52 protein-coding genes, 3 tRNA genes and 1 pseudogene (2 of these 56 cut by a window edge) are annotated in these 56,751 nt (G+C 47.1%); 31 read left to right on the top strand and 25 right to left on the bottom strand.

Features of this window, described 5'->3' with window-relative positions; genetic code table 11:
* The 4 genes from zapE to cmk form a co-directional block, all read right to left on the bottom strand.
* Positions 1-147, bottom strand: the beginning of a protein-coding gene (gene zapE / locus KCG55_RS10405; RefSeq protein ID WP_254322988.1) for a cell division protein ZapE. Its footprint begins 990 nt before the window's first position; 147 of the gene's 1,137 nt are visible here — the first part of the coding sequence; its start codon is at positions 145-147; its stop codon lies beyond the left edge, outside the window.
* A 260-nt stretch (positions 148-407) separates the two neighbouring features.
* A complete protein-coding gene (locus tag KCG55_RS10400; protein WP_003678992.1) occupies positions 408-722 on the bottom strand; it encodes an integration host factor subunit beta in 315 nt (104 codons plus the stop codon).
* A gap of 10 nt (positions 723-732) precedes the next feature.
* Entirely contained in the window at positions 733-2,418 is a 1,686-nt protein-coding gene (gene rpsA, locus KCG55_RS10395; protein ID WP_003678994.1) for a 30S ribosomal protein S1, read from the bottom strand.
* A gap of 154 nt (positions 2,419-2,572) precedes the next feature.
* Positions 2,573-3,232, bottom strand: a complete 660-nt coding sequence (gene cmk, locus KCG55_RS10390; protein WP_049344765.1) for a (d)CMP kinase — start codon at positions 3,230-3,232, stop codon at positions 2,573-2,575.
* Between the two features lie 216 nt (positions 3,233-3,448).
* Between cmk and ruvB the strand changes: the two genes are divergently transcribed.
* The 7 genes from ruvB (at position 3,449) to KCG55_RS10355 (ending at position 8,608) form a co-directional block, all read left to right on the top strand.
* Positions 3,449-4,480: a Holliday junction branch migration DNA helicase RuvB gene (gene ruvB / locus KCG55_RS10385; protein ID WP_254322987.1), complete on the top strand. Its 1,032-nt coding sequence runs from the start codon at positions 3,449-3,451 to the stop codon at positions 4,478-4,480.
* A gap of 122 nt (positions 4,481-4,602) precedes the next feature.
* Positions 4,603-6,510, top strand: a complete 1,908-nt coding sequence (locus KCG55_RS10380) for an ATP-binding cassette domain-containing protein (RefSeq protein ID WP_254322986.1) — start codon at positions 4,603-4,605, stop codon at positions 6,508-6,510.
* Positions 6,511-6,600: 90 nt separating this feature from the next.
* The gene (locus tag KCG55_RS10375) at positions 6,601-7,032 is read left to right on the top strand and encodes a type II toxin-antitoxin system RatA family toxin (RefSeq protein WP_070589743.1); all 432 of its coding nucleotides are present in this window, start codon (positions 6,601-6,603) and stop codon (positions 7,030-7,032) included.
* Entirely contained in the window at positions 7,025-7,297 is a 273-nt protein-coding gene (locus KCG55_RS10370; RefSeq protein ID WP_254322985.1) for an RnfH family protein, read from the top strand. The genes KCG55_RS10375 and KCG55_RS10370 overlap by 8 nt, the downstream gene beginning before the upstream one ends.
* Positions 7,298-7,351: 54 nt before the next feature.
* Positions 7,352-7,930, top strand: a complete 579-nt coding sequence (gene pth, locus KCG55_RS10365) for an aminoacyl-tRNA hydrolase (protein WP_003683307.1) — start codon at positions 7,352-7,354, stop codon at positions 7,928-7,930.
* A 103-nt stretch (positions 7,931-8,033) separates the two neighbouring features.
* Entirely contained in the window at positions 8,034-8,243 is a 210-nt protein-coding gene (locus tag KCG55_RS10360; RefSeq protein WP_254322984.1) for a dioxygenase, read from the top strand.
* Positions 8,240-8,608 carry a VanZ family protein gene (locus tag KCG55_RS10355; RefSeq protein WP_254322983.1) on the top strand — a complete coding sequence of 123 codons (369 nt, stop codon included), beginning with the start codon at positions 8,240-8,242 and terminating at the stop codon, positions 8,606-8,608. The genes KCG55_RS10360 and KCG55_RS10355 overlap by 4 nt, the downstream gene beginning before the upstream one ends.
* Positions 8,609-8,720: 112 nt before the next feature.
* Here KCG55_RS10355 and KCG55_RS10350 read toward each other — a convergent pair whose 3' ends face one another.
* The 8 genes from KCG55_RS10350 to dapA form a co-directional block, all read right to left on the bottom strand.
* Complete coding sequence (locus tag KCG55_RS10350) at positions 8,721-9,311, bottom strand: opacity family porin (protein WP_254322982.1); 591 nt, start codon at positions 9,309-9,311, stop codon at positions 8,721-8,723.
* 135 nt (positions 9,312-9,446) lie between these two features.
* Entirely contained in the window at positions 9,447-10,622 is a 1,176-nt protein-coding gene (gene hemW / locus KCG55_RS10345; protein ID WP_254322981.1) for a radical SAM family heme chaperone HemW, read from the bottom strand.
* 96 nt (positions 10,623-10,718) lie between these two features.
* Entirely contained in the window at positions 10,719-11,081 is a 363-nt protein-coding gene (locus tag KCG55_RS10340) for a thioredoxin (protein ID WP_254322980.1), read from the bottom strand.
* 58 nt (positions 11,082-11,139) lie between these two features.
* Positions 11,140-11,649, bottom strand: a complete 510-nt coding sequence (locus KCG55_RS10335) for a hypothetical protein (protein ID WP_254322979.1) — start codon at positions 11,647-11,649, stop codon at positions 11,140-11,142.
* A gap of 75 nt (positions 11,650-11,724) precedes the next feature.
* On the bottom strand, positions 11,725-12,318 hold the full coding sequence (rdgB, locus tag KCG55_RS10330; RefSeq protein WP_254322978.1) for an RdgB/HAM1 family non-canonical purine NTP pyrophosphatase: 594 nt from the start codon (positions 12,316-12,318) through the stop codon (positions 11,725-11,727).
* A gap of 9 nt (positions 12,319-12,327) precedes the next feature.
* Complete coding sequence (locus KCG55_RS10325; RefSeq protein WP_003679018.1) at positions 12,328-12,558, bottom strand: NGO_0222 family membrane protein; 231 nt, start codon at positions 12,556-12,558, stop codon at positions 12,328-12,330.
* A gap of 121 nt (positions 12,559-12,679) precedes the next feature.
* Positions 12,680-13,765, bottom strand: coding sequence for an outer membrane protein assembly factor BamC (gene bamC, locus KCG55_RS10320; protein ID WP_377073263.1), 1,086 nt, complete (start codon positions 13,763-13,765; stop codon positions 12,680-12,682).
* Between the two features lie 126 nt (positions 13,766-13,891).
* A complete protein-coding gene (dapA, locus tag KCG55_RS10315) occupies positions 13,892-14,767 on the bottom strand; it encodes a 4-hydroxy-tetrahydrodipicolinate synthase (RefSeq protein WP_070589725.1) in 876 nt (291 codons plus the stop codon).
* A gap of 336 nt (positions 14,768-15,103) precedes the next feature.
* Here dapA and KCG55_RS10310 point away from each other — a divergent pair, with 336 nt between their 5' ends.
* The 5 genes from KCG55_RS10310 (at position 15,104) to KCG55_RS10290 (ending at position 21,033) form a co-directional block, all read left to right on the top strand.
* On the top strand, positions 15,104-16,495 hold the full coding sequence (locus KCG55_RS10310) for a nucleobase:cation symporter-2 family protein (RefSeq protein WP_036490659.1): 1,392 nt from the start codon (positions 15,104-15,106) through the stop codon (positions 16,493-16,495).
* Positions 16,496-16,616: 121 nt separating this feature from the next.
* On the top strand, positions 16,617-17,759 hold the full coding sequence (locus tag KCG55_RS10305) for a THUMP domain-containing class I SAM-dependent RNA methyltransferase (protein ID WP_254322977.1): 1,143 nt from the start codon (positions 16,617-16,619) through the stop codon (positions 17,757-17,759).
* 286 nt (positions 17,760-18,045) lie between these two features.
* Complete coding sequence (gene nrdG / locus KCG55_RS10300) at positions 18,046-18,555, top strand: anaerobic ribonucleoside-triphosphate reductase activating protein (RefSeq protein WP_254322976.1); 510 nt, start codon at positions 18,046-18,048, stop codon at positions 18,553-18,555.
* A gap of 117 nt (positions 18,556-18,672) precedes the next feature.
* The gene (gene nrdD, locus KCG55_RS10295; RefSeq protein WP_254322975.1) at positions 18,673-20,454 is read left to right on the top strand and encodes an anaerobic ribonucleoside-triphosphate reductase; all 1,782 of its coding nucleotides are present in this window, start codon (positions 18,673-18,675) and stop codon (positions 20,452-20,454) included.
* A gap of 189 nt (positions 20,455-20,643) precedes the next feature.
* Entirely contained in the window at positions 20,644-21,033 is a 390-nt protein-coding gene (locus KCG55_RS10290) for a DUF5339 family protein (protein ID WP_070504841.1), read from the top strand.
* A 384-nt stretch (positions 21,034-21,417) separates the two neighbouring features.
* Here the strand turns inward: KCG55_RS10290 and KCG55_RS10285 are convergent, their stop codons facing one another.
* The 5 genes from KCG55_RS10285 to rfbD form a co-directional block, all read right to left on the bottom strand.
* Positions 21,418-21,948 carry an REP-associated tyrosine transposase gene (locus tag KCG55_RS10285; protein WP_254322974.1) on the bottom strand — a complete coding sequence of 177 codons (531 nt, stop codon included), beginning with the start codon at positions 21,946-21,948 and terminating at the stop codon, positions 21,418-21,420.
* Positions 21,949-22,137: 189 nt separating this feature from the next.
* Positions 22,138-22,989, bottom strand: coding sequence for a DNA adenine methylase (locus KCG55_RS10280; RefSeq protein WP_107769400.1), 852 nt, complete (start codon positions 22,987-22,989; stop codon positions 22,138-22,140).
* Between the two features lie 23 nt (positions 22,990-23,012).
* Positions 23,013-24,338: a hypothetical protein gene (locus KCG55_RS10275; RefSeq protein WP_107769399.1), complete on the bottom strand. Its 1,326-nt coding sequence runs from the start codon at positions 24,336-24,338 to the stop codon at positions 23,013-23,015.
* 37 nt (positions 24,339-24,375) lie between these two features.
* Complete coding sequence (gene uvrA / locus KCG55_RS10270; protein ID WP_254322973.1) at positions 24,376-27,231, bottom strand: excinuclease ABC subunit UvrA; 2,856 nt, start codon at positions 27,229-27,231, stop codon at positions 24,376-24,378.
* Between the two features lie 150 nt (positions 27,232-27,381).
* Positions 27,382-28,245, bottom strand: coding sequence for a dTDP-4-dehydrorhamnose reductase (gene rfbD, locus KCG55_RS10265; protein ID WP_254322972.1), 864 nt, complete (start codon positions 28,243-28,245; stop codon positions 27,382-27,384).
* A 444-nt stretch (positions 28,246-28,689) separates the two neighbouring features.
* Here rfbD and KCG55_RS10260 point away from each other — a divergent pair, with 444 nt between their 5' ends.
* The 4 genes from KCG55_RS10260 (at position 28,690) to dld (ending at position 35,384) form a co-directional block, all read left to right on the top strand.
* The gene (locus tag KCG55_RS10260; RefSeq protein ID WP_432761063.1) at positions 28,690-30,144 is read left to right on the top strand and encodes a calcium-binding protein; all 1,455 of its coding nucleotides are present in this window, start codon (positions 28,690-28,692) and stop codon (positions 30,142-30,144) included.
* A 163-nt stretch (positions 30,145-30,307) separates the two neighbouring features.
* Positions 30,308-31,171 carry a phosphoribosylaminoimidazolesuccinocarboxamide synthase gene (locus KCG55_RS10255; RefSeq protein WP_254322971.1) on the top strand — a complete coding sequence of 288 codons (864 nt, stop codon included), beginning with the start codon at positions 30,308-30,310 and terminating at the stop codon, positions 31,169-31,171.
* A gap of 234 nt (positions 31,172-31,405) precedes the next feature.
* Positions 31,406-33,529 carry a polyribonucleotide nucleotidyltransferase gene (pnp, locus tag KCG55_RS10250; RefSeq protein ID WP_107697060.1) on the top strand — a complete coding sequence of 708 codons (2,124 nt, stop codon included), beginning with the start codon at positions 31,406-31,408 and terminating at the stop codon, positions 33,527-33,529.
* Between the two features lie 163 nt (positions 33,530-33,692).
* Positions 33,693-35,384: a D-lactate dehydrogenase gene (gene dld, locus KCG55_RS10245; protein ID WP_254322970.1), complete on the top strand. Its 1,692-nt coding sequence runs from the start codon at positions 33,693-33,695 to the stop codon at positions 35,382-35,384.
* A gap of 61 nt (positions 35,385-35,445) precedes the next feature.
* Here the strand turns inward: dld and KCG55_RS10240 are convergent, their stop codons facing one another.
* From KCG55_RS10240 to KCG55_RS10230, 3 genes are all read right to left on the bottom strand, one after another.
* Positions 35,446-36,810, bottom strand: coding sequence for a sodium-dependent transporter (locus KCG55_RS10240; RefSeq protein ID WP_150537416.1), 1,365 nt, complete (start codon positions 36,808-36,810; stop codon positions 35,446-35,448).
* Between the two features lie 782 nt (positions 36,811-37,592).
* A complete protein-coding gene (locus KCG55_RS10235) occupies positions 37,593-38,276 on the bottom strand; it encodes a 16S rRNA pseudouridine(516) synthase (RefSeq protein ID WP_254323663.1) in 684 nt (227 codons plus the stop codon).
* 142 nt (positions 38,277-38,418) lie between these two features.
* On the bottom strand, positions 38,419-38,895 hold the full coding sequence (locus KCG55_RS10230; protein ID WP_049348077.1) for a hypothetical protein: 477 nt from the start codon (positions 38,893-38,895) through the stop codon (positions 38,419-38,421).
* Positions 38,896-39,236: 341 nt separating this feature from the next.
* Between KCG55_RS10230 and dnaQ the strand changes: the two genes are divergently transcribed.
* From dnaQ to KCG55_RS10205, 5 genes are all read left to right on the top strand, one after another.
* Complete coding sequence (gene dnaQ / locus KCG55_RS10225; RefSeq protein WP_254322969.1) at positions 39,237-39,974, top strand: DNA polymerase III subunit epsilon; 738 nt, start codon at positions 39,237-39,239, stop codon at positions 39,972-39,974.
* Positions 39,971-40,657 (top strand): 2-C-methyl-D-erythritol 4-phosphate cytidylyltransferase, encoded by a 687-nt coding sequence (gene ispD, locus KCG55_RS10220; protein WP_254322968.1) that lies wholly within the window; start codon positions 39,971-39,973, stop codon positions 40,655-40,657. Before dnaQ ends, ispD begins: the two co-directional genes overlap by 4 nt.
* A 32-nt stretch (positions 40,658-40,689) precedes the next feature.
* Positions 40,690-41,169 (top strand): 2-C-methyl-D-erythritol 2,4-cyclodiphosphate synthase, encoded by a 480-nt coding sequence (gene ispF / locus KCG55_RS10215; RefSeq protein WP_254322967.1) that lies wholly within the window; start codon positions 40,690-40,692, stop codon positions 41,167-41,169.
* A 43-nt stretch (positions 41,170-41,212) separates the two neighbouring features.
* A complete protein-coding gene (rpiA, locus tag KCG55_RS10210) occupies positions 41,213-41,884 on the top strand; it encodes a ribose-5-phosphate isomerase RpiA (protein ID WP_254322966.1) in 672 nt (223 codons plus the stop codon).
* Between the two features lie 73 nt (positions 41,885-41,957).
* Positions 41,958-42,701, top strand: coding sequence for a thermonuclease family protein (locus KCG55_RS10205; protein ID WP_254322965.1), 744 nt, complete (start codon positions 41,958-41,960; stop codon positions 42,699-42,701).
* 183 nt (positions 42,702-42,884) lie between these two features.
* Here KCG55_RS10205 and KCG55_RS10200 read toward each other — a convergent pair.
* From KCG55_RS10200 to KCG55_RS10190, 3 genes are all read right to left on the bottom strand, one after another.
* A tRNA-Ser gene (locus tag KCG55_RS10200) sits at positions 42,885-42,975 on the bottom strand.
* A 62-nt stretch (positions 42,976-43,037) separates the two neighbouring features.
* Positions 43,038-43,124, bottom strand: a tRNA-Leu gene (locus KCG55_RS10195).
* Positions 43,125-43,162: 38 nt separating this feature from the next.
* Positions 43,163-43,249 (bottom strand) — tRNA-Leu (locus KCG55_RS10190).
* 94 nt (positions 43,250-43,343) lie between these two features.
* Here KCG55_RS10190 and rnr point away from each other — a divergent pair.
* From rnr to recR, 4 genes are all read left to right on the top strand, one after another.
* Positions 43,344-45,824 (top strand): ribonuclease R, encoded by a 2,481-nt coding sequence (rnr, locus tag KCG55_RS10185; protein WP_254322964.1) that lies wholly within the window; start codon positions 43,344-43,346, stop codon positions 45,822-45,824.
* Positions 45,825-45,905: 81 nt separating this feature from the next.
* Positions 45,906-46,253, top strand: coding sequence for an ArsC family reductase (locus KCG55_RS10180; RefSeq protein WP_250579753.1), 348 nt, complete (start codon positions 45,906-45,908; stop codon positions 46,251-46,253).
* 145 nt (positions 46,254-46,398) lie between these two features.
* Positions 46,399-48,252 carry a SurA N-terminal domain-containing protein gene (locus KCG55_RS10175; RefSeq protein ID WP_254322963.1) on the top strand — a complete coding sequence of 618 codons (1,854 nt, stop codon included), beginning with the start codon at positions 46,399-46,401 and terminating at the stop codon, positions 48,250-48,252.
* A gap of 82 nt (positions 48,253-48,334) precedes the next feature.
* Positions 48,335-48,940: a recombination mediator RecR gene (gene recR / locus KCG55_RS10170; protein WP_003679078.1), complete on the top strand. Its 606-nt coding sequence runs from the start codon at positions 48,335-48,337 to the stop codon at positions 48,938-48,940.
* Positions 48,941-49,002: 62 nt separating this feature from the next.
* On the opposite strand, the gene KCG55_RS10165 is transcribed toward recR, so the two are convergent.
* Positions 49,003-49,290: a hypothetical protein gene (locus KCG55_RS10165; protein WP_003683377.1), complete on the bottom strand. Its 288-nt coding sequence runs from the start codon at positions 49,288-49,290 to the stop codon at positions 49,003-49,005.
* Positions 49,291-49,504: 214 nt separating this feature from the next.
* Here KCG55_RS10165 and KCG55_RS10160 point away from each other — a divergent pair, with 214 nt between their 5' ends.
* From KCG55_RS10160 to KCG55_RS10145, 4 genes are all read left to right on the top strand, one after another.
* Entirely contained in the window at positions 49,505-50,755 is a 1,251-nt protein-coding gene (locus KCG55_RS10160; protein WP_150537405.1) for a lipoprotein-releasing ABC transporter permease subunit, read from the top strand.
* Positions 50,748-51,431 (top strand): lipoprotein-releasing ABC transporter ATP-binding protein LolD, encoded by a 684-nt coding sequence (lolD, locus tag KCG55_RS10155; RefSeq protein ID WP_254322962.1) that lies wholly within the window; start codon positions 50,748-50,750, stop codon positions 51,429-51,431. The genes KCG55_RS10160 and lolD overlap by 8 nt, the downstream gene beginning before the upstream one ends.
* Positions 51,432-51,564: 133 nt before the next feature.
* The gene (gene recD / locus KCG55_RS10150) at positions 51,565-53,328 is read left to right on the top strand and encodes an exodeoxyribonuclease V subunit alpha (RefSeq protein WP_254322961.1); all 1,764 of its coding nucleotides are present in this window, start codon (positions 51,565-51,567) and stop codon (positions 53,326-53,328) included.
* A gap of 177 nt (positions 53,329-53,505) precedes the next feature.
* Entirely contained in the window at positions 53,506-54,624 is a 1,119-nt protein-coding gene (locus KCG55_RS10145) for a hypothetical protein (protein WP_432761073.1), read from the top strand.
* A gap of 93 nt (positions 54,625-54,717) precedes the next feature.
* On the opposite strand, the gene KCG55_RS10140 is transcribed toward KCG55_RS10145, so the two are convergent.
* Entirely contained in the window at positions 54,718-55,119 is a 402-nt protein-coding gene (locus KCG55_RS10140; protein ID WP_036490717.1) for an RNA-binding S4 domain-containing protein, read from the bottom strand.
* Between the two features lie 204 nt (positions 55,120-55,323).
* Here KCG55_RS10140 and KCG55_RS10135 point away from each other — a divergent pair, with 204 nt between their 5' ends.
* Together KCG55_RS10135 and tilS are read left to right on the top strand one after the other, a co-directional pair.
* Positions 55,324-56,283, top strand: coding sequence for an acetyl-CoA carboxylase carboxyltransferase subunit alpha (locus KCG55_RS10135; protein ID WP_070591224.1), 960 nt, complete (start codon positions 55,324-55,326; stop codon positions 56,281-56,283).
* A gap of 91 nt (positions 56,284-56,374) precedes the next feature.
* Positions 56,375-56,751 (top strand): annotated as a pseudogene (gene tilS / locus KCG55_RS10130) (tRNA lysidine(34) synthetase TilS); its annotated part runs 168 nt beyond the window's last position; the annotation flags it as partial.

Here is a 56,751-nt window from a genome sequence, read left to right as displayed (position 1 = left end):
GGTCCACAAACGATCCAAATATTCAATGGCTCGCGCTTGTGCTTCGTCGCGGATAAAGTTGGGTTGTTCGGCTGCAGCTTGATACCAAGTCAATGGGCTGTGGTTTTCAAATGGAGGTGGTGTGAATAGTTGGTCTCTATTGCTCATGTGTAACCTTTATTATGCTTTACTGGCGATAGTTGAAACATCATCCGCAATAGTTTGGATAGTAGTTGGAATGATGTTTTCATTACAGAATAGTCGGTCTATTATAAATGATTTCAGACGGCCTGCGTTTTTTGCAAAAGCATTGTAGTAAATATAGTTGAAATAGTGTGCGATTAAGGTATGCGTGAAAAGAGCCGGCTTTAGTATTTCTTGCGAAAACAAAAAAACGCCGCATTTCTGCGGCGTTTTGCTACTAAGTATTAATGAGCACTTTCTTGCAATGCCAAGTCTACACGCTCACGCAACTCTTTACCCGGTTTGAAGTGAGGAACATGCTTTTCAGGCACTTCTACACGTTCGCCGGTTTTCGGGTTGCGCCCAATACGGGCAGGGCGGTGGTTCAAGTCGAAGCTGCCGAAGCCGCGGATTTCGATACGTTGTCCACGAGCCAGTGAGCGGGTCATGGTATCAACCAAGACTTTTACACTGTATTCGACATCTTTAGCCAGCAGTTGGTTGCCATTTTTTTCGGCAAACACTTCTGCAAGGCGAACCATCAATTCAGACTTCGTCATGTCTGCAACCTTATTCTTGGTCGCCGGACAGTTTGGCTTTCAGCAAGTCGCCCAGGCTGGTAGTACCTGCATTGGCAGTTGCAGCGGCGTTAACTGAATTCAGCGCTTCGCGGTTTTCTTTAGCGTCTTTCGCTTTAACAGACAGACGGATGCTGCGGTTTTTGCGGTCAACGGTAACGATAACGGCTTCAACTTCGTCGCCTTCTTTCAGTTTGGTAGTCAGGTCTTCAACGCGGTCAGCGGCGAATTCAGAAGCAGGCAGGTAGCCTTCAACTTCTTCAGACAGAGCTACTACGGCACCTTTGGCGTCAACAGATTTCACAGAACCTTTAACCAAAGAACCTTTATCGTTTACGCTGATGAAGTTGCCGAACGGATCACCTTCCAGTTGTTTGATGCCCAAAGAGATACGTTCTTTTTCAACGTCGATGGCCAATACAACGGCTTCAACTTCTTCGCCTTTTTTGTATTTGCGTACAGCTTCTTCGCCGGCTTCAGTCCAAGACAGGTCGGACAAGTGAACCAGACCGTCGATGCCGCCAGGCAAACCTACAAATACGCCGAAGTCAGTGATAGATTTAACTGCGCCGGAGATTTTGTCGCCTTTGTTGTGGTTGGCGGCAAACTCTTCCCAAGGGTTAGCTTGGCATTGTTTCATACCCAAAGAGATACGGCGGCGGTCTTCGTCGATTTCCAGGATCATGACTTCAACTTCGTCACCCAGTTGAACAACTTTGCTTGGGTGTACGTTTTTGTTGGTCCAATCCATTTCGGAAACGTGTACCAAACCTTCGATGCCTTGTTCGATTTCAACGAACGCACCGTAGTCAGTCAGGTTGGATACTTTACCGAACAGGCGGGTACCTTGTGGGTAACGACGGGTCAGGCCGCTCCAAGGATCTTCGCCCAGTTGTTTCATACCCAAAGAAACGCGTTGTTTGTCTTGGTCGAATTTCAGGACTTTGGCTTCTACTTCTTGACCAACTTCCAAAACTTCGCTTGGGTGTTTCACACGGCGCCATGCCAAGTCGGTGATGTGCAACAGACCATCGATGCCGCCCAAGTCAACGAATGCACCGTAATCGGTGATGTTTTTAACGATACCTTTGATAACTGAACCTTCTTGCAGGTTTTCCAGCAAGGCTTTGCGTTCTTCGCCCAAAGTAGCTTCCAGAACAGCGCGGCGGGATACAACAACGTTGTTGCGTTTTTTGTCCAGTTTGATCACTTTGAATTCAATTTCTTTGCCTTCGAAGTGAGAGGTGTCTTTTACAGGACGTACGTCAACCAAAGAACCCGGCAGGAATGCGCGGATGCTGTTGATCATAACAGTCAGACCGCCTTTGACTTTGCCATTGATAACGCCGGACAGGATGTCGCCGTTTTCCATAGCTTCTTCCAAAGCGATCCAGTCGGCAGCGCGTTTGGCTTTTTCGCGGGACAGTTTGGTTTCGCCGAAGCCGTTTTCAACAGATTCGATGGTAACGGTAACGAAATCGCCAACTTTAACTTCAATCTCGCCCTGAGCGTTTTTGAATTCAGCAACATCAATCAGAGATTCTGATTTCAGACCTGCGTTAACGGTAACGAAGTTTTGATCGATGCCGACTACTTCGGCAGTAATCACTTCACCTGGGTTCATCTCTTGCAGGGTAAAGCTTTCTTCCAGCAGCTGGGCAAAATTTTCCATAGTCATATATACTCTTTTCGGTACACCGCCAAGGGGTGCGGGTTAGGTTTGAAATGACCTGCCGTCCTTGGCGCGGCAGGTTGGGAAATGTTTTCAGACGGCCTTGTTATAGGGTTAACAGGCCGTCTGAAATGAAAACTTCGCGATTATACTCCAAATTTTAAACTTTATGATACCAATCAAGCACTTTTTTTACAGCTTCTTCGATAGAAAGGTTATCAGTATCTAAAAGCAGGGCATCGGGCAGTTGTTTCAACGGAGCAACAGGGCGGCGGCGGTCTGCTTCATCGCGCGCTTCAATATCCGACAAAATACGCTCGAATGCAACGCCTTCGCATGGGATACCGAGTTGCTTTGCACGACGTTGGGCGCGGACATTGGCACTCGCGGTCAGGAAAATTTTTAATGCGGCATCAGGGAAAATAACCGAGCCGATATCGCGACCGTCGGCGACCAAACCTTTTTCGGTTAGGAAGTCGCGTTGGCGCTGCAAAAGGGCGGCACGCACTTTAGGCAACTGCGCGACGGCAGATGCGCCCATGCCGATTGCTTCGGTACGGATTTGCTCGGATACATCTTCGCCGTTTAATAATACGGCGCTGCCTTCAAATTGTGCGGGCAAGGTTTCTGCCAGTGTGCTGACGGCATCTTCATCTGTCCAGGCGACATTTTGTTTTTGTGCGTAAAGCGCGGTCAGGCGGTAAAGCGCACCGGAGTCTAGGTAAAGAAAACCCAAAGCTTCGGCTACGCGTGAGGCAACCGTCCCTTTGCCGGATGCGCTGGGGCCGTCGATGGCGATAACTTTTTGCTTGAGGCTCATGTGTTCTCCTGAATGCGATAGGTATTTGAATTAACCGTTTATTATACGTTGCTTTGGCCGTCTGAAAACGAAAATTTTTGTGTGATTCAGATTTGAGGGGAAAGCGGCTCGGCCTTATCGGGTATAATGGCCAAAATCATAATTTAACCGCTTTATCTGATTGTTCGGGCCGTCTGAAATAACGGGTCGGGAACGGTCTTAGAATTTAGAAACATTATGTTACAAACCGATAATCTTACTTCTGCACAACCTCAGCGTATTATCACTGCTCAAAATATTTCAGCTCAGGAAGAATTGCTTGAACGCGCTTTACGTCCGAAAACTTTAGACGACTATATCGGGCAGGATAAGGCAAAAGAGCAGTTGGCTATTTTTATTCAGGCGGCGAAAAAACGTGGCGAAGCGCTTGACCACACTTTGTTGTTTGGCCCTCCGGGTTTGGGCAAAACTACTTTGGCGCATATTATCGCCAAGGAGTTAGGCGTTAATTTGCGCCAAACCAGCGGCCCGGTTTTGGAACGTGCAGGCGACCTTGCAGCCTTGTTGACCAATCTCGAGCCGCATGATGTGCTGTTTATCGATGAAATCCACCGCTTAAGCCCTGTGGTTGAAGAAATCCTTTATCCTGCGCTTGAAGATTATCAGTTGGACATCATGATAGGCGAAGGGCCGGCCGCGCGTTCGGTCAAAATCGATTTGCCGCCGTTTACATTGGTAGGCGCGACGACCCGTGCCGGTATGCTGACCAATCCTTTGCGTGATCGTTTCGGTATCGTGTCCCGATTAGAGTTTTATCAGAATAAAGACTTGGCAACTATTGTTGCCCGTTCTGCACAATTGTTGCAGTTGGATATGGGCGACGAGGGCGCGATGGAAGTAGCCAAGCGCAGCCGCGGTACGCCGCGTATTGCCAACCGCCTTTTGCGACGTGTACGCGATTATGCCGATGTGAAAAACAACGGCGTCATTGATGCGGAAATTGCCGATGCTGCCTTGAGTATGCTGGATGTGGACGGGCAAGGTTTGGATGTGATGGATAGGAAATTCCTTGAGGCGATTCTGCACAAGTTCAGCGGCGGTCCTGTCGGTTTAGAAAACGTGGCCGCTGCGATTGGCGAATCGACCGATACCATCGAAGATGTGATTGAGCCTTATCTGATTCAACAAGGCTTTTTACAGCGTACACCGCGCGGACGCGTAGCAACCGAAAGAGCCTATCTGCATTTCGGTTTGAAGGTTCAAAAATAATAATGAAGGCCGTCTGAAAACTGCTTTCAGACGGCCTGATACTTTCAATTTCATATGATTATCGGCAAATATCTGCCGATAATCGGTTAAAATGTCTCCCTTTTCTTTTTTGAAGTTTCCCCATGAATATCTTATCCGTAGAAAATGCTTCTTTTGCCGTCGGCCACGTCGCCTTGCTTGACAAAACTTCTTTTCAACTCGACAGTGGTGAGAAAATCGGTTTAATCGGTCGTAATGGTGCGGGTAAGTCTTCGTTTTTAAAAATTCTTGCAGGAGTACAAAAGCTCGATGACGGGCAGATTATTGTTCAAAACAACCTCAAAATCGTTTATGTACCGCAGGAATCTTTTTTTGATAAGGACGCAACCGTATTTGATACTGTTGCCGAAGGTTTGGGCGAAGTTCGCGATTTATTGCGCCGTTATCATCATGTCAGCCATGAGTTGGAAAATGGTTCGAGTGAGGCTTTGTTAAAAGAGCTCAACGAATTGCAACTTGAAATCGAAGCGAAGGACGGCTGGAAACTGGATGCGGCAGTCAAGCAGACTTTGGGGGAACTGGGTTTGCCGGAAAACGAAAAAATCGGCAACCTTTCCGGCGGGCAGAAAAAACGCGTTGCCTTGGCGCAGGCCTGGGTGCAGAAGCCCGACGTATTGCTGCTGGATGAGCCGACCAACCACTTGGACATCGACGCGATTATCTGGCTTGAAAACCTGCTCAAAGCGTTTGAAGGCAGCCTAGTCGTGATTACCCACGACCGCCGTTTTTTGGACAATATCGCCACGCGCATTGTCGAACTAGACCGCGGCATTCTGCGCTCCTATCCCGGCTCGTTCTCCAAATACAGCGAGAAAAAAGCGCAAGAGTTGGCAGTCGAGGCGGAACATAACCGCTTGTTTGATAAATTCCATGCTCAGGAAGAAGCATGGATACGCAAAGGCATCGAAGCGCGCCGTACCCGTAATGAAGGCCGCGTGCGCCGTTTGGAAGAGCTGCGCCGCCAGCGCGCCGAACGCCGCAATGTACAAGGGCAGGTCAACTTTAAGCTCGATAGCGGCGAAAAAAGCGGCAAAATCATCGCCGAATTGGAACACGCTTCGTTTGCCTATGGCGACAAAGTCATTATGGACAAATTCTCCGCCATCTTGCAGCGCGGAGACAAAATCGGCTTAATCGGTCCAAACGGTATCGGCAAAACCACCTTCCTTAAGCTGATTTTGGGCGAATTGCAGCCGACCTACGGCAGAATCCGTATCGGCAGTAAGCAAGAGGTTGCCTATTTCGACCAGTTCCGCAGTGCGTTGAACGAAAACGACACCGTGTTTTACACGCTCGGACAGGGCAATGATTACGTTGAAGTCGGCGGTAAGAAAAAGCACGTGATGAGCTATTTGGAAGATTTCCTGTTTCATCCGGCTCGCGCACAAAGTCCTGTTTCCTCACTCTCCGGCGGCGAACGCAACCGCCTTCTGCTTGCAAAACTCTTTACCCGTCCTGCCAATATCCTGGTTTTGGACGAACCGACCAACGACTTGGACATCGACACCCAAGAGCTGCTCGAAGACCTGCTGCGCGATTACCAAGGCACGGTATTCCTTGTCTCGCATGACCGTATGTTCTTAGATAATGTGATTACCCAAAGCATTGTTTTCGAAGGACAAGGCCGTCTGAAAGAATACATCGGCGGCTATCAGGATTATATCGATGCAAAATCGCGGGAAGATAAAATTCAGACGGCCTCGGCGCCTAAAGCGGTTGCCGAGCCTGAAAAAGTCAAACCCAAAGCCAACCGTACGGTCAAACTTTCCTATAAAGAACAGCGTGAACTCGATGCCCTGCCTGATGAAATCGCCGCTTTGGAAACCGAACAGGCTGAAATCAATACCCAGCTTTCCGATCCTGAAATTTTCAAAGATTACGAAAAAGCAGGTGCATTGCAAAGCAGGGCTGAAGGAATTGAAATGCTGCTTTTGGAAAAGCTGGAACGCTGGGAATGGCTGGAAGCGAAACAAAATGGAGAAGCGGTTTAAATTGGGAATATTGTCCCAAATTAGGGCAGATATTTTTCTAAATCATGCCGTCTGAACCCTGAATATTCAAAAACAAGGTCTACAACCAACATGAAAAAAGTCGAGAAAAACGTATTGGTGCTGCATAGCGCTAAGGAAATGTTTGAGCTGGTGGACAAAGTTGAGGACTATCCAAAATTTTTGCCGTGGTACAGCAAGACCGAAGTCATCGAACGCAAAGGCAATGAGCTAAAAGCGCGCCTGTTTATGGACTATATGCGCGTCAAACAGTCATTTGCAACGCACAACCACAATATCCCGGGGCAGGAAATCCGCATGGATTTGCTCGAAGGGCCGTTTAAAATCCTGCGCGGCACTTGGAGATTTATCGATTTGGGCGATGATATGTGCAAAGTCGAATTCAGATTAGAATACGATTTCTCCAATGCCGTACTTTCAGCCATGATTTCCCCGGTGTTCGGACATCTCGCCGGTACGCTGGTGGATGCTTTTATTAAAGAGGCCGACCGCCGTTATGCTTGAGATTGAAATTGTTTACGGACTGGCCGAGAGGCAAGTGTTGAAGAGCATGACCGTTGTCGAAGGTACAACCGTACGCGAGGCTGCCCGACAAAGCGGTTTGGAGGTGGAGTTCCCAGAGTTGGATTTACAGCAAGCGCCTTTGGGCATTTTCGGCAAGGCTGTGAAAGATGAGACTGTGTTACGCGATGGCGATAGGATTGAGGTCTATCGTCCATTGTTGATTGATCCGAAAGAAGCAAGACGTAAACGCGCCGAGCAAGAATAAATCAAAGGCCGTCTGAAACTTTTTCAGACGGCCTGTCAAACTGAAAGAACAGTAATGAGCTTGAAAATTAAATTAATCGTCGGTTTGGGTAATCCAGGCCAAGAATACGAACAAACGCGCCACAATGTCGGCTTTTGGCTGTTGGACGAACTGGCGTGGAAATGGAAAGTCAATTTTAAAGACGAAAAGAAATTTTACGGCGAAGTAGCGCGCGCCACTACGCCTGATGGTGATGTTTGGCTGCTCAAACCCATGACCTTTATGAACCGATCCGGTCAGGCCGTTGCCGCTTTGGCTCAGTTTTACAAAATCAAGCCGGAGGAAATCTTGGTGGTTCATGACGAGCTGGATATTCCATGCGGCCGTATCAAATTCAAACTTGGCGGCGGCAACGGCGGACATAACGGCCTTAAAGACATTCAGGCTCGTTTGGGTACGCCTAATTTCTACCGCCTGCGCTTGGGTATTGATCATCCGGGCGACCGTAATCTGGTTGTCGGTTATGTGTTGAATAAACCGTCGGCGGAACACAGACAGCAAATTGATGATTCTATCGCTAAATCCCTGCAAGGATTGCCGGCCGTGTTAAATGGCGAATGGGAAGAAGCAACACGTTTTTTGCACAGTAAGTAAGCGTACCCGAATCAAACGGGTTAGTCTTGCACATCATGTTCAGACGGCCTGAAAATAGACGGCGCGGTTTGGCTAGCGATAACCAATCAAAGAAACAGTAAATATGAACGAACTGACCAGTCTGATGCAGACCGAAGCCCCAGGCATTGTTGGCGAAACATTAGACTTCTGCCTTTACGAATGTAGTATTGAAGATGCCCCGGATGCAGAAGAAGTGGCACAATGGCGTGATATTTTGAAGACGCGGGGTGGGAAATTTGTCCGCTTGGCAGATATCTGCCAAACATGGTTGGATGAAGAGGCCGAGAAATGAAAGCCTTGCCATTAAACAAATTTACTGCTGCTGCCTTGATTTGGTTTGCCGCCGCCATTTATGCCTTACTTTTCAAAGAGGGCGGCAATAGCGCTCCACCATTTCCCCATTTTGATAAAGTCGGTCATTTCGGACTGTTTTTCGGTCAGGCATGGCTGTGCGCAAAAATATTTATTCAAGACAATAGGAATATTCCCTATAAAGGCATTCTGTTTGCCGCTTTATTGTTTGCAATAGGCAGTGAGCTGGCTCAGGCATTTCTGACTGCTACGCGCCAAGGTTCGATCGCGGATGGTATTGCCGATATGGCAGGTACGGCTGTGGCGCTGTGGTTTGCAGAAAAAGTAAAAGCAGCAAAAAGTTAGATATATTTAAAGAAGTTAAAAGGCCGTCTGAAATCCTGAGAAATAGGTTTCAGACGGCCTTTTGTTACTTGATGCATGAGGCAATCGTTGCTTCATGCCAAGGATTCAAACATTAGAAGGTTACACGCACACCAGCAGATACTTCATGGGATTGTAATTTGGTTTCTTCAAATTTACCCCAGTAGTTGTATCGGTAACCAGCATCCAAGTCAACATTAGGAGTAATTTCGTAGCTTACGCCAGCCATTGCACCAATACCGGTTTTAGTTTTACGATAGTTTGCTTCGTAGTAGTAACCTGGAGCTGTATCAGTAAAATCAGCTGATACGCGGTTGATGCCTAAACGGGCACCGACATAAGGCTTAACAGGTGTATTTGTATTGAAGTCATAGATTGCTGAAACGCCAACACTTTGGAATTTAGCTTTATTTTTTGAATGGAAAGAGCCTTTTGAGAAGTTTTCTTCAAAAGATTTGTAGTGAGTGTAATCAGCACCAAGACGGAAATCGCCAAAGTCATAACCTACAGACAAACGTGGGCTAAAGCCTTTAGCTTTTTCGTCGAATGTAGCACTACCAGAGTTGTCTTTTAAGTTAACAGAAGCATAACCGGCATCTGCCTGAACATAAACACCTCTGTTTGCATCAGCCAATGCGAATGTAGGCAGGGAAAGAGCAATCAGTGTTACCAGAACTTTTTTCATTGTTTTGTCCTTAACGTAGGATTAAAAGTAGTAGATAATCGCTGGGATTGTTTATTCCCAACAATTATCCTGATTGTATTTTCTTGTTGTAAATTAAGCAAATCTAAAAATGTTTCAACTGTTGTAAAAAGGCACTTATAAAAAACACTGTAATAAGTCGTTTAAGAACAAACGGCCTTGCTCGGTTGGGCGGAACACAGTCGGGTCTGATTCAAGCAGGCCTTTTTGTCTGGCGGTTTCGATTTGAGCCATGATTTTTGCAGTGGGTACGCCGGTACGTTCCTGCAGCATTGAGGCAGGTACGCCGTCGGTTAGACGCAGGGCATTCATCATGAACTCGAATGGAAGGTCTTCGTCAGCAACAGTTTTGCGTTCGACTGCTTCATGCGGATTGCTCTGCATGGCGGCAAGATAGTCATTAGGGTGGCGACGGCGGATAGTTCGCTCGATACGGTCGGGATAGGAAATTTTGCCATGCGCACCCGCTCCTATACCCAAGTAATCGCCAAACTGCCAGTAGTTCAAATTATGGCGGCACTGCATATTAGCTTTTGCAAAAGCCGATGTTTCGTAGTGAATAAAGCCTGCGCCTTCCAATTCGCCATGTACGGCATCTTCAATATCCAATGCTGCGTCATCTTGTGGTAAACCTTTTGGTGGCGTATGACCAAAAGGCGTGTTTGGTTCCATTGTCAGATGATATGCGCTGATATGCGATACGCCTGTTGCAATAGCGGTTTGCACATCGTTTAAGGCCGTCTGAACGGTTTGGTTTGGCAGGGCATACATCAAATCGATATTAACTTTATCAAATAATTTCAATGCAGTATCAATGGCTGACAGGGCTTCTTTGCCATTGTGAACGCGTCCCAATCGAGCAAGCATATCGTCGTTAAAACTTTGTACGCCGATAGACAGACGCGTAATGCCTGCGTCTTTAAATCCTTGAAATTTTTCAATTTCAAATGTGCCCGGGTTCGCTTCTAAAGTAATTTCCGCTTCAGGTTGTAAGCGCAACAGCGAACGCACGCCACTTAACAAACGGTCAATTGATTCCGCTTGAAACAGGCTGGGTGTGCCGCCGCCGAAGAATATCGTTTCTACCGGTCTGCCCCAAATATTGGGCAACTCAAGCTGCAAGTCGGTTAATAGGGCATCGATATAGGCTTCTTCCGGCAGGCCGTTTTTCAGGCTGTGGGAATTGAAGTCGCAATATGGACATTTTTTAATGCACCAAGGAATATGGATATAGAGTGATAAAGGAGGCAGGGCGGTTAGCTGGCCAGGGCGTTGGAAAGTGATTTGGGTCATGGTATGTGTTGAGGCTCAAGGCCGTCTGAAATTTTTAGGCCGTTATTTTAACTGAAATGTCGGCCGGGAAAGTAATCAGTAGGAAATTTGCGCAGTCTAAGCGCTCAAAAAAGCTTCAATTTCTTCTTCTGATAATTTGGAATTGCAGACAAATTTTATTTTGCCTTGTGAGATGTTGAGTAATGCGGGAACAGTTTTGATGCCGTGTTGTTCACGAAAAGTCTTTAAAGCTGCTTTGTTGCTGCTGTCTGTAAAGCGGATAGTAAGCTGCTTGTTTAAGGAAACGGTAAATAGTTTTGCAACAAAACGGCGACAGTATGAACAGCTTGGTTTGCCTAGAAAGATGATAGCAGTTTCTTGACTGTCAATGAGTTGCAGAAGTTCGTCAGGTGTGGTTGGGATGAAGGCAGCAACGTGTTTTGCAAAGGCTGCCAATTCTTCAGGTGTGGGCTTGGGCATGGGAATGAATGTGAGGTAGGCCGTCTGAAGGCTTCAGACGGCCTGTTGTTTTTATGTATTAAAGTCTTTTGCGTATCCAAGACGAGAGTTTGGGTGCGCCGAATAGCAGAAAAATGCCGATAAAAAGCTGCGCGATGTTAGCAAGTATACCAGCTTGGTTTTGTGCGCCGAGATTCGCCCAAACAGATGTGTGTGTGTCGATAGCGATAGACTGTACAAAAAGATAGAGAGAGAACTGGTAAATTAGGTCGGGGATGGCTTGGAAAACAGTATATATGCCTATTAATATAATACCGGTCGTCAGCCATGGTGCAGGGTGTTTTGGGGCTTCCTGTACGGTTTGCAGATGTTCGGGCAATAGGCGGTTGGCAATGGTGGCAGGGAAACACCATAGCAGCAGCCATGCAATTAAATACAAGCCGTAGAACATCAGTACGGGCGGAATTTGTTTGCTGTCATACATGCTTTCTGACTGTGCGAATATGGTAGCAATGCCGCCAAGTGTTTGTACGATGCCGATTAAAACGACCAAGCGGATGGCGACAATCAGGATTTGCTTAGGGGACATGGATTTCTTTCATTATTTGTTGGATTTAGAACATCTAAAAAAACGTTTCAGGTTTTCAGACGGCCTATTATCGATTTATAAGGATTCAATTTTTCTTAACAATTCACGCAATGCTTGGGCGCGGTGGCTTTCGGCATTTTTGATTTCAGGGTCAAGCTCGGCGGCGGTGCAACCGTGTTCAGCCAGATAGAAATGCGGGTCGTAGCCGAAGCCGTTTGTGCCAGCTGCCTCGGTCTGCCATTGTCCGCGCCAGATGCCTTCGGCAATGATGGGCTGCGGGTCGTTTTCGTGGCGGACGAGGACGAGTATGCAGACGTAGTAGCAGCTTTTGTCGTCTTTATCGGCAAGATCGGCAGAGAGTTTGGCGTTATTTGCTGCATCGGATTTGGGGTTTTCGCCTGCATAACGTGCGGAGAAAATGCCGGGTGCGCCGTTTAAGGCGTTGGTGCAAATGCCGGAGTCGTCAGCAAGTGCCGGTAAGCCGCTGTATTTGGCGGCATGGCGTGCTTTAGCCAGGGCATTTTCAACAAAGGTATGGTACGGCTCGGGGCATTCGGGCGTATTGAACTGCGATTGCGGCAGGACTTCGATGTTTAAGTCGGCAAAGAGGCGGGAAAATTCTTTGAGTTTGCCTGCGTTGCCACTGGCAAGGACGATTTTTTCAAACATGGTTTTTCCTTAATGGTTTTCGGTTTGCTGCATACGAGCCATTTGTGCGCGTGCTTTGTGGCGGATGTAAAGGGCCAGGCTGCCGATTTGGGCAAAAACGGCGGCAAAGGCAAACAGAAAGGCGGCAACGGCAAATTGTTTGCTGTGAATGCTCAGAAGATAAGCGCCCAACAGAATCAGTACGATAAACATCAGGGTAAACAGGGCGGTCAGGAGCAGATAGGCTTTTTGTCGGGTCATGGCAGCTTGGGGGAGGGGGAAAATGTTCTGATTATAACGTCAGATTGGGAATTTGAAACCATGCCGGATTCGTTAAAAAGGCCGTCTGAATATTTCAGACGGCCTTAAGTCGAATAACGGATTAACGCAATTCTGTGTGCAGGCGGCTCAGCAATGTGGAGGCATCGCTGCCTTTGTATGGGCTGCCGTCTTTGTTCAACAGATGGAGGCGTGCGCCATTGTTGATAGGCTCAACATACACGATGATTTCAGGATACGTTTTTGGCGCTTCTGCTTTGCCTTTGCCAAATACGCGTTTGAACAGGCCTGGTTTTTTATTGGCAACTGCTTCGCCTTCGGTTGGCGCTTGTTGAACCAAGAAGGCGCGGCGTTCGGCATTTTGACCGATAACAGTCAGGCCGATGCGGTCAAGCGCAAGGGCGGTACGGCGCCAGTTGCGGCCGTAATCGCCTGCCAGCAACAGAGTGCCGTTGTCCACACGGGCCAATTCAGAAGCATTGCTGCGGGCGGCAACGCTTTGGGTCAGAGCCTGTTCGGCTTGCTGACCGTCAACGCCTAAGTATTGCATAAAGCGGGCGAGGAATGCGGCTTCGAGGTTAGGGTCGTTTTCACCCGGCTGCCACATCGTAGTGTCTTTTTTACGGTCGGCATAAACTTCTTTCATGCCTTTGTGGGCAAAGAAGATGTCGGTCGAACCGTTTTTACCTTGTTCGATGCGGATGATGAACTTGTCGCGTTCGCTGGTAGAGTAGATGCCGCCCAAGCCGACTTTATCCAACAGGCGGCGCAGGCTGTCTTGAGGGATCTTGGCTCGGTTTTCAGCCCACTCGGTTTCCATTTGGCCGATGGCCGGTTCTTCAGATTTGATGTCGAAACCGTTTTCTTGCCAGAATACTTTCAGCAACGGCCAAATTTCGCGAGGCGATTTGCCTTCGACAACCAACCAGCGTTGGTTGCCATCACGCTCAAGGCGTACGCCTTTAACGGATTTCAAGACTTCTGCATTGGCAGGCTGTTGTACGGCTTGGGTGCGGCGTTTGTTGAAATCGCTGGCACGGACGGCGCCGCTGCCTGCCGGTAATTGATAGAGGTTGCCTTGGTCTGGGTTGTTCAAATCAGGTGGTACTTCCAGTTTGACCAAACGGTGTGATTGACTTTGATAGTCGAGTTTGGGTTGTTCTTTTTTGCTGCCGGAACAGGCAGTCATGCTAATCAGGGCGAGGGCTACTACGATGGGTTTGATATAGGTCATCTTGTTTTCCTGTGGATGAAGTTCTTAACAGGGAGGCCGTCTGAAAAGGGTGTTTGGGATTCAGACGGCCTTATTTCCGGATCAGATTTGTCCTGATTTTTCCAGAGCGGCTCGGACTTTGGCTTGACCGGCTTCGGTCAGTGCTACCAAAGGCAGACGAACATGGGGTTCGCATTTGCCCAATAAGCTCAGGCCCCATTTAGGCGCGGCTGGGCTGGGCTCGCAGAACATGGTGTTATAAATTGGGATAAGTTGCTCGTTTAGACGACGGGCGGTCGCAATATCGCCCTCAAGGGCGGCTCGGCACATGTCGGCAAAGAGTTTCGGTGCGACGTTGGCTGCGACGGTTACCACGCCATGACCGCCACACAGCATGAAAGGCAGGCCGGTAGGGTCATCGCCGGATAAAACGACAAAACCTTCAGGAACGCTGTTGATCAATTCGATGTTGTTGCCGATATTGCCGCTGGCTTCTTTCACACCAACGATATTCGGAATCTCGGCCAAACGCAAAATAGTGTCGTTGCTCATACTGACGACGGTACGGCCGGGAACATTATAGATAACCATCGGAATCGAAGTGGCTTCGGCGATGGCTTTGAAATGTTGGTAAATGCCTTCTTGCGAAGGTTTGTTATAGTAGGGAACAACAGATAAGGTGTAGTCCGCACCGGCTTGCTCGGCTGCTTTGGAAAGGGCGATGGCTTCGACAGTATTGTTGGCGCCTGTGCCGGCGATAACGGGAACGCGCTTGTTGACGTGTTTGACAGTGGCTTCAATAACGGCCAAATGTTCTTCGACAGGCAGGGTGGCTGACTCGCCGGTGGTGCCGACTGCGACGATGCCGTCGGTGCCGTTTTCAATGTGCCAGTCAATTAAGTCATGAAGTTGTTCGTAGTTGATGCTGCCGTCTTGATTCATCGGGGTAATCAGGGCAACCAGACTGCCTTTTAACATACGGAAACCTTTAATTTTACGGTGTGGGTGGATTATTCATCGGATTGTAGCTTACTTTGTTGTTTGTGTGAAACATATCCGCTATGAGGCTTTGCAGTTTGATGATAACTTGTCATTATCTTAATGAATAATACATTTTTAAATCATTGGTTTGTTTGTTTTTAGATGGAAAAATGATGTCAAGAATTAAAATGTGTTAAGGCGGTTTGAGGCCGTCTGAAAACGGCTGGGCGGAACTTTCAGACGGCCTAATGGTTTTGAATTTGCTGATACATTTCAAATTGGTTAAAATACGCATCTTAATATTTTTTAACGATTCTTGAGAGAAGGTTCAACATGGCCGGAATGACTGAAAAACAGGCGGAATCGCTTGATTTGGTTTATGGTTTGGAAGACAAGCCGCCGTTTGGGAATGCGTTGTTGAGTGCGGTTACGCACCTTCTGGCGATTTTTGTCCCGATGATTACTCCGGCACTGATTGTCGGCGGGGCGTTGGAGCTGCCGGTTGAAATGACGGCTTATTTGGTGTCGATGGCGATGGTGGCTTCCGGCGTCGGCACTTATTTGCAGGTTAACCGTTTCGGGCCGGTCGGTTCGGGCATGCTGTCGATTCAGTCGGTCAACTTCTCTTTTGTTACCGTGATGATTGCGCTCGGTACCGGTATGAAAGAGGGCGGCTTGACTGAAGATGTGATGATTTCAACGCTCTTGGGCGTGTCCTTTGTCGGCGCGTTTTTGGTGTGCTTCTCCGCTTGGCTTTTGCCTTATTTGAAAAAAGTGATTACACCGACTGTAAGCGGCGTGGTCGTTATGTTGATCGGCTTGAGCTTGGTACATGTCGGCATTACCGATTTCGGTGGCGGCTTCGGTGCGAAAGCAGACGGTACGTTCGGCTCGATGGAAAACTTGGGTCTGGCATCGCTGGTGTTGCTGATTGTATTGGTTTTCAACTGCTTAAAAAATCCGTTGCTGCGCATGAGCGGCATCGCGGTGGGTTTGATTGTTGGTTATATCGTTGCGCTGTTTTTGGGTAAAGTAGATTTTTCCGCCCTGCAAAACCTGCCGCTGATTACCCTGCCGGTTCCGTTTAAATATGGTTTCGCATTTGATTGGCACGCGTTTATTGTCGCCGGTGCGATTTTCTTGTTGAGTGTATTTGAAGCGGTAGGCGATTTGACGGCGACTGCAATGGTCTCCGAGCAGCCGATTGAGGGTGAGGAATACACCAAACGTCTGCGCGGCGGCGTATTGGCAGATGGTTTGGTGTCTGTGATTGCGACGGCGTTGGGCTCTTTGCCTTTGACCACTTTTGCGCAAAATAACGGCGTGATTCAAATGACCGGCGTGGCTTCGCGCCATGTGGGCAAATATATTGCGGCAATTTTGGTATTGTTGGGCTTGTTCCCTGTTATCGGCCGCGCGTTTACCACGATTCCGAGTCCGGTTTTGGGTGGTGCGATGGTGTTGATGTTCGGCCTGATTGCGATTGCAGGCGTGCGGATTTTGGTCAGCCACGGTATTCGCCGTCGTGAAGCAGTCATCGCGGCTACTTCTGTCGGTTTGGGTTTGGGCGTGGCGTTTGAGCCGGAAGTGTTCAAAAACCTGCCGGTATTGTTCCAAAACTCAATTTCTGCCGGCGGTATTATGGCGGTATTGTTGAACTTAGTTTTGCCGGAAGATAAAACCGATAAAGCGGTTAAGGTTGAAACCGATAGTTTGGATCACTAAGCAAGCAATATTAAATTAAAAGGCCGTCTGAAGTTTCAGACGGCCTTTGGTTTTTCGGCTATAATATTGTTTTTATTTATTATCCGAGTGGTTCGGATAGCTCTACCCGGAAAGGTTTTATATGACGGTTTATTCACTTTTTATCACTTGTCCCCGCGGTTTGGAAGTGCCTTTGACGCAGGAACTCGAAAGCATGGCATGTCAGGACATTCGCGCTGTTGACGGCGGCGTGGCATGTAAAGGCACGATGGAGCAGGTGTATCGCATCAACCTGCATTCACGCGTTGCCAGCCGCGTTTTGCTGCGTTTGACCAAAGGCGGTTATCGCAACGAACACGATATCTACAAACTGGCACGAAATCTGCATTGGACAGGTTGGTTTAAGCTGGAGCAGACCTTCAAAGTCAAAGTTGAAGGCAAGCGCGCTAATGTGAAAAGCTTGGATTTTGTCGGTTTGAAAATCAAAGATGCCGTCTGCGATGCCTTCCGCGATATTTATGATGCGCGTCCGAGCGTGGGTAAAATCAATCCCGATATCCGCATTCATGCCTTTATCGATGAGCGCAATGTAGAAATCTTTATCGATACTTCCGGTGAGGCACTCTTCAAACGCGGCTATCGTCAGGATACCGGCGAAGCGCCATTGAGGGAAAACTTGGCGGCAGGTTTGCTGCTTTTGGCTGGCTACGACGGTACGCAGCCTTTCCAAGACCCGTTTTGCGGCAGCGGCACGATTGCCATCGAGGCGGCATGGATTGCGACACGCCGTGCGCCGGGCTTGATGCGCCGTTTCGGTTTTGAAAAACTGCAAAACTTCGACAAAGAAAAATGGCAAGCCCTGCGCCGAGAAGCTGAAAGACAAATTAAACTGGCCGCCGCACCAATTTCCGGCAGCGATAATGACCGTTATATGATCCGTGCCGCATTGGCCAATGCCCAAGCCGCCGAAGCGGATCATTTCATCCGCTTTGACGTGCAAGATGCGCAAGCCGCGCGGCCAAACGGCGAACACGGCATTATGATTTCCAACCCGCCTTATGGCGTGCGCCTTGCCGAAATTCAGGCTTTACAGGCGCTTTATCCTCAACTGGGCACATGGTTGAAACAGCATTACGCAGGCTGGCTGGTTGGGATGTTTACCGGCGATCGCGATATGCCGAAATTTATGCGCCTTTCTCCGAAGCGTAAGATTCCGCTGTTCAATGGCAACTTGGATTGCCGATTGTTTTTGATGGATATGGTTAAAGGCTCGAATCGAGGCTAAAACCTGGAATTGAGGCCGTCTGAAAGATGATTTCAGACGGCTTTTTTATTTTTTTGGATAGACTTTGCTATAACGGATTTTGCTTCTCTTTTTTTAATTTCAGGCCGTCTGAATCGTGTTCAGACGGCCTTTTTATTAACTTAAAGTCAAACCAATTATAGTAATTTACAATCAGTTAAATAATAAAAATCTATTAAATAAGTAAAATACATTGTTAAATAAAAATACCATATCTAGTAGTCTTGTGTTTTAATTTTCACCATATCTTGTGTTTTGTGGTATTGCAATGAGCAGCTTGAAATTTACAATTGAGCAAATTGTATGGCAGGAAGTGCCGGACGAAGTGTCGCTGGCGTTTCTGTTTTCCGGCTGTCCGTTGCGTTGCAAAGGTTGCCACAGTGCCGATACATGGAAAGAGGGTATCGGCACAGAATTGACCGAGGATTATTTAAAAGGCCGTCTGAAACGCTATCGCGGATTAATTAGCTGCGTGTTGTTTATGGGCGGGGAATGGCAGCCGGAAGCTTTACAGAAAATGCTGGGCATCGTGACGCAGGCGGGTCTGAAAGCCTGCTTGTACACCGGCTTGGAGCGTGAGGAGTTGGAGGCGGTTTCAGACGGTATCCTGCCTTATTTGACGTATCTGAAAACCGGCCGCTGGCAGATGGAGCTGGGTGGCTTAGACAGCCCGACCACCAATCAGAAGTTTGTCGATTTGCGCACGGGCGAGGTGTTGAACCGATTGTTTATCAAAGACAAACCCGCGCCTAAAGTGTTTCCAGTGGCTTCAATTTAGCCCGGTGCTGTATTGCACCGATTTAAATTGAATTTATTGTATTCGCTGACAGCGATGTTTCAGACGGCCTGACCGTCATTGCTTGATAAATCATCCAAACCATACAGGAGAATTAACATGATTCGGCTGCATCCCGAACAGTTAAACGGAAAACTACAATTTATGCGCGACTACATCAGCGCGCAAAACGCGGCGGACGGCTCGAAAATGGACGCCAATGCCAACGTTACCCAGAAAAACATCGCCACGATGGAAGCGGAAATCATGAAAGACTTTTTCGTGCAGATTAACCGCGCCCAAGTGTCGCGCAAAATCGCCGAAATTTTCGACCAATCCGTTGCCGACGAATACATCCGCCAGATTGAGGCGCATGAGATTTATGTGCACGACGAAACCAGCCTCAAGCCTTATTGTGTGTCGGTTACGCTGTATCCCTTCCTGCTCGACGGGTTAAGCAAACTCGGCGGTGAATCCAAAGCGCCACAACATTTGGCATCGTTTTGCGGCTCGTTTATTAATCTGGTGTTTGCCATCAGCGCGCAGTTTGCCGGTGCGGTGGCGACAGTGGAATTTCTGACCTATTTCGACTACTTCGCCCGCAAAGACTACGGCGACGATTATTTGGAAACCCACGGCAAAGAAATCGCCAACCACATGCAGCAGGTGGTGTACAGCATCAACCAGCCCGCCGCCGCGCGCGGCTATCAGAGCGTGTTTTGGAATATTTCCGTTTACGATCAATACTATTTCGACGCGATGTTCGGTGATTTCGTCTTCCCCGATTTCAGCAAACCGGTCTGGGCGAGCGTGGCGAAGCTGCAAAATTTTTTCCTAAAATGGTTCAATCAGGAACGCACCAAAGCCGTTTTGACTTTCCCCGTCGTGACCGCTGCGATGCTGACCGACGGTGGCAAATGCAAAGACACCGTGTTCGCCGACGAAATGGCGAAAGAGTTGGCGGAAGGCAATTCCTTCTTCGTCTATCTTTCCGATAACCCCGACTCCTTGGCTTCCTGCTGCCGCCTGCGCAACGCCATCGAAGACCGCACCTTCAGCTACACACTCGGTGCGGGCGGCGTGGCGACCGGCTCTATTAACGTCATCACCATCAACATGAACCGGTTGGAACAAGACGGGTGCGACCTTGCCGCCGAAGTCGCCAAAATTCACAAATACCAATACGCCTACCGCAAACTGATGGAAGAATACCAAGCCGCCGGAATGCTGCCCGTTTACGATGCAGGTTTCATCACGCTGGACAAACAGTTCCTCACCATCGGCATCAATGGCATGGCGGAAGCCGCCGAATCGCAAGGCATCAAAGTCGGTTACAACGACGACTACATTAACTTTGTCCAAGGCCGTCTGAAAACCATATTCGAAGCCAACCAAGCCGCCAGCAAACACTACGGTGTGAAGTTCAACACCGAGTTTGTCCCCGCCGAAAACCTCGGCGTGAAAAACGCCAAATGGGACAAAGCCGACGGCTACAAAGTCAGCCGCGAATGCTACAACTCCTATTTCTACGTCGTCGAAGACGAAGAAATCAACGCGCTCGACAAATTCCTGCTTCACGGCAAAGAACTGGTGGACTGGCTCGACGGCGGCTCCGCGTTGCACCTGAACCTAGACGAAGCCCTGCCCGAATCCGGCTACCGCTCGCTCTTGGACATCGCCGCACAAACCGGCTGCAACTACTTCTGCGTGAACGTGCGCATCACCATCTGCAACGAATGCGGCCACATTGACAAACGCACTTTGCACGCCTGTTCCGCCTGCGGCAGCCACGACATCGACTACGGCACCCGCGTCATCGGCTACCTGAAACGCGTATCCGCATTCAGTAGCGGACGGCGTAAAGAGCACGCGCTCAGACATTATCACCGTAAAGCGGCGTAATCATTGAATAAAGGATTACTTAAAAAAGCAAGGGCCGTCTGAAATTTCAGACGGCCTTTAGGATATTTAGATAGACTGACTCTTTCAATGATATGATTTTAATTAAATTAAACAACAATACTTGACACTTTAATATAATGAATTAACATATTACTTCCCTTAACCTAAATTCAAAAAAGCGAGAGACACATGAAAACATCAGCTTTATTGGCAGCTTTATTGGCAGCCCTGTCCCTGTCAGCATGCGGCGGCGGTTCAGGCTCATCTTCTTCTGCCGTTTGTGACGAGTACGAAAAAGCATTTGCCGAAGCAACTAAAGACGTAGATGCCGCAACAAAAGACATGATGCAAAAATCTTTCGAACAAACCAAAGAAGCCCTGAAAAACCTGCCTGCAGACCAACGCGATGCAACTTGTAAAACTTCTTTGGATGCTTTGAAAGGCGTACCTGCTGCAGAAACTCCTGAAGAAAAAGCCGAAGAAGCCAAAGATGCCGCTGAAGAGGCTAAAGAAGAAGCAAAAGACGCAGCGGAAGATGCCAAAGAAGCTGCTGAAGACGCTAAAGAAGAAGCTAAATAATACGGCTAAGCTTTATAGAAAAACGGATTCCAATAATTTGGAATCCGTTTTTTGTTTTGTAAATCAAGGTAGGTGTTTTTGAACAAGGAATTATTGCTTTCAGACGGCCATATTTAATGCCGTCTGAAAGCGTTAGTTTTAACTAAGTAAAATTTACAACAGCAAACCATTAATCAAACAACCGCGTGCGTGCGTATCGCACACACCCTACGCGTTGGTTTTGAAGTTCCGTGTGATTCGCAGGTAGGGTGTATGGCGTAGCCACGCACGCGGTTGTTTGGGTATGTAAGTTACGGATTATTCTACGTATTGATTTTAAAGTTTCGCGTGATTCACAGGTAGGATGTGTGCAGTACGCACGCGGTCGGTAATTTTTTATAGTATTCACTCTCCGAAACTCATTACCGCCGTTTCTTTTGTGCCGCCCCAATTTAACGGCAGCCATCCGTCCCGTACATAACGGTGAAACGATGAAAATGCCCAATCGCGGACATTGCCGCACAATCGATGTTTGACGGGATTGAAATGGATGTAGTCCGCGCAACGTTGCAAATCCGTTTCGTCGCGCACGGTGTGTTCGTAAAAACGCCGTTGCCAAATACCGCGTTCGTGCCGCCGCTGTTTGCTGGCAGACAGGTTTTCGGCATGAGGGAAATGTACGGAGAATTTGGTTTTAATCAGCCGCCAACGCAGGGAATAATCCGCATCGTCGGGCGGTAGCGTCCAAATGGCGTGAATGTGGTTCGCCAGCACGCATACGGCGACGGTTTCAAAGGGATATTGTTTTTGCACATCCATATAGGCCGCACGCAATAAGTCGATATGTTCGGCAAGCAGGCGCGATTTTGGGACGGCGAGTTTAACGGTAAAAAAGAATGTGCCGTCGGCAATGAAGTTTCTGCGATAACTCGCCATAGGTTTTTTGTTTGTGGTTCGTGTGTTGGAGAATGAATGGTTTGTTGTTTAAGGTTTTAACTTTGTTGAAGTTGACGTTTTCAGACGACATCGAAGTCGTCTGAAAAGTTGAAATAGCAAACCGTCAATCAGTCAACCGCACATAGCCGGCTGGATAAGCGCAAGCCAATGCTCGCTACAAAATTTTAATTATTTTAAATAATCAGCACATATTGCTAAATTTTCAGAGTAAATTAACAATTCATTTCCCTTTCGTTTTGTCTGTAATGAATAATTAATATTAAATGGAATCCGACCATATCCATCATATAAATTATATATCTCAGGAGTATTATCATACGTAACGACCCAATATTTATTAATTTTTTTTATAGAATCTGCAACTAAGGCATGATCTTCTGGAAGATAAAAACTAGTATAAAGGGACGATCCTTTATTATAATATGGAGGATCAATAAAGAAAAAAGTATTATCTGGGGTATAATTCTCTACTTCATTTATAAAAGCTATAGCATCTAAATTTGTTAGATGAATTCTATCTGAATATTTTTTTATCCTTTTAATCCGTTCAATCAAATCACTTTTATTAAATCTACAATCTATTTTATAAGCTCCACTTTGATTTTTGCCTCCTATTGCACCTGCTCCTTTTATTATGCCAGATCGATTGGTTCTATTTAAGAAAAAAGTAGAAAATCCAAGGTGAAGATAATCATTTAAATTGCATCTAGAGTTAATTTCCTTTTGTTTATGCCATTCATCTATGGTGATAGGAGTGAAATTAATTAGTTCAATAAATTCTTTTGTATGATTTAATATGGAAAACCAAAAACTCCATATCATAGGATCTATATCATTAATATGGATTTCACTTACAAAACTATCATACATTAAACCTAAAGCAAGACCAGCTCCTCCTGCATATGGTTCTATATAATGACATCTTTGTAGATCATTGTTATATATTAATGCTTTAGTAAACTTCAGCATCGAAAACTTACCACCAGGATATCTTAATGGAGAAAATGAATAGCTCGACATAAATGCTTTACCAATCAGATAATTTAATTTTGATTATTAATATTATTAATAATTTCTATTAATAATGGAGTAATAACCTCAAAATCGTTAATAATTTGTTCATAATTAAAATTTGCTGAAGTAGGATGATGTTTTGTAGTATTTCCACTCTCATGAAATCTTTGAACGGCCTCCTTGATAGCTTTATGTTTTTTACTATCAAAACCTAGGCTGCTAAATTTATTATTGATATATGCTGACAATTCACCTCCCTCTCGACCATGTAAAAAAGTCAATGATTCTAAAAAAGACCATATACCAACAGTTATAAGAGCAGGATGCTTTTGTACTGATATTTCATTTAAGGAATAGTATATTTTTGATAATTTGTAATTATCAAGTAGTTTTAATTCATCCATCAAATCCTTTGAATTAACCAATTTGGTTCTAGGTTTTGGAGAAATATTTTTTATTGGTTCGCTTTGTGGTTTTTCAACAATATTTTCAAGATTATTTTGAATTATATTGATGCCATCGTCAATTTTATCATCTATTGAGTGTGATGATTCACAAGTTGAGTTATTAACATCATCACTTTTACTAGAATCTTCATTATTTTTATTGAATTGAACATATTCACGAATTTGTTCACTAGTTGAATGTGTTCGTGTGTCAATTTTTCCTTTAGCAACATCATTAATAAAAATTGTGAAATATTCCATATCTATTTCACTTGGATTAAACTCTTCTATCTTGTTTGATATTCTAATTAAATTTCTAAAATCATGATTGGTTAAGAATCGTTGTACTATTGATAACTTTCCCCTTCTAGTATCTGTTGTTAATAACCCCTCTTCTTCTGCATAGTCTAAAAGCAGTTGTGCTAATGTATTTTTACTATCTCCAAAATGACGAGTTTTTTGTTCAGAATCCCACTGACGACGACCAATCCCTTGTTGCTGCCCTGCATGAATTCTTGTTAACCACAAATCAACATTTTCTTCATCTTCTATAACGATCACTTCTAATTCAGAAATATTCTCCCAATTACTAGATAATTCAAAAAATTTTTTTTGTAACTTTTGAGGTGCACGATAAGGATCATTTAGAAGTTTTATTGCACATAATCTACGGTTTCCTTCTGCAACAACATAAGTACCTGTTTTATCATCTTTTATAACTGCTAAATTTTCCAGTGGGTTTAAACCATACAAGGCAATATCTTTAGCTAAATTAAAAATATCTTCATTCTCACAAAGATACTTAATGGTTTCTACTTCTGATTGATATGGAATATGTCTTGGATTATTTAAATCTAAAAAGATTTTATCTAACTGAATAAGTTGCCGATTATGTTTGTTTGAATCCATTTCTTTCTCTCATGTAAATATGAATAAGATGAATAAACTATAATATATTAAAGATACTCTTCAAATACTTCCCAGTATAACTTCCCTTAACCTTAGCAACAATCTCAGGGCTGCCTTCCGCAATAATCCGCCCCCCGCCATCACCGCCTTCCGGCCCTAAGTCCACAATCCAATCCGCGGTTTTAATCACATCCAGATTATGCTCGATAATCACAATTGAGTTGCCTTTGCCTTTCAGACGGCCTATGACTTCCAGTAGCAGGGCGATGTCGGCGAAGTGCAAGCCGGTGGTCGGTTCGTCGAGGATGTAGAGCGTTCTGCCGGTGTCGCGTTTGGAGAGTTCCAAGGCGAGTTTGACACGCTGGGCTTCGCCGCCGGAAAGGGTGGTGGCGGATTGGCCGAGGCGGATGTAGCCGAGGCCCACGTCCATCAGGGTTTGCAGTTTGCGCGATACGGTGGGGACGGCGTCGAAAAATTCGCGGGCTTCTTCAACGGTCATGTCGAGGACTTGGCTGATGTTTTTGCCTTTGTATTGGATTTCGAGGGTTTCTCGGTTGTAGCGTTTGCCGTGGCAGACTTCGCAGGGGACGTACACGTCGGGCAGGAAGTGCATTTCGACTTTAATCACGCCGTCGCCTTGGCAGGCTTCGCAGCGGCCGCCTTTGACGTTGAAGGAGAATCTGCCGACGTTGTAGCCGCGTTCGCGCGAGAGGGGGACGCCGGCGAAGAGTTCGCGGATGGGGGTGAACAGGCCGGTGTAGGTGGCGGGGTTGGAGCGCGGGGTGCGGCCGATGGGGGATTGGTCGACGTTGATGACTTTGTCGAGGTGTTCGAGGCCGCGGATGTCGTCGTATGGAGCGGGTTCTTCTTGGGCGCGGTTGAGTTCGCGGGCGGTGATTTTGGCGAGGGTGTCGTTAATCAGGGTGGATTTGCCGCTGCCGGATACGCCGGTGATGCAGGTAATCAAACCGAGCGGCAGTTCGAGGGTTACGTTTTTGAGGTTGTTGCCACGCGCACCTTTGAGGACGAGCATTCGCTCGGGATTGACGGGCGTGCGTTCAGACGGCACGGCAATGGATTTTTTGCCGCTGAGGTATTGTCCGGTAACGGATTTTTCGCATTTGGCGACGTTTTCGGGCGTGTCTGCAATCAATACGTTGCCGCCGTGTTCGCCTGCGCCGGGGCCCATATCGACGACGAAATCGGCTTCGCGGATGGCGTCTTCGTCGTGTTCGACCACAATCACGCTGTTGCCCAAATCGCGCAGGCGTTTGAGGGTGGCGAGCAGGCGGTCATTGTCGCGCTGGTGCAGGCCGATGGAGGGTTCGTCCAAAACGTACATCACGCCGGTCAGGCCGCTGCCGATTTGGCTGGCGAGGCGGATGCGCTGGGCTTCGCCGCCGGAAAGGGTTTCTGCGGAGCGGGAGAGATTGAGGTAATCCAGCCCGACGTTAATCAGGAAGCCGAGCCGCTCGGTGATTTCTTTGAGGATTTTTTCGGCGATTTGTTTTTTGTTGCCGTCCAAATCCAGCGTTTCGAAAAATTGGTGGGTTTTGGTCAGCGGCCAGGCGGAAACTTCGTGCAGCGGTTCGCCACTGACGTAAACGTAGCGCGCTTCTTTGCGCAAACGTGCGCCGCCGCAGCTCGGGCAGGCGCGGTGGTTTTGGTATTCGCGCAGTTTTTCGCGCACGGTTTCGCTGTCGGTTTCGCGGTAGCGGCGTTCGAGATTTGGGATGATGCCTTCGAAGGCGTGGCTGCGGTTGAAGGTGGTGCCGCGTTCGGATAGGTAGGTGAAATCAATGACTTCTTTACCCGAGCCGTGCAGCACGACTTTTTTGACTTTTTCAGGTAGCGTTTCCCAAGCAGCCTGCACGTCGAAACCGTAATGCCGCGCCAGCGATTGAATCATTTGGAAATAGAACTGGTTGCGCTTGTCCCAGCCGTCAATCGCGCCTGCGGCTAAGGATAGTTCGGGATGGGCGACCACTTTTTCGGGATCGAAGAAGTTGGTATTGCCCAATCCGTCGCAAGTCGGGCAGGAGCCCATCGGGTTGTTGAACGAAAAGAGGCGCGGCTCCAATTCAGGCAGGCTGTACGAACATACGGGGCAGGCGAAACGCGCGGAAAACCAATGCTCTTCGCCGCTGTCCATTTCCATTGCCAGCGCGCGCTCGTTGCCGTGGCGCAGCGCGGTTTCAAAACTTTCCGCCAGCCGCTGCTTGATGTCCGCCTTCACTTTCACGCGGTCGATGACCACGTCGATATTGTGCTTGATGTTTTTTTCCAGCTTCGGCACTTCGTCCAACTGATAGACCTCGCCATCCACGCGCACCCGCGCAAAGCCTTGCGCCTGCAAGTCGGCAAAGAAATCGACAAACTCGCCCTTACGCTCACGCACCGCCGGCGCCAGAATCATCACGCGCGTGTCTTCCGGCAGCTTCAAGACGGCATCGACCATCTGAGATACGGTTTGGCTCGACAGCGGCAGCTTGTGTTCGGGGCAGTAGGGTGTGCCGACGCGTGCGTACAAAAGGCGCAGGTAGTCGTGGATTTCTGTTACTGTGCCGACGGTGGAACGCGGATTGTGGCTGGTGGATTTCTGCTCGATGGAAATCGCGGGCGACAGACCTTCAATCAAATCGACATCGGGTTTGTCCATCATCTGCAAAAATTGACGGGCATAGGCTGAAAGGCTTTCAACATAACGGCGTTGGCCTTCGGCATACAAAGTATCAAACGCCAGCGACGATTTGCCGCTTCCTGACAATCCTGTTACCACCACGAGCTTGTGGCGCGGAATGTCCAAATCGACATTTTTCAAATTATGTGTACGCGCGCCGCGGATGCGGATGGTGTCATTATCGTGTGAATGTTTGGGATGATGGTTGCACATATTGTCAGGCCGTCTGAAAAATAAAATAAACGGCTATTGTAGCACTTTTCAAATGACAGACTGGATAGATAAAGCATTTGATATAAAAGAAACAAAGAGGCCGTCTGAAAATATGTTTTCAGACGGCCTTGATATAGATGGATCAGCTTATCAGTCGATTTTGCGGAGAATTTCGCGCAGGGCTTTTTGCCAGTCGGACGGTTTGATACCAAACTCGGTTTCGAGGCGTGAGCAATCCATAATGCTGTATGCCGGACGCGGAGCGGGCAGGGGGTATTGATCAGTGGTGATTGCGTTCAGTTCCGGAATGCGGAAGCTGTCGTCTAATTGGTGGGCCGTCTGAAAGATGGCTTTGGTAAATTCGTACCATGTTGCCGATTTATTGCCACAGTAATGGAAGATGCCGCGAGGGGAAGTGGGCTGTTGCAATAAACTGATGATGGCATGAGCCAAGTCGCCTGCATAAGTCGGACAGCCGGTTTGGTCGTGGACAATGGAGAGGGAATCGCGTTCTTTGGCAAGGCGCAGCATGGTTTTGACGAAATTGCTGCCGTATTCGCTAAACAGCCATGAAGTACGGATGATTGTACTTTCCGGATGCGCGGCTAAAGCCAAAAGCTCGCCTGCGACTTTGGATTGACCGTAAGTGCTGCGCGGATTGGTGTAGTCAGTTTCGCGGTAAGGGCGTTTGCCTTCGCCGTCGAATACATAATCAGTAGAAATATGGATAAAGCGGGCATGTGCAGCGCGAGCAGCTGCGGCTAGGTTGTGAACAGCGGTTGCGTTGACGGCAAAAGCAGCCTCTGCGTTTTCTTCTGCTTTATCGACGGCCGTGTAAGCCGCGGCATTAACGATGGCATCTGGTTGGAAGTTTTTGATCATGTGATGCACGGCTTCGGTATCGGTAATGTCCAGCGAAGTAGAGTCGGTAGCAATCAGTTCCCAATCTTCGGGCAGGCGGTCGCGCAGACAACGGGCAAGCTGGCCTTTGGCTCCAGTCAATAAAGTACGCATGGTTGAGTATCTCCTCTGATAGCTGTTAAATAGGTATTCGTGTCATTATAGTGTAAATACGACAAATTCACATTATTGGCGTAGAACAAAATGCAGAGGCGGCTGTATTTGGGTAAATTGTCGATATTATCTATCCATAATAATAACCACTTATTGGTATTATGTTTGTTTACTATAACTAGAGTTAAAGTTCAGCTTTTAACAAGATAGATAAAGGATCTATGCTGTTTGAGAGAGTGTGAATCAATGTTAATGTTTTTATTGTTGCTAGGATAATGGAATTTAAAAACAGGCGAAACTCCGTCCTTTTGTCGGCAAATTCTACCGTTTGATATTTTTGAGTAAATATTTTGAAAAATATTACTAAAATAATAATTGAGCAAGGGCGGATTTGCTCGTTCCGCCAGCTCGATATCTTTATTAACTATTTTGGGAGTAATTATTATGGCATACTGTTACGGGGGGTATTATACTAGACCCCTGGTTAGTTCTTACTGCGCTCCTGCGCCTAAGGCTTCCTACTCTTCTTACTACTGCGCTCCTGCAGCAAAATCTTCTGTTTCTATCGGCAGTATCGCTAGCATTGCCAGCGTCGGCGTGTCAGTAGTTAATGCGGTAACTGGTTTGGTTTCTGCTATTGCGGCTTTTTGCCCACCAGCAAAAACGCCTAACTATAAATGTGTTCCGGTTTGTCCACCTTACAACTGTAATCCGATCAAACCGATCCCATGTCCAAAACCACAACCTAAACCTCAGCCTAAACCTCAACCAAAACCTGAGCCTAAACCTGAGCCACAACCAGAACCGCAACCAGAACCAAAACCACAACCAAAACCTGAGCCTAAGCCAGAACCGAAACCTGAGCCTAAACCAGAACCGAAACCTGAGCCTAAGCCAGAGCCAAAACCTGAGCCTAAACCAGAACCGAAACCTGAGCCAGACTGCAAAGACTGTGTTGACGACCATAACCAAAACAACTCATACGGTCACGAAGACAAAAACCCAGGTAATGTCATCCGAGCTGAAGACTGCAAAGACGGCAACGTTATCCGCGGTACTGATGCTAAAGATACCATTTATGGTACTGCTTGCGAAGACATCATCTACGGTGGCAACGGCACAGACGTAATCTACGCCGGTGCTGGTAACGACACCATTTACGGTGATGCCGACGGTGACTCTCTGTACGGTGAAGAAGGTAAAGACTACCTGCAAGGTGGTGCCGGTAACGACTACCTGAACGGTGGTTCCGGTGCTGACATCATGCGCGGTGGCGACGGTAACGACGTTTACTTCGTTGACAATGCCAACGACCAAGTTATCGAGTACGGCAATGCACAGGCCGGTATCGATACTGTCCGTACCGTTATCGACTACACGCTGACCGATCACGTTGAAAACCTGATTTTGCAAGGTATGCAAAACCTGAACGGTACCGGTAACTCTTTGAACAACAACATCGAAGGTAACGGCGGCAACAACCATCTGTACGGTTTGGCCGGCGACGACTGCCTGGTTGGTAAAGACGGTAACGACTACCTCGACGGCGGTGTCGGCAACGACATCCTGATCGGCGGTACCGGTAACGACACTTACTTCTTCGACAAAGGTTACGGTCACGACACTATCCGAGAAGAAAGCGGTAATGACACCCTGTTGTTCGGTAAAGGCGTTGCAGCTTCCGACGTATTGCTGAGCAAATCTGGTGCTAACCTGACTGTTTCTGTCGGTGCTAACGACAGCATCACCATCGACGACTGGTTCACCGGTAACGATCACAAAGTTGAAAACTTCAAGTTTGCTGACGGTAGCACTTACCAAGTAACCGGCCACGGCGACTACTACTCTCTGTCTGCTGTGAACCAAATCCAAGATCAGACTCAAGCTTCTGTAATTTGATAGGATGGTGATTTTCAGGGGTCCTCCATGAAATCAACGGATAAGGCCGTCTGAAACCAAAATATAAGGTTTCAGACGGCCTTTATTTTGTAAACAATCTGACGAAAAATTCCAAATTGGGCTAAAATACCGTATTCTTCTGTCTATCTAAGAGATACCCGAAATGTCTGAAATCAGCTTGAAAAAAATCTACTCCGGCAAAGTACGCGATTTATACGAAATTGACGATAAACGTATGTTGATGGTTGCCTCCGACCGACTGTCTGCATTCGATGTGATTTTGGATGACCCGATTCCGGGTAAAGGGGAGATTCTGACGCAGATTTCCAATTTTTGGTTTAAAAAACTGGCCCATATCATGCCTAACCATTTCACCGGCCATACGGTTTACGATGTTTTGCCTGAAAACGAAGCCAAAGTTTTAGAAAAACGCGCCGTCGTGGCTAAAAAGCTCACTCCGGTGAAAGTAGAAGCTATTGTGCGCGGTTATCTGGCAGGCAGCGGTTGGAAAGATTATCAAAAGACAGGCTCTGTTTGCGGTATTCAACTGCCTGAAGGTATGCAGGAAGCGCAACAACTGCCTGAAGTGATTTTTACGCCATCGACCAAAGCTGAGGTTGGCAATCATGATGAAAACATTAGTTTTGAAGAATGCGAACGCATTATCGGAAAAGAATTGGCGGCGGAAGTGCGCGCTAAAGCGATTCAGCTTTATACAGAAGCGGCCGAATATGCCAAATCTCGCGGTATTATTATTTGCGATACCAAGTTTGAATTTGGTTTGGATGAAGAAGGTACGCTGACTTTGATGGACGAAGTGTTGACGCCTGACTCCAGTCGTTTTTGGCCTGCGGACCAATACAAAGTCGGCACTAATCCGCCGTCTTTTGACAAACAATTTGTCCGCGACTGGCTGGAGCAAAGCGGTTGGAATAAAAAAGCGCCTGCACCTAAAGTGCCTGCCGATGTGATTCAGAAAACAGTCGAAAAATATCAGGAAGCATTGACTTTGCTGACTCAGGATTGATTTTTAAGTTTGAAGGCCGTCTGAAAGAGATATGTTTCAGACGGCCTTTTTATTGTATAAATACTGGATTTTAAGGATAGTTGCCTTTATAATCGAGAGTTGTTTTCAGCGCCTTTAAAGGCCGTCTGAAAGCTTGTTTATAACCTGCCGCACGGTCTGAAACCCTAACTATGCACATTCGGATTTTAGTGTGCATTATTAGTGTTTTAGCAGTGCGGTATTTTGAAAGGAACAATGATGTTCAATAAACACGTTAAGACCTTCCAATACGGTAATCAAACCGTTACTTTGGAAACCGGCGAAATCGCCCGCCAAGCCGCAGCTGCCGTTAAAGTATCCATGGGCGACACTGTTGTTTTGGTTGCCGTTACCACCAACAAAGAAGTGAAAGAAGGCCAAGACTTCTTCCCTCTAACTGTTGATTACCTCGAGCGTACTTATGCAGCAGGTAAAATCCCCGGCGGTTTCTTCAAACGCGAAGGCAAACAAAGCGAAAAAGAAATCCTGACCAGCCGTTTGATCGACCGTCCGATCCGTCCTCTGTTCCCTGAAGGTTTCTACCACGACATCCAAATCGTAGCGATGGTGGTGTCTGTTGACCCTGAAATCGATTCTGACATTCCTGCAATGCTGGGCGCATCTGCCGCGCTGGTGTTGAGCGGCGTACCGTTTGCCGGCCCGATTGGTGCGGCGCGCGTGGGTTATGTAAACGGCGTGTACGTTCTGAACCCGACTAAAGCCGAATTGGCGAAATCACAATTGGACTTGGTTGTTGCCGGTACTTCTAAAGCCGTGTTGATGGTGGAATCCGAAGCCGACATCTTGTCTGAAGAAGTGATGTTGGGTGCGGTTGTTTACGGTCATGATCAAATGCAAGTGGCCATTAACGCCATCAATGAGTTTGCCGACGAAGTCAACCCGGAAGTTTGGGATTGGAAAGCACCTGAAACCAATGAAGAATTGGTTGCAAAAGTACGCGAAATTGCCGGCGAAACCATTAAAGAAGCGTTCAAAATCCGTCAAAAACAAGCGCGTTCTGCCAAATTGGACGAAGCTTGGAATGCTGTAAAAGAAGCCTTGATTACCGAAGAAACCGACACTTTGGCAGCCAATGAAATTAAAGGCATTTTCAAACACTTGGAAGCCGATGTTGTCCGCAGCCAAATTTTGGACGGCCAACCGCGTATCGACGGTCGCGACACCCGCACTGTTCGTCCGTTGAACATTCAAACCGGCGTATTGCCGCGTACTCACGGTTCTGCACTGTTTACCCGTGGCGAAACCCAAGCTTTGGCGGTTGCAACTTTGGGTACTTCACGCGACGAGCAAATCATTGATGCGCTGTCCGGCGAATACACCGACCGCTTCATGCTGCACTACAACTTCCCTCCATACTCTACCGGTGAAGTGGGTCGCGTAGGTGCGCCAAAACGTCGTGAAATCGGTCACGGCCGCTTGGCTAAACGTGCATTGTTGGCCGTATTGCCAGAACCTGAAGATTTCAGCTACACCATGCGCGTGGTTTCTGAAATTACCGAATCCAACGGCTCTTCCTCTATGGCTTCCGTCTGCGGCGGCTGCTTGAGCCTGTTGTCTGCCGGTGTGCCTTTGAAAGCACACGTTGCCGGTATCGCCATGGGTCTGATTTTGGACAACAACAAATTTGCCGTCCTGACCGACATCTTGGGCGACGAAGACCACTTGGGCGATATGGACTTTAAAGTGGCCGGTACAACCGAAGGTGTGACCGCGTTGCAAATGGACATCAAAATCCAAGGTATTACCAAAGAAATCATGCAAATTGCTTTGGCTCAAGCCAAAGAAGCACGTTTGCACATCTTGGATCAGATGAAAGCCGCCGTTGCAGGCCCACAAGAGCTATCTGCACACGCGCCACGCTTGTTCACTATGAAAATCAATCAAGATAAAATCCGTGATGTGATTGGTAAAGGTGGTGAAACCATTCGTTCGATTACTGCTGAAACCGGTACTGAAATCAATATCGCTGAAGACGGTACCATCACAATCGCTGCGACTACTCAAGAAGCAGGCGATGCAGCGAAAAAACGCATCGAAGAAATTACTGCCGAAGTGGAAGTGGGCAAAGTGTACGAAGGTACTGTGGTTAAAATCCTCGACAACAACGTTGGCGCGATTGTCAGCGTGATGCCGGGCAAAGACGGTTTGGTACACATCAGCCAAATCGCCCACGAGCGCGTACGCAATGTCAGCGACTACCTGCAAGTAGGTCAGGTTGTGAACGTTAAAGCATTGGAAGTAGACGATCGCGGCCGAGTACGCCTGTCTATCAAAGCTTTGCTAGAAGCGCCTGCTCGCGAAGAGAAAGCAGCTGAATAATTTGATTGTGCAAGCTTGAAACAAAAGGCCGTCTGAAAATTTCAGACGGCCTTTTGTTTATTTGAATGATGAATTTAAAAATGAGTTTGCCTTTACTTTGATAAAAGGGATTACTACAATATTTGTAATTTAATAAATATATTCATTTCTTAAGGAGTATGCAATGAATGCTACACAATTAATCAGTCGGCTGACGCAAACCGTCGGCGAAAAATATATCATCACAGACCCGGCAAAAACTGAACAATACCGTCAAGGCTACCGTTTTGGCGAGGGCAAGGCGCTAGCTGTTGTCCGTCCGGGTACGGTTTTGGAAATGTGGCAAATCTTGCAGGCGTGTGTTGAGGCTGATGTTATCGTGATTACGCAGGCCGCCAATACCGGTTTGACTGGCGGCTCGACTCCTGACGGCAATGATTACGACCGCGATATCGTGATTGTGAATACCATGCGTCTGAACATCATTCAGCCGATTAACAATAACGAACAGGTTGTCTGCCTGCCCGGTTCTACCTTGAATCAATTGGAGCTGCTGCTGAAACCTTTAGGCCGTGAGCCGCACTCAGTGATCGGTTCGTCCTGTATCGGCGCATCTGTATTGGGTGGCGTATGTAATAACTCGGGTGGCGCACTGGTACAGCGTGGCCCGGCTTATACGGAAATGGCCCTGTTTGCGCAAATCAACGAAGAGGGCAAACTGGAGCTGGTCAACCATTTGGGCATTGATTTGGGCGAAACCCCTGAAGAAATTTTGACCAACTTGCAAGGTTTCCATTATCAGCGAAAAGACATTACGCAAGATGCCGGCAAAGGGCATGACCATGCGTACTGCGATCATGTCCGCCAAGTGAATGAACCGACTGCCGCCCGTTTTAATGCCGACCCTGCGCGTCACTACGAAGCATCAGGTTGCGCGGGCAAGCTGATGGTGTTTGCCGTACGCTTGGATACGTTCCCACAAGAAAAACAGACTGCCGTCTTCTATATCGGCACCAATGATATTAATGAGCTGACCGATATTCGTCGTGCTGCTTTGAGCGAGTTTAAAAACCTGCCTATTTCCGGTGAGTATATCCATCGTCATGCTTTTGATATTGCTGCCATTTATGGTAAAGATACGTTTTATATCATCAAGACGTTCGGTACCCACCAACTTCCGAAACTGTTTGACCTGAAGGCCCGTGTGGATAGATTCAGCAAAAAGATAAGTTTCTTACCAAAACACTTCTCTGATAAATTCATGCAACTGATCAGTAAAATTTTGCCCGATCACTTGCCGAAGTCTATGCGCAACTATCGGGATAAATATGAACATCACCTGATTTTAAAAATGGGTGGCGAGGGCGTAGAAGAAGCGCGTGCTTTCTTGAAGGAATATTTTGCAACCCATGGCGGCGCATTCTTTGAATGTAATGCCGAAGAAACGCAGGCGGCCATGTTGCATCGTTTCGCCGTGGCTTCTGCCGCGATTCGCTATCGTGCCGTGCATGATGACGAGGTAGAAGATTTGGTTGCACTCGATATCGCCTTGCGCCGTGATGATCGTGATTGGTTTGAAACACTGCCGCCTGAAATTGACAATAAAATCATCCATAAATTGTATTACGGACATTTTATGTGTCATGTGTTCCATCAGGACTACATCATTAAAAAAGGCAACGACTGCATGGCTTTGGAACATGAAATGCTCCATCTGCTTGACCAACGCGGCGCGCAATATCCTGCCGAGCACAACGTCGGTCATCTGTATGAGGCCAAGCCCGCACTGAAACAGTTCTATAAAAGACTTGACCCGACCAACAGCTTCAATCCAGGTATCGGTAAAACCAGTAAGAAGAAAAACTGGGCTGAATAAAGCATAGTAAAAAACAAAGGCCGTCTGAACATTTCAGACGGCCTTTTTATATGCTTGCTTGTTAGAATAGGTTGCTGATGAAAATCAGCAGAATGACCAACGGCACGAGGTATTTTACATAGGCAAACCAGATATTGACGGTGGTATGGTTGCCTTTGTAGAGCAATTCGTCCTTCGCTTCATCTTTCATCACGAAACCGACAAACAAGGCAGAGCCAAGCGCAGTCAGCATAAACAGGATGTTGCCGCTGATATAGTCAAAGGCATCAAAAATGTTTTTACCAAACACGGAAATATCTTTCCATGGGCCGTAGCTCAAGATGGAAGGGATATTGCCGAAGATAAAAATACCTGCCAGTACGATGGTAATCGCGGCTGCGCGGCGGATTTTGGTTTTTTCCTGAATGGTCGTAATCAACACTTCATAAATGGTTAGAGAAGTGGTCAGCGCGGCAATCAGAAGCAGAGAGAAGAAAATCACGGCGAACACGGGGCCTGCCCACATATTGGAAAACACGATCGGCAGGCTTTGGAATACCAAAGTCGGGCCCGAGTTAGGGGCAACGCCAAAGCTGAAGAGGGAAGGGAAAATCATAAAGCCGGCCAACACGGCAATCAAAGTATTGGTAATTGCGGTAATCACTGCCGTCTGAACCAGATTTTCGTTTTTATCCAGATAGCTGGATAACGTAATCATCACGCCGAAACCCAAGCTCAAGGCGAAGAATACTTGTCCCAAAACGAAGACGAACAGTTCGGCTGTAATTTTGCTGAAGTCAGGTTTCAGATAGAAGGTAATGCCTTCCATTGCGCCCGGCAGGGTAACATTGCGCACAACCATGGCAATCAGGAATAAAAACAGCAGCGGCATCAGGTATTTTGCCGCTTTTTCAATACCGCCGATCACGCCTTTGACCAAGATCCATTGGTTCACAACCACAAATAGGAAGGTGTAGAAAGCAATTTCCCAAGGGCTGTTTTCGATGTGTTCGGTAAAGAAGCTTTTGGTAACTTCGCCAGAAACCGGGCTGGAAATGTCCAAATTACCGCCTATGATATTGACGATGTAGCTGATAACCCAGCCGCCGAGTACCATGTAATAGGCCATAATGCCGAATGCGCCGAGTAAGCCCATCCAACCGACCAATTTCCAAACTTTGGCAACGGGTTTGCCATTCATTGTACCGCCAAACGCATCCAGCGCGTTCACGCCTTTACGGCGGCCGATGACGTTTTCCACCAAAATCATCGGAATACCGATGACCAGCATGGCGATACAGAACAGAAATACATACGCGCCGCCGCCGTTTTCACCAACCAAATACGGGAAACGCCATGTTGCGCCAAAGCCGACAGTCGCACCGGCAACGGTAAGGATGTAAGTTAAACGGTTGGACCAGGTTTGACGGGGTTGATTGGAAGACATAAATACTCAGATGCATAAAAAAATAAAGACAACATTTTACCGCAAAGATTTAACGAATCTTGACTAAAGTCGGAAAAGGATTTTAGTTAAAAAAACTATGTAATAAAGAATTTTTAGTGGGTTTCTCTGGTTTGCTTAGTATTGAAACCTGCAAACAGAGAATTTGTCTGAAGTGGTATGAATGATGGCAAGAGCCGTAACGATAAAGGCCGTCTGAAAAGTGGGATATGGGAAAGGGTTGTTGTGAGGAGATTGGATAGCACTAAGGTGTGCTTTCAAGTATATCGGCAACAAAGATGGTATTTCTCTAAGGCTGTCTAATAATATTCTGTAACCTTAGCTTGGGTAGTCGCCGATGGTTTTTCTTTCTATAAAACGATTTGTCTGAAATTGGAACGGCATAGATTAATGTGGAAGAGACGAGTAAGAGAAAAGGGATAATGCAAGTTAATGAGTGGAAGATGGGGTTTAGAAATGATGGCTTCTTTAGATGAGAAAGGCCGTCTGAAAGTACGCCCGCTTGATTACCAAATTTTAGATAAAAAAAACCATCTATACTAAGGGGAAAGTATAGATGGCCAAACACATTACGGGGAAAACGTCTTACTCACTTACTCACTTCTTTCGAAGCAAGTGTTACTCAGACAGGCGAATTATACAATAGTTCAGTCTTCACAGTGTTAAATTCTGTTAAATAAAAATAATAAGGTTTAAATATTTGATTTTAAATAAATAAAAAATCCATATTGTTTAAAAATTTATCAAAAAAATTTGGAATTTTTTTAAATCTGGATAAATTTCCATTCTCCGGCGGCTAAATCATCGACATTCCAGTCGCCAAATTTCTCACGGTGGAGCTGCTCGACACGGTTGCCTGCTGCTGCAACCATGCGTTTGACCTGATGGTATTTACCCTCGGTAATGGTCATCATCAATGTGGTTGGGTCGGCCAATACTGCTTCGGCTGCGGCGACGGTTTCATTATCGTCATGCAGGAGGACACCGTTTTTGAGTGTGGTGCAAAGGGTATCGTCGGTAGGATGTTTCAAAGTGACGCGGTAGAGCTTCGGAACTTTGTGTTTGGGCGAGGTAACTCGGTGGTTAAATTGCCCGTCGTTGGTAATCAGAATAATGCCGGTTGTGTCTGCATCCAAGCGGCCGACTGCCTGCATATCGATATTGCGCATGTGGTCGGGAAACAGGCTGAAGATGCTTGGATATTGCTGAGGTTTGTGCGAAGTCTCGTAATCTGCAGGCTTATGAAGCAGAATGTAGAAATAGGGCATGGGTACGGCGGCAATTTCTTCGCCGTCAACAGACAGGGTGTGTACTTGAGACGGATCGATATCGTCTTTGGCACGATTATGGATTTCGCCGTTGATGGCAATGCAGTCATTGTCTATCAGCCATTGGCATTGCTTGCGGCTGCCGAGGCCTTGTGATTGGATGTATTTGAGCAGTTGCATGGTTGAAAAGTAGGAAATGTTCAAACGGCCTTTATTGTACTGGAAAACCGGTGTTTAGGCCGTCTGAAAAGTAGGGGCAAAAAAATCGCCCCTTTAAAATTTTAAGGGGCGCAAAAGGAACACAAACCACTACCAAAAACTGTTACAGGGCAAATTCTCCTATTTGATGTGTTGCCGGATAAAGTGCTTTCATCAGGTCATGTGGTGAAAGCGAGAAATCTTTGCTGTTTGTCGTCAGACGGCCTTGTTGCGGCGTCAGCTCAAGCAATCGGGCGTTTGCCGACTGGATAAATTTGTTTTTCGTGCGCTGCATTTTTCGTTGCAGAGCGGAAACAACGCGGTTGTACAGACTGTCTTTTTGCTTGACTTCGCGTGTATCGGCAACCCAGCTCAAGCGTGTATTGCCGTCTTCATCTTCAATCAGCAGGATGCCGGTTTCTGATTGGGGCGATTTGCCCATACAAGGAAGCCAAACATAATAGCGGCCATCTAAAGTAATGAATACTGCGTCGTGTACTTCGCATTCGTCGCAACACTTAGTGGCGATTAAAGAGCGAATGGCTTGTTGGTGCAGTCTCAGAATGTCAAGGGAGACTTGCTTAAAAATACTTTCGGGCATTTTCTTCTCCTTTCATTCTGTTGTGCGGTTGTTTTGTCTCGATGGGTTGTATTATACGGCGATTTTTTAAATTTGCAAATGATAATTGTTCCTATTATTTAATTTATAAGTAAGGTATTGATTATTAAGGAAATTAAATTTAAAAAATTTTCTAGAAATTGGGTTTTATACTCAAAAATGTTGTAATAGATGGCCATTAAATGAGAAAAGAATAAAGGCCGTCCGAAAAAATCCAGCTATAAAAGGGTATTTCAAAAGCAGCTAAAGTTTTGCTGACTATACATTTCAGACGGCCTTCAGTATGATTCAAGGCGTTTTGATAATTGCAGAAACCACCAACCATGAGCCAACGTCAGATCATCCTCGATACGGAAACCACGGGTCTTTATCCTGAAAACGGCGACCGTCTGGTCGAATTTGCCGGCTTGGAAATGATCAACCGCCAAATGACCGACTCCAACCTTCATTTATATGTCCACCCCGAGCGCGATATGCCGGAGGAAGCGGCGAAGGTGCATGGTTTGACGATTGAAGTATTGGAAGCGAAGAATGCACCGCCGTTTGCCCAAGTGGGTAAACAGATTGCCGACTTTATCCGTGGTGCAGAGCTGATTATCCATAATGCCAAGTTTGACGTCGGCTTTCTGAATATGGAATTCCGCCGCATGGGTTTGCCTTCTGTTGAGGAACTCGGTTGCAAAGTCACCGATACGCTGGCCATGGCGCGTGAAATGTTTCCGGGGCAAAAGGCAAGCTTGGATGCGTTGTGTAACCGCTTTTCCGTTGACCGCAGCAAACGTGTCTTGCACGGCGCGTTAATCGACTGCGAGCTTTTGGGTGAAGTCTATCTTGCTATGACGCGTCAGCAGTTCGACCTGATGGGCGGTGAGGCGGAGGAAGAGGGTGAAGTCAAACAAACCGTTATTGCGGAAACCAAACGGACATCACAGTTAAAAGTCATCAAAGCCAATGCGGACGAGTTGGCCGCCCATGAAAAATATTTGGACGATTTAGGCGAAGCGTGTGTATGGCGCAAGGCCGAAACGCCTGATGAGGCCAATGCCGGAGCGTCAGCATGATGCGCCGCAATATCGCTTTGATTCCTGCTGCCGGTGTGGGAGCGCGATTTGGTGCAGGAAAACCAAAACAATATGTTGAAATTAATGGTAAAACCGTATTGCAACATACCATAGAAATCTTTGATAAACACCCCCGCATAGATTTAATTGCCGTTATTCTTTCGCCGGAAGATTCGGTTTTTCAGACGGCCCTGTCTGAGAAAGTACGCGTCTTTCGAGTAGGCGGCGCAAGTCGTGCCGAAACGGTACGCAATGGTGTGTCCGTTTTATTGGAGCAAGGATTGGCCGAGGTGCAAGACAATATCTTGGTTCATGATGCCGCGCGCTGTTGCCTGCCTGCTGAAGCGTTAACACGTTTGCTTGATGAGGCGGGTGAGAATGATGAGGGCGGTATTTTGGCTATACCGGTGGCCGATACGCTCAAGCGCTCAGACGGCAGTCATCATATTGATGAAACCGTTGCACGCGCAGGATTATGGCAGGCGCAAACGCCGCAGCTTTTTCAGACGGCCTTATTACACCGCGCTTTATCGGTTGATGATTTAAGTGAGATTACGGATGAAGCATCAGCGGTTGAAAAACTGGGTATCCGGCCGCGCTTGGTGCAGGGCGATACGCGCAATTTGAAATTGACGCTGCCGCAAGACGAATACATTGTCAGATTGTTGCTCAAGGCCGTCTGAACAATCAAAACCCATTATTTAAGGAAACAAACATGAATATCCGTGTCGGACAGGGCTACGATGTCCATCAGTTGGTCGAAGGCCGAAATTTGATACTCGGCGGTATCAACATTCCGTTTGAAAAAGGATTGCTGGGTCATTCAGATGCCGATGCGCTTTTGCATGCGATTACCGATGCCCTGTTGGGTGCGGCCGGTTTGGGTGATATCGGCAGTCATTTTCCTGATACTGCCGCCGACTTCAAAGATGCCGATAGCCGTGTGCTGTTGCGCGAGGCTTATCAAAGCGTGCAGGAGTTGGGTTGGAAGGTGGTTAATATCGATACGACCGTGATTGCGCAAAAGCCAAAACTTGCGCCGCATATTCCGGCAATGCGCGCCAATATTGCTGCAGATTTGGGTTTGCCTGAAAACTGCGTGAACATCAAGGGTAAAACCAACGAAAAACTTGGCTATCTGGGGCGTATGGAAGCCATTGAAGCGCAAGCGGCAGTATTGCTGATTAAAGCCTAAGAGCTTAAAATTACTTTATTATTCAAACTGAAAGACTGACAACATGGCAACTCAAGACGAACTCAAACGTATTGCCGCCGAAAAAGCGGTGGAATTTGTTCCTGAAAACGAATACATCGGTATCGGTACCGGCTCTACCATCAACTTTTTTATCGAAGCTTTGGGTAAAAGCGGTAAGAAAATTAAGGGTACCGTGTCTACTTCTAAAAAATCCAGCGAGCTTTTGGCGAAATACGAGATTCCAGAAGTTTCACTGAATGAAGTGATGGGTTTGGCGGTTTATGTTGACGGCGCAGACGAAGTCAACCACGCACTGCAAATGATTAAAGGCGGCGGCGGTGCGCATTTGAACGAAAAAATCGTGGCCAGCGCATCCGATAAATTTGTCTGTATCGCCGATGAAAGCAAATATGTTTCCCGTTTGGGCAAATTTCCATTGCCGGTAGAAGTGGTTGAAAATGCCCGTTCGCTGGTGTCACGCAAACTGCTTGCCATGGGTGGACAGCCTGAGTTGCGTGTTGGCTATACGACTTTCTATGGCAATCAAATCGTTGATGTTCACGGCCTCAATATCGACCAAGCCCTGAAAATGGAAGACGAAATCAATAAAATCACCGGCGTACTCGAAAACGGTATTTTTGCCCGCGATGCTGCTGATGTGTTGGTTTTGGGTACGGCAGAAGGTGCAAAAGTCATCCTGCCTTGTCAGGATTAATGAAGATTAATCAATCTTAAAGGCCGTCTGAAAGTACATCAGGTCTTTCAGACGGCCTTCAATTTGGCAAAATATGCAAATCAGTAAAATTATAAAATGGTTGCCCGTTGTTTTATCCGTTTTGGGCGCACTTGGTTACAGCTCACGCGATACCGAGTTGATTCGTACCGGAGTAAGCGTTGCTGCAACATTGGCACAAGGCGACAATATCGGTTTGGAAAAGGCCAATGAATGGCTGGGTGAAAATGTCGTCAAAGCCACATCTGACACCAAAGCCGAAGCTAAACCCAAACCCAAACCGGAACAAAAACAAAAGTCATCGCGACAATCCTACACATACAATGGAAAAATCATCAAAATCCATGATGGAGATACCATGCACATTATCGATAGCGACGGCAGGAAACACAAAATCCGCATGGCCTATATCGATGCGCCGGAAATTAACCAGACTTATGGTACGCAATCACGAGACAATTTGATTGATGCCGCATTGCATAAAAAAGCCAAAGTCCGCGTGTTTGAAGCCGACCGCTACCAGCGCGAAGTTGCCCAAGTATCAGTCGGCACGATTGACCTGAATTTGATGCAGATACGGGATGGCGCCGCATGGCATTATGAAAGTTATGCCAAAAAACAACAAAGTAAAACCGCTTACACCGACTATTCGGCCGCACAAAAACAAGCCAAGGAAAAGCGTAAAGGTTTATGGAAAAAAGACAATCCGCAAGCGCCTTGGCAATTTCGCCGTCAAAACCACGAGCAGCAGAACGGCAATAAAAAGCAGTCTGATAAACAATGGTTTGGGATTTGGTAAGTTTTAAGAAAGAGGCCGTCTGAAAACTTTCAGACGGCCTTTAATCATTAAGGTTAAATATAAGATAAGAATGAGTGGCAAGTTTCTGATTAGAAGGTAAGAGAAAGAAAAGTGTAATGTAATATAATATTTTTAAGAAGAGTAGATATGAAAAAGACACCGTTAGCTGGTGTCTTTAGTATCTGGCAGAGAGGAAGGGATTCGAACCCTCGATACGCTATTCACGTATACACGCTTTCCAGGCGTGCGACTTAAACCACTCATCCACCTCTCTGTGGACTATTATCCTGACTGGTTATCAGAATAATGTGAAAACTTGACTGATTGATTTATCAGTGGTGCCCAGGAGAAGACTCGAACTTCCACACCCGTGAGGATACTAGCACCTGAAGCTAGCGCGTCTACCAATTCCGCCACCTGGGCAATTTAAATTTTCTTAAGCAAAGAAGCACCAAATTATTTGGTGCCCAGGAGAAGACTCGAACTTCCACGCCCGTGAGGACACTAGCACCTGAAGCTAGCGCGTCTACCAATTCCGCCACCTGGGCTTTGCTTTATTCTTCAATTTAAGGTAGAGTTGACTACCTGAACTGCGAAGAAGCAGCTATTATATATTTTAAAAAAAGAATGTCAACTATCAAAATGAACAAAAATACTAAATCTTTAAATTTACGAGAAAAAGACCCGTATTTGGAGCGGGAGAAACAACGTTACGCTCATCCGTTGCCCAGCCGCGAATGGGTTATTGAATTATTGGAACAAAAAGGTGTGCCGACCAAAATCGAAGCTTTGGCACATGAATTGTCGATTACAGAAGATGAATATGAATTCTTCGAACGCCGTCTGAAAGCGATGGCGCGTGATGGTCAGGTGTTGATTAACAGACGTGGCGCGGTGTGTGCGGCAGAAAAATTGGCATTGGTTAAATGCCGTGTCGAGGCGCATAAAGACGGCTTTGGTTTTGCCGTGCCGCTAACGCCGACAGGTGAGGGCGATTTCGTTTTGTATGAGCGTCAGATGCGCGGTGTGATGCACGGGGATATTGTTACCGTGCGCCCTGCCGGTATTGACCGCAGAGGCCGTCGCGAAGGTACGGTTTTAGATGTGGTGGAGCGTGCGCAGTCTAAAGTGGTCGGCCGTTTTTATATGGATCGCGGTGTGGCGATTTTGGAGGCCGAAGACAAACGCTTGAATCAAAGCATTGTTTTGGAACCTGAAAGCGTAGCGCACTTTAAACCGCAATCCGGTCAAGTCATTGTCGGTGAAATTGAGACTTACCCCGAGCAAAACCGCCCTGCCGTAGCGAAAATCATTGAAGTGTTGGGCGATTATGCCGACAGCGGTATGGAAATCGAAATCGCCGTGCGCAAGCACCATTTGCCTCATCAATTCAGCGAAGCATGTGTTAAAGCCGCGAAGAAAATTCCCGATCATGTGCGTAAAACCGACTTGAAAGGGCGCGTGAACCTACGCGATTTGCCTTTGGTAACCATTGACGGTGAAACTGCACGGGACTTTGACGATGCGGTTTTTGCCGAAAAAATCGGCCGCAATTACCGTTTGGTGGTGGCGATAGCCGATGTCAGTCATTATGTCTGCCCTGATGATGCGATTGATGTAGATGCTCAAGAACGCAGTACCAGCGTGTATTTCCCACGCCGTGTGATTCCGATGCTGCCGGAGAATTTGTCCAACGGCATCTGCTCGCTCAATCCTGATGTCGAACGCCTGTGTATGGTGTGCGATATGGTGATTACTTATGCCGGCAATATCAAGGAATACCGTTTCTATCCGGCAGTAATGCGTTCACATGCGCGACTAACCTACAATCAAGTTTGGGATTGGATTTCAGACGGCCAGGATCATCCGTTTAAGCAACAAATCGATACTCTGTATCAGTTATTTAAAATCTTGCAGAAAAAACGTTTTGAGCGTGGCGCGGTTGAATTTGAGAGCGTTGAAACCCAGATGATTTTTGACGACAACGGTAAAATCGACAAGATTGTTCCCGTTGTCCGCAACGATGCGCACAAGCTGATTGAAGAATGTATGTTGGCGGCGAATGTTTGCGCGGCAGAGTTCTTGCTGAAAAACAAACATACGGCTTTATTCCGCAATCACTTGGGCCCGACTCCCGAAAAACTGGCTACTTTACGCGAGCAGCTTGGTTTGCTGGGGCTGAGTTTGGGTGGCGGCGATAATCCGACGCCGAAAGACTATGCTGCGCTTGCCGAGCAATTTAAAAACCGTCCGGATGCGGAACTGTTGCAAGTGATGATGTTGCGTTCTATGCAACAGGCGGTTTATGAGCCGCATTGTGACGGTCACTTTGGTTTGGCTTATGGTGCATATGCACACTTTACTTCGCCTATCCGCCGTTATCCGGATTTGACGGTGCATCGTGCCATCAAAGCTGTATTGAACGGACAAACTTACCAACCCAATAAAACCTGGCAGGCTTTGGGCGTGCATACCTCTTTCTGCGAGCGCCGAGCCGACGATGCCAGCCGCGATGTGGAAAATTGGCTGAAAACTTATTATATGCGCGACAAAGTCGGCGAAGTCTTCAGCGGCAAGATTTCGGGCATGACCAGCTTCGGTATTTTTGTAACCTTGGACGACATTCATATCGACGGCTTGGTACACATCAGCGATTTGGGAGAAGATTATTTCAACTTCCGTCCTGAAATTATGGCGATTGAAGGCGAACGCAGCGGTGTCCGTTTCAACATGGGCGATACGGTCACTGTAAAAGTCGCGCGTGCCGATTTGGATACCAGCAAGATTGATTTGACCTTAGTCAGCGGCGGTTCAGTCGGTAAGAAGCGCGGCGGTAGAAAAGCAAAATCTGTAAGCAAGCCAATAGCTGCTGATAAGCCTGTCGAAAAGCGTAAGCGTAAACTTTCGGCTAAAGAAATTGATGAAGCGTTGGCTGCTCCTGTGAAGGCAAAGAAGAGCAAGGCGAAAAGTAAACCTGCCTCCAAGCCCGCTAAGCCAAGCAAACCTAAAGCTGCAAGCAAGAAAAAAGTGCAGGCGAAAACAGCTTCCGTCAAAGCCGGAGGTAAAAATAATGCTCAAGGCAAAAGCGTGAAGATTAAAGTGAAGAAAGCTGCTAAGAAATAAGCGGCATTCAATTCAGGCCGTCTGAAAATTTTCAGACGGCCTGAATTTGTGATTTTATAAATAAAACCAAGGATAAATAAGATGATAAAACTATACGGTATTCCCAATTGCGATACGGTTAAAAAAGCGCGCAGTTGGTTGGCAGAAAACGGCATCGAGTTTGAGTTTGTAGATTTTAAGAAAAACGCCCCGACTGCCGAATTGATTGATGGCTGGCTGGAGCAGGCAGCTTTGGAAATTTTGCTCAATAAAAGAGGCACGACTTGGCGCAAGTTGGATAAAGATGCGCAAGAATCTGCCGCAACAAAAGAAGGTGCGATTGCTTTGATGATGGAAAATCCCAGCATCATCAAGCGGCCTGTATTGGTCAAAGAAGGACAGGTTCATGTCGGATTTTCAGTAGAAGCGTATCAGGAAATTTTCGGATAAGGCATTTTTAGGTTTTTAGGCCGTCTGAAAAAGCAAGCCTCGAAAAAATACGTTACAATACGCGCTTTGAGCCTGTTTTCAGGATTTTAAGATTTTTGCGGCAGCATTTTCCGGCTGCCGCGCCAAACTTTTCTTTCGGATAAATATGTTCCATATTGTTGAAAAATATAAAACACCCGCCCAGATTGTTTTAGGTATCATCGGTCTGACCTTTATCGGATTCGGTGCCAATAATTTGTCTTCGCCGGGTTCTGATTACATTGTCAAAGTCGGGGATGAGAAGGTCAGCGAGCATGCTTTACAGATTGCGATACAAAATGAGCAAGCTGCCGGCAATACTGCGCCTTCGCGTGATGCGGTATTCCAATCGTTATTGCAACGTGCTTATCTGAAGCAGGGTGCCAAGCTGATGGGCATCGCTGTGTCTCAGGAACAAATCAAGCAAGTTATCGTGGATGATCCGAATTTCCATGATGCTTCCGGTAAATTCAGCCAGGATTTGCTCAAGAAATATTTGGATCAACGCAGGATGACCGAGGATCAGTTCGTTGAAGATATCCGTGAACAGTTTCAATTGCAAAATCTGTTGAATTTGGTGCAAAACGGCGCTTTGGTCAGCGATGCGCAAGCGCGTCAATTAATTAACCTGACTCAAGCTACGCGTACCATCCGTTCATTTACGTTCAGCCCTGAAGCATTTGTGGCACAAGTCAAAGTAGATGATGCGGCTTTGCAAAAATATTATGAAGCGCATAAGAAAGATTACTTGATTCCTCAAGCCGTTAAGCTGGAATATGTGGCTTTAAGCATCAAGGATTTGGCTGACAAGCAAACCGTCAGTGCGGAAGAAGTACAAAAAGCTTACGACAGCAAAAGCGTAGATTTGTCGCCAAGAGCTGAAATTGCGCATATTTTCATACCGGTTATACCTAACGGAGATGAAGCAAGCAATGCGGAAATTAAAGCCGAAGTGGATAAAATGGCTGCAGAGCTCAAAGCGCACCCGGATGCTTTTGCCGAACTGGCGGCCAAGTACTCCAAAGATTTGTCCAGCAGCAATAAAGGCGGCAATTTGGGCTACCTGAGCAAAAGCGGCGGCAGCGGCTTTGGACCTGAATTCGATAAAGCGGCATTTGCATTGGGCAAAGGCGAAGTCAGCGATACCGTTAAATCGTCTTTGGGTTATCACGTCATCAAAGTTTTGAATGTCGAAGCTGAGCCGACTTTGGAACAAGCCAAAGCGCGTATAGAAGCAGCCTTGAAACTGAAAAAAGCAGCTTCTGCCTTTAACGCGGCCAAAGAAAAATTGGGTGAAGATGCCTTTAATGATCCATCTTCTTTGGCAAAAGCAGCCGCCAATTCAGGCTTGAAAGTGGAAAACTTGGATGAATGGGTAACCAAAGCAGGTGCGAAAGAGGCCGGTTTGCCTGAAGCGTTAATTAATGCTGCGTTTAGCGACGATGTACTGAAGAAAAAACACAATTCTGAAGTCATTGCCATCAACAACGAAACCGTTTGGGTCATTCGTGCGAAAGAAGTGCGCGAAGAGAAAATTGCACCATTTGTAGAGGTCAAAGATACTGTCCGTGCAGCATATCTGCGCTCTGAAGCCGCCAAACTGGCAGAGAAGAAAGCCCAAGAAACTTTGGCTGCGTTGAAAGCCGGTAAAACTGTCGACGTTCAATGGTCGCCTGTTTCGCAATTGAGCGCGCAAGATGCGCGTAGAACCATGTCTCCGGAGGCTTATGCGGCTTTGTTGAAAGCACGTCCTGTCGGCGGTAAACCTGCGTATGCATTATTGGAAGGTATGCCTGCACCGGTGATTATGGAAGTTCAGAGCGTTTCTGCTCCTGAAAATGCCGATTCACAGATTCCGGCTGCCAAACAGGCTTTGGTTCAGCAGCTTTCTGCCAATGTGTTCGATAATTTACTCCAGTATTTGGGTAAGAAAATCGATCGTACGCAAGGCGCACAGCAAGTTAATAATGCTGCCGAATAAGCAGAGTATTTGAGTAGGGCAGCCGGATGAATTCCGGCTGTTTTCTTATTTTTAGCTATCTTTTTAAAGGCCGTCTGAAATCATGAGTAAAAATCCTGATGCCTTTGTCCGCTTGATTAATGCATTAAAAATCCTGCCCAATGTCGGCCCGAAATCCGCCCAGCGCATGGCTTATCAGCTTTTACAGTACAAACGTGAAGAAGCTCAGGAGTTGGTGGATGCTTTGCAATTTGCCTTGAGACAGGTGCAGCATTGTCGGATGTGCAACACATTTTGCGAAGGCGATTTGTGTGAAATTTGTGCGGATGAAAAACGTGAGAAAAGCCGCTTGATGATTGTACATATGCCGGCGGATGTCTCCAGTATGGAGGCGGCTAATTGTCATGATGGTCTGTATTTTGTTTTGATGGGGCAAGTCAGTCCGGCGCAGGGTATGGATATTTCGGCAGTGGCATTAGATAAGCTGGTTGCCCGTTTGCAGGCGAGTGATATTGAGGAAATTATCATTGCAACCAACTTCACAGCCGAAGGCGATGCGACAGCGTATGTATTGGCAGAATTATTTAAAAACCTTCCTTATAAAGTCAGCCGATTGGCGAGGGGAATCCCTTTGGGTGGCGAGATGGAATATGTGGATGCCGGTACTTTGGCTCAAGCAGTTTACGATAGAAGAAATATCCAATCTTAAATGCCAATATAAAAAGGCCGTCTGAAAATCTTTCAGACGGCCTTTTCATTGATTAAATCAGATTATTTGCAGCTGACGCCTTGAATTTGAGGCGTATCGCCGTTGCCGACTTTGAATGCACATTTGGTTGCGCTGCTGCCGGATACGGTAACAACACCGTTTCCGCTGTTAAGGCTGACAGGTTCTTTTACGCCCATGCCGACAGCAGTGGCTGCCAGTTTTTGAACATCGGCGTCGGAGTAAGCGGTATTGTTTGAACTGATTTTGATTTCTTTGGCGGCATATGCATTGAAGCTGAATGACAAACCTACAGCTACAGATACGAGGGCCAAGAATTTTTTGCTGTTCATTAGTGTATTTCCTTTTTGATGGTGACAAAGTGTGTCACAGCTTCAGAATAAGGGCGATTGGCCGATTGTGCAAGTTTTTCGGCGGAATTTACGGGAAGATACATGGTTTTACATACACTTTATCCCTGAATGCTACATCAGTCGGGCAATCGGACGACCTGTCGGTTTTACGGTACAATAAGCCTTTTTTGACAAACGAATGAGGCATTTTTGAATGGCTTCTTTAGAAACTTGGATAGGCCTGCGCTATCTGCGTGCGAAAAAACGCAACGGCTTTATGTCATTTATTACCATGATTTCAATCGCCGGTATCGCCTTGGGTGTAACGGCGCTGATTGTGGTGTTATCCGTAATGAACGGATTTCAGAAAGAGATACGCGGTCAATTATTGAACGTTGCACCTCATGCGGAAATCGGCTATTACGATGTCGGCAGTGCGCCGGGTTGGCAGAATTTGCGCGAATTTGTAAAAGGCAAAAAGGAAGTATTGGCCAGCGCGCCTTATGTTTCCGATCAGGCTTTGCTTGCCAATGCCGGGGAAGTGCGCGGTGTGCAGATACGCGGTATTTTGCCGTCTGAAGAAAAAAATGTCGTTGATTACGGCAAGGATATGCCGGCCGGCAGTTTTGACGATTTGAAGCCGGGCGAATTTGATATTATTTTGGGTCAAGGGCTTGCTGAGGCATTGGGCACGGAGATAGGTGGCAAGGTTACAGTGATTACGCCGGAGGGTAATGTTACCCCTGCCGGCGTGGTACCGCGCTTGAAGCAGTTTAATGTGGTCGGTGTGGTAAAGACTGGTGTTTATGAAGTCGATAACACATTGGCCATGACGCATATCAAGGATGCGCAAGTCTTGTATCGCCTGGGGGAAAATGTCGGTGGGCTGCGTTTGCGATTGGCTGATCCTCAGAATGCACCCTCTTTCATTGCCAAGTTGATTCCTGATGCTAAAAAAGATGAAGTATGGGTGCGTGACTGGACGTTTAACAACCGCAGCTATTTTGAAGCCGTTGAGTTGGAAAAACGCATGATGTTTATCATTTTGACACTGATTATCGCGGTTGCTGCGTTTAACCTCGTCTCTTCTTTGGTAATGGCGGTAACGGAAAAACAAGCCGATATTGCGATTTTACGCACCTTGGGTTTGTCTCCGGGCGGTGTTATGAAGATTTTCTTGGTGCAGGGCGCATTTGCGGGGTTCTTCGGTACGCTTGTGGGCGTGGTATGCGGTGTATTGCTGGGCTGGAATGTCGGCAAGATTGTCGCGTTTTTTGAAGACATGTTTGGCGTGCATTTGATTAACTCTCAAGTTTATTTCATCGATTACCTGCCTAGCGATGTGAACTTGAAGGATGTCGCCGTTATTGCCTGTATTTCGCTTGGCTTGGCATTTATCGCCACACTGTATCCGAGCTGGCGTGCTGCAAAAACCCAACCTGCGGAGGCTTTGCGTTATGAGTAAGACAATTTTGAAATGTACCGGCGTTGGCAAAAGCTATAATGACGGCGCATTGAGTGTACAAGTGTTGAATCATTTAGATTTTGAAGTTGCCGAAGCGGAAAGCGTGAGTATTATCGGTTCGTCAGGCAGCGGTAAATCCACATTGCTGCACCTTCTTGGCGGTTTGGATATGCCGTCTGAAGGCAAGGTAATACTGGTGGATCAGGATTTGGGCGGTTTGAGCCAAAAACAGTTAGGCGAATTGCGCAACCGTTATTTGGGCTTTGTGTATCAGTTCCACCATCTATTGCCTGAGTTTTCTGCGTTGGAAAATGTCATGATGCCGCTTTTAATCGGCAAAATGCCTAAGGCGATGGCTGAGGAGAAGGCTGTCAAGATGCTGAAAAAGGTTGGCTTGGATAAGCGTATGCTGCACCGTCCGAGCGAACTTTCCGGCGGCGAGCGTCAGCGTGCGGCGATTGCCCGTGCTTTGGTTAATGAGCCGAAATGCCTGTTGGCGGATGAACCGACGGGGAACCTTGACCGTAAAAATGCGCAAAATGTGCTGGACATGATGCTGGATTTGAAACGCGAATTGAACACCAGTCTGATTGTAGTGACCCATGATGACGAGCTAGCTGAGCGTTTCGACCGGGTAATGACCATGAAAGACGGCAGCCTGCAAGTGCTGCAATAAGGTTATTATTTCAAGCAAATATTTTATGCTTTGAACGGTATAATAGAGGCCGTCTGAAAAATAGGTTTTCATTTATGGAAATGCTGTTTTTTCAGACGGCCTTTCTTTTTTCCGTATCAATTAAGCCTGAGCTATGAATCCGACCGACTCTATCCTTTCCTCTGCCGCAGATGCGGCCATAGCGTTTTTCCGCCGCCACGAAGTACAGGGCGCATCCGTTATTGAGCCTTATGTGGTTCGATTGTTTGCAGCCTTGCAAAACGGGCATTCGTTTATTTACTTGGATAAAGAGGATGTCTATGCCTTAAGCAACTTGCCGAACTTGGTCGGTAATGCGGATAAACCGCTTATCCTGCAAGGCCGGAAATTGTTTTTGGGGCGGATGTGGCAGTTGGAGCATGATTTGGCTGTTGAAATCAAACGGCTGGCCAGTGCCGAAGCGGAAGAAGTGAATTTCATGGCGGCTTCAAAAAGCCTGAGCGACTGGTTTGATACTAAAGACAGTAAAGAGCAACGGGATGCTGCGGCTTTGGCATTGCTGCAAAACTTTATGCTGATTACCGGCGGGCCGGGTACGGGTAAGACGACGACCGTAGCAAAGCTTTTGGGTCTGATTTGTAATAACAGTACGAAGCTGCCCCGTATCGCTTTGGCGGCGCCGACAGGCAAAGCGGCTGCGCATATGGCACGAGCTTTGCAGCGTGCTTTGGATGGTTTTGATTTGTCCCCAAGTATCAAAGCGCATTTGGAAAACTTGGAAGGGCAGACCGTCCATCGATTGTTGAAACTGCGGCCGCCGCAAATGCGCCCTGCGTTTAGTCATGAATATCCGCTTGCTTTGGATGTTTTGGTGGTGGATGAGGCTTCGATGTTGGATTTGCCGCTGGTGTTGGATTTGTTGCGCGCCGTGCCGACCGGCTGTCGTCTGGTGTTGCTTGGCGATGAAAACCAGTTGCCGTCGGTTGGCTTGGGAGCCGTATTGGCGGCATTATCGCGTCCGACGGCTTTGGATAAAGCAACCGCTGAAAAGCTGGAGGTGTACCTGCCCGATCATGGCTTTGAGATTAAAGAGCGGCCACAGGCTTTATCGCAAAACAATGCCAAATTGACGTTCAGCCACCGTTTTGGTGCAGACAGCGGTATCGGTTGTTTGGCGAGGGCGGTGGTGTCCGGGGAAAAGCAAACTGCGGTCGAACAGTTTGATAAGTTCCCCAAAGAATTGGAAATGAAATCAGGCCGTCTGAAAGAGCAGGTTGCCTTGCTGTATCAAAAGCAACAGGATTATTGGGCGGCCGTGGCAGAGAATAATGTTGCACTCGCCTATGGTCATGCTGCCGATGTGGTGGTATTGGCGGCGTGGCGGCAGGATGCGGATGATTTGAATCAGGCTTATCAAGAATACTTGCAACGACAAGGCAAGGCTTCGGGCGAAACGCCTTGGTTTGCCGGACAAATCATCATGATTACGCACAATGATTACATGTTGGAAGTGTTTAACGGCGACATCGGGCTGATTATGAAAGATGAGGAATCATTGAATGGTTTGTCTGCATTTTTTCCTGAGAAAGATGGATTCAAAAAAATTGCCATCAGCCGTTTGCCCGATTTTGAATCGGCTTTTGCCATGACGGTGCATAAGAGCCAAGGTTCGGAATATCGGGAAGTATGGCTGTTGCCTCCATCAGTGCCTGCAACGACGGAAAGCGAAGAAGAAGCACGGGGTTTGGATAAAGCTCTGCTTTACACGGCCATTACCCGTGCGCGTGAACGATTTGTGTTTTGGGGAAATGCGGAGGAATTGTGTCAGGCTGTGGGATGCCACCAAAAACGCAGGACGGCATTGGCCGATGCCTTGAAATGGCAGTTTGAACAGCCTGATGAGCAGGCTTCCGTTTGACCTGAATCAAGAGGCCGTCTGAAAGAGGATAAAGCGTTTAAATCTGCTTGACTGGTTACACTAATTTACATACGATAAAAATAATTAGTAAATAAAATGAATGATTTATACAAAATTCATAATGTTGTACGCTTTATCGAATACTTCACTTTCAATACCTTCTTTTGGAGAGTCGGCATGAAATTTCAAACCAAACTGATTGCAACCTGTATTTTATTGGCTTCATCATCTTATTCTTTGGCAGAGAATGCTGATGGCGGACATGATGCGGCGGCTTTGGCCACCACCAACGATTACGTCAATTCCGGCAGTATCATTCGCAAAGATGACGATAAAATCAGCATTTTCAATGATTTGTTGACTGTGAATGGTGGCTTGCGCGTACGTGCGGATACCAAAGACATCAATGCCAACAACAGCGGCATCAATCCGACGCCTGAAGATACCAATGCCAACTTCAATGCGGAGTTTTGGTTACGCGCAAAACTGTATAAAGATTGGAAATTGGTGGCGCAAATCGAGCCGAATATCGATTTGGAAACCGGTAAGTTCAACGGCGATCATGATGTGCCGGTCAATAAACTGTATGCCGAAGGGACTTTGTACAACAACATTAAAGCGCGTGTCGGTAAATTTGGCGCGTTCTCTTCATACGGCCGTGTATGGGATGCCGAAGTAACCGGCGGCGAAATCTTCTTCGACAATAAAACCCTGCCTATCAAAATCTATGCAGGCCGCCGTACCGGCAATCTGAACGACAACGCATGGGGCATTGGCGGCCGTCGCAGACATTTTGCTGCGGTGCAAAGCATGTTGCCTGTGAATGAGAATATTAACGTCGGCGCAACCGTCAGCTACATGAAGGACATCGATGTACGCGGTGCGAAGAAAAATGCGGTCTTTGGAGAAATCGGTACGGACATCAAGTTTAATGACGATTGGCATTGGATGGCCGCAGTCAGCAAGTCCAATATCAAGGCCTATAATGATGCCGGACAAAAAATCAAAAATGACGGCGTGTTCACTGAAGTACGCTATAAATTGGCTGACTGGAACGTCCGCAATTCTTACGACGTATTCTTGAACTACCGCCGTGTCGGATCGTTGTCCGGTGTCTCTTCTGTTGAGGATTACAGCAAAAACGTCCAAGGCGTGCAAATCGGTGCGACCTATATTCCTTGGAAAAACTGGAAACTCAAAGGTTTCTATTTGGCCGGCAAACAGGTTACGCCTACCGTCGGCACGGATAAGCAGGACGTAAACGTTATTCGTGGTCAGTTAGAATATAAGTTTTAATCATCACAAATAAAAACAGGCAGGGTGTCCTGCCTGTTTTTGGTTTTCAGACAGCATGGATATAGGGCCGTCTGAAACAATGGATGAAATGCTTTACCAGCTATCGCGCTTCATACGGTCAAGCTGGCGGCGGTCGCGTTTGGTTGGGCGTCCGTCCGGATAAGCAGCACTGATGCGGCTGGCTTGGTCGAGCTGTTTTTGAGCTTCGCGTTCGGCGGCCGTTTTCATGTCTTCTTCGTAGAGTAAACGCGCTTCCGGTGCCGGGCGGCGTTGATGATTGAGTGCGGTAACTTTGAATTTGTAGGGAAGGGAGTTCAAAGTCATGTCGATGGTGTCGCCGGCCGAAATATTTTTGCTGTTTTTCACTTTTGAGCCGTTTACCAAAACCCTGCCCAGCTCGATATGTTTTTGTGCCAGCGCACGGGTCTTGAAAAAGCGCGCGGCCCACAGCCATTTATCCAAGCGCATGGACGAATTGTCATGATCGTTTTTCATAGCCTGTTTGAAATGATTGAACTGAATTGAAGTTTATCATAAGATACGGCACTTCATGCGTTTAGTGCAGCTATACTATTTCTTTGTTAAAGGCCATCTGAAAGATTTTTTATTGCAAAAGATGGCAGTTTCCCTTTGAGAAATGCTGTCAAATACGTCTGATTAGCGTATCATGTCAGCAACCGTTACCGAGAGCTTTGTTTTATGAAACCCGTTTTTTTGGACTTCGAACAACCCATCGCCGAATTAACCAATAAAATCGACGAGTTGCGATTCGTACAAGACGAATCTGCCGTCGATATTTCCGACGAGATTGCCAGACTGCAAAAGAAAAGCAACGAGTTGACCAAGTCGATTTTCAGCAAGCTGACTCCGGCTCAAATTTCACAAGTGTCCCGCCATCCGCAACGTCCTTATACTTTGGACTATATCAACGGTATTTTTACCGATTTTGAAGAGTTGCACGGCGACCGCCATTATTCTGACGATCATGCCATTGTCGGCGGTTTGGCGCGTTTCAACGGCCAAAGCGTGATGGTTATCGGTCATCAAAAAGGCCGCGATACCAAAGAAAAAATTCGCCGCAATTTCGGTATGCCGCGTCCTGAGGGTTACCGTAAAGCATTGCGCTTGATGAAGACTGCCGAAAAATTCAATATTCCGGTCATGACCTTTGTCGATACCCCGGGCGCGTATCCGGGCATCGGCGCCGAAGAACGCGGCCAGTCTGAAGCCATCGGCCGTAATTTGTACGAACTGACCCGCCTGCATGTGCCGGTATTGTGCACTATCATTGGCGAAGGCGGTTCGGGTGGGGCGTTGGCAGTGGCTGTCGGCGACTACGTCAATATGCTGCAATACTCGACTTATTCGGTGATTTCTCCCGAAGGTTGCGCCTCTATTCTTTGGAAAACTGCTGAAAAAGCAGCGGATGCCGCGCAAGCATTGGGTATTACCGCCAAACGCCTGCAAGAATTGGATGTCATCGATAAAGTAATTGATGAGCCTTTGGGCGGCGCACACCGTGATTTTGAAACCACAATGAAAAACGTTAAAACCGTTTTGGAACAGCAATTAAGCGAAGCGCAAAGCATGACCATGCCTGACTTGCTTTCTCGCCGTTTCGACCGCATTATGGCTTACGGTAAATTTACCGATAAATAAGTTTGACTACTGAAAAAGCAAGCAGATACCGTCGCTGCTTGCTTTTTTTGTGTTCTATTTTTGAGTAATTTACAATTTCAGGCCGTCTGAAATGTCGCAACTATCCCTTGATTCCCTATTTAAAAGTTTTCAAGCAGCTTTTCCTGATTTGCCGAGTCATACTGTTGTTGAAGTTGGCTTGAGTGGCGGATTGGATTCTGTCGTCCTGCTGCATCTTTTGCATCGGATGCGTGAATTTCGCTATTTTGATTTGCGTGCCGTCCATGTTCATCATGGTTTAAGTACCAATGCCGACAGTTGGGCAAAATTTTGTCAGGATTATTGTCAGCGTCTGAATGTTGCCTTGCGGGTGTGCCGTGTCAATGTGGAAAAACAAGGAAGGGGTCTGGAGGCTGCGGCCAGGGCTGCCCGATATCAGGCATTTTCAGACGGCCTGAAGAAAATTATTGTTTTGGCCCATCACCGCAA

Source organism: Neisseria subflava, from assembly GCF_024205745.1.
GTDB classification, from domain to species: Bacteria; Pseudomonadota; Gammaproteobacteria; order Burkholderiales; family Neisseriaceae; genus Neisseria; species Neisseria flavescens_B.
The sequence above is the reverse complement of the archived record's forward strand: the minus strand, read 5'-3'. Positions and strand labels throughout refer to the sequence as shown.

What these genes read in the sequence shown, in the direction of transcription:
- pth (WP_003683307.1), top strand. Translation starts at nt 7,352, where the DNA reads ATGAGCTTGAAAATTAAATTAATCGTCGGTTTGGGTAATCCAGGCCAA.
- KCG55_RS10375 (WP_070589743.1), top strand. Translation starts at nt 6,601, where the DNA reads ATGAAAAAAGTCGAGAAAAACGTATTGGTGCTGCATAGCGCTAAGGAA.
- rdgB (WP_254322978.1), bottom strand. Translation starts at nt 12,318, where the DNA reads ATGTTTGAAAAAATCGTCCTTGCCAGTGGCAACGCAGGCAAACTCAAA.
- ispD (WP_254322968.1), top strand. Translation starts at nt 39,971, where the DNA reads ATGATGCGCCGCAATATCGCTTTGATTCCTGCTGCCGGTGTGGGAGCG.
- dapA (WP_070589725.1), bottom strand. Translation starts at nt 14,767, where the DNA reads ATGTTAAAAGGCAGTCTGGTTGCCCTGATTACCCCGATGAATCAAGAC.
- bamC (WP_377073263.1), bottom strand. Translation starts at nt 13,765, where the DNA reads ATGACTGCCTGTTCCGGCAGCAAAAAAGAACAACCCAAACTCGACTAT.
- KCG55_RS10290 (WP_070504841.1), top strand. Translation starts at nt 20,644, where the DNA reads ATGAAAACATCAGCTTTATTGGCAGCTTTATTGGCAGCCCTGTCCCTG.
- nrdD (WP_254322975.1), top strand. Translation starts at nt 18,673, where the DNA reads ATGATTCGGCTGCATCCCGAACAGTTAAACGGAAAACTACAATTTATG.
- ruvB (WP_254322987.1), top strand. Translation starts at nt 3,449, where the DNA reads ATGTTACAAACCGATAATCTTACTTCTGCACAACCTCAGCGTATTATC.
- KCG55_RS10175 (WP_254322963.1), top strand. Translation starts at nt 46,399, where the DNA reads ATGTTCCATATTGTTGAAAAATATAAAACACCCGCCCAGATTGTTTTA.
- dnaQ (WP_254322969.1), top strand. Translation starts at nt 39,237, where the DNA reads ATGAGCCAACGTCAGATCATCCTCGATACGGAAACCACGGGTCTTTAT.
- KCG55_RS10275 (WP_107769399.1), bottom strand. Translation starts at nt 24,338, where the DNA reads ATGGATTCAAACAAACATAATCGGCAACTTATTCAGTTAGATAAAATC.
- KCG55_RS10335 (WP_254322979.1), bottom strand. Translation starts at nt 11,649, where the DNA reads ATGTCCCCTAAGCAAATCCTGATTGTCGCCATCCGCTTGGTCGTTTTA.
- recD (WP_254322961.1), top strand. Translation starts at nt 51,565, where the DNA reads ATGAATCCGACCGACTCTATCCTTTCCTCTGCCGCAGATGCGGCCATA.
- KCG55_RS10255 (WP_254322971.1), top strand. Translation starts at nt 30,308, where the DNA reads ATGTCTGAAATCAGCTTGAAAAAAATCTACTCCGGCAAAGTACGCGAT.
- KCG55_RS10370 (WP_254322985.1), top strand. Translation starts at nt 7,025, where the DNA reads ATGCTTGAGATTGAAATTGTTTACGGACTGGCCGAGAGGCAAGTGTTG.
- KCG55_RS10160 (WP_150537405.1), top strand. Translation starts at nt 49,505, where the DNA reads ATGGCTTCTTTAGAAACTTGGATAGGCCTGCGCTATCTGCGTGCGAAA.
- KCG55_RS10180 (WP_250579753.1), top strand. Translation starts at nt 45,906, where the DNA reads ATGATAAAACTATACGGTATTCCCAATTGCGATACGGTTAAAAAAGCG.
- KCG55_RS10355 (WP_254322983.1), top strand. Translation starts at nt 8,240, where the DNA reads ATGAAAGCCTTGCCATTAAACAAATTTACTGCTGCTGCCTTGATTTGG.
- uvrA (WP_254322973.1), bottom strand. Translation starts at nt 27,231, where the DNA reads ATGTGCAACCATCATCCCAAACATTCACACGATAATGACACCATCCGC.
- KCG55_RS10240 (WP_150537416.1), bottom strand. Translation starts at nt 36,810, where the DNA reads ATGTCTTCCAATCAACCCCGTCAAACCTGGTCCAACCGTTTAACTTAC.
- KCG55_RS10135 (WP_070591224.1), top strand. Translation starts at nt 55,324, where the DNA reads ATGAAACCCGTTTTTTTGGACTTCGAACAACCCATCGCCGAATTAACC.
- KCG55_RS10285 (WP_254322974.1), bottom strand. Translation starts at nt 21,948, where the DNA reads ATGGCGAGTTATCGCAGAAACTTCATTGCCGACGGCACATTCTTTTTT.
- KCG55_RS10340 (WP_254322980.1), bottom strand. Translation starts at nt 11,081, where the DNA reads ATGCCCAAGCCCACACCTGAAGAATTGGCAGCCTTTGCAAAACACGTT.
- rpiA (WP_254322966.1), top strand. Translation starts at nt 41,213, where the DNA reads ATGGCAACTCAAGACGAACTCAAACGTATTGCCGCCGAAAAAGCGGTG.
- KCG55_RS10235 (WP_254323663.1), bottom strand. Translation starts at nt 38,276, where the DNA reads ATGCAACTGCTCAAATACATCCAATCACAAGGCCTCGGCAGCCGCAAG.
- KCG55_RS10360 (WP_254322984.1), top strand. Translation starts at nt 8,034, where the DNA reads ATGAACGAACTGACCAGTCTGATGCAGACCGAAGCCCCAGGCATTGTT.
- hemW (WP_254322981.1), bottom strand. Translation starts at nt 10,622, where the DNA reads ATGACCCAAATCACTTTCCAACGCCCTGGCCAGCTAACCGCCCTGCCT.
- nrdG (WP_254322976.1), top strand. Translation starts at nt 18,046, where the DNA reads ATGAGCAGCTTGAAATTTACAATTGAGCAAATTGTATGGCAGGAAGTG.
- KCG55_RS10310 (WP_036490659.1), top strand. Translation starts at nt 15,104, where the DNA reads ATGGCCGGAATGACTGAAAAACAGGCGGAATCGCTTGATTTGGTTTAT.
- lolD (WP_254322962.1), top strand. Translation starts at nt 50,748, where the DNA reads ATGAGTAAGACAATTTTGAAATGTACCGGCGTTGGCAAAAGCTATAAT.
- KCG55_RS10400 (WP_003678992.1), bottom strand. Translation starts at nt 722, where the DNA reads ATGACGAAGTCTGAATTGATGGTTCGCCTTGCAGAAGTGTTTGCCGAA.
- rfbD (WP_254322972.1), bottom strand. Translation starts at nt 28,245, where the DNA reads ATGCGTACTTTATTGACTGGAGCCAAAGGCCAGCTTGCCCGTTGTCTG.
- KCG55_RS10165 (WP_003683377.1), bottom strand. Translation starts at nt 49,290, where the DNA reads ATGAACAGCAAAAAATTCTTGGCCCTCGTATCTGTAGCTGTAGGTTTG.
- cmk (WP_049344765.1), bottom strand. Translation starts at nt 3,232, where the DNA reads ATGAGCCTCAAGCAAAAAGTTATCGCCATCGACGGCCCCAGCGCATCC.
- KCG55_RS10140 (WP_036490717.1), bottom strand. Translation starts at nt 55,119, where the DNA reads ATGAAAAACGATCATGACAATTCGTCCATGCGCTTGGATAAATGGCTG.
- KCG55_RS10280 (WP_107769400.1), bottom strand. Translation starts at nt 22,989, where the DNA reads ATGTCGAGCTATTCATTTTCTCCATTAAGATATCCTGGTGGTAAGTTT.
- rpsA (WP_003678994.1), bottom strand. Translation starts at nt 2,418, where the DNA reads ATGACTATGGAAAATTTTGCCCAGCTGCTGGAAGAAAGCTTTACCCTG.
- dld (WP_254322970.1), top strand. Translation starts at nt 33,693, where the DNA reads ATGAATGCTACACAATTAATCAGTCGGCTGACGCAAACCGTCGGCGAA.
- KCG55_RS10260 (WP_432761063.1), top strand. Translation starts at nt 28,690, where the DNA reads ATGGCATACTGTTACGGGGGGTATTATACTAGACCCCTGGTTAGTTCT.
- KCG55_RS10305 (WP_254322977.1), top strand. Translation starts at nt 16,617, where the DNA reads ATGACGGTTTATTCACTTTTTATCACTTGTCCCCGCGGTTTGGAAGTG.
- pnp (WP_107697060.1), top strand. Translation starts at nt 31,406, where the DNA reads ATGATGTTCAATAAACACGTTAAGACCTTCCAATACGGTAATCAAACC.
- KCG55_RS10145 (WP_432761073.1), top strand. Translation starts at nt 53,506, where the DNA reads ATGAAATTTCAAACCAAACTGATTGCAACCTGTATTTTATTGGCTTCA.
- KCG55_RS10205 (WP_254322965.1), top strand. Translation starts at nt 41,958, where the DNA reads ATGCAAATCAGTAAAATTATAAAATGGTTGCCCGTTGTTTTATCCGTT.
- recR (WP_003679078.1), top strand. Translation starts at nt 48,335, where the DNA reads ATGAGTAAAAATCCTGATGCCTTTGTCCGCTTGATTAATGCATTAAAA.
- ispF (WP_254322967.1), top strand. Translation starts at nt 40,690, where the DNA reads ATGAATATCCGTGTCGGACAGGGCTACGATGTCCATCAGTTGGTCGAA.
- KCG55_RS10350 (WP_254322982.1), bottom strand. Translation starts at nt 9,311, where the DNA reads ATGAAAAAAGTTCTGGTAACACTGATTGCTCTTTCCCTGCCTACATTC.
- rnr (WP_254322964.1), top strand. Translation starts at nt 43,344, where the DNA reads ATGAACAAAAATACTAAATCTTTAAATTTACGAGAAAAAGACCCGTAT.
- KCG55_RS10380 (WP_254322986.1), top strand. Translation starts at nt 4,603, where the DNA reads ATGAATATCTTATCCGTAGAAAATGCTTCTTTTGCCGTCGGCCACGTC.
- KCG55_RS10325 (WP_003679018.1), bottom strand. Translation starts at nt 12,558, where the DNA reads ATGACCCGACAAAAAGCCTATCTGCTCCTGACCGCCCTGTTTACCCTG.
- KCG55_RS10230 (WP_049348077.1), bottom strand. Translation starts at nt 38,895, where the DNA reads ATGCCCGAAAGTATTTTTAAGCAAGTCTCCCTTGACATTCTGAGACTG.